The following is a 52,984-nucleotide window of genomic DNA, read 5'->3' on the forward strand; positions in this document are numbered from 1 at the left end:
GACAGCAGAAGACTCGCGGCACCCACCCGCCACCACATCAACTTTGGTGCACTCTCATTCGTACGAGGTGGTGCACGTTCATTTGTACGCCGACATCCGGCCCGTCGATGCCGAGGTCGGCGTGGATGCGCTGGTAGATGCCGAGTTCGAGCAGCGGGATCTGGATGTCACCCCAAGGTGTCGGGCCGATCAAAGGCGTGAGCGCTTTGATGCGTTCCTCGATGTCGTCGCAGGCCACGGACCACTGGCCGTTGAGGGCATGCTGGCGTGCCGTTTCGAGGTCACTCCACAGGCGGGCGAGTTCCTCGCGGGCTACTTCGGTGAGCTTCTCGGTGTCGATCACTTGGGCTCCTTGCCTGCGCGTTTGGCTTCGGCTTCCCGCCCGACGGTGGGTTCCCGTCGGCGTTGAACGCCCTCGGTGCGGGCGATGCGGCGGAAGACCTCGGGGGTCATGCCGGTGAGTTTGGCGAGCTGGCCTACCGGGGCACCTTCGCGAAGAGCGCGCGCGGCGATGGCCTTGATCTGTGGTTCCAGCGCGCGCCGCTCTTCCAGGGCCTTCCTGTACTTGGCGTACAGCTCGGCGGGGTCCTCTGGGATCTTGATCCCGCTCGACGGAGGTGATGTCCAGCGGTGTTGTGTGTTGTAACGAGGATGCTCGGTCTGGATCGCCTGGCGCTCCGCGTCTTCCGCCCTGGTCCGAGTAGCGAGCCACTTAGTCTCGCGACGTTCTACCTCGTGCCACCAGTCCTTCGTCAAAGAGTGCTGCCCCCAACGCACGTCCGGGTTGCGACTGATGCCGACGTACAGCAGGCGTCCGTCCCGATCAAAGAGCCGGTAGAGCGCGGTCCGTCCGGGGTGCTTTGGCACTGGCTTCTCCCTACTCGGAGGTCCCGCCTCCGGCTGCCTTCTTGGCGCTGACAACGGTGCGTTCGCGCAGCGGCGGGATGCCAGCTGCCTTGGAGATGCGCCCGACATGCTGGCGCTCGTAGGGGACGTGCCGAGTGACCTCCGAGGGCCCCAGGGTGCGGGCCTTGAGGACGTCGACGATGCCCTCGTTCAGGGCGGCGCGGGCGGCTTCGAGTTCCTCGTCGGCCTTCGTGAAGGCGGCGCTGAGTTCGTCGAGCCGGTCGCGTGCTGCCTGCTGCTTCTTCTCGGTCGCGGTCATGCCCATAAGGATGCCACGCGTTGTCGCATCTCCACTAGGCACCCTAGCGGTGCATCTCAAAGTTGTCACCTTGTAAGACCTCTTGACGATGCAACATGAGGATGCAACTATGGAGTCATCGCCAGGGAGACCAGCAGGGGAGACGGGAATGACCAAGGGCCAGCAGTTCGCAAAGATCATGCGGAGCAACCTCGGTATCGGCGCCCGCACCCGCCGCTTCCGTAAGGGCGTCGACCTGCACGCCCAGATCATCGAATGCGTCCGCAACGCGACCTACTACCCCGGCTGCTACACCGGCGAGCGCGCGGAGTCCTTCCAGGCCGCCTTCGCAGCCCAGGTCTCCTACACCAAGCACATCACCGGTGGCCGCGCCGACGTATCCGTGATCACCCACACCACCACCCTGACGCCCTGGCAGCTGTGCGCCCTGCTCGGCGACATGGTCGACGCCGGCATCACCAACGTCGGCGAGGGCGAGCGCTTCTTCGCCGACATGGCGCGCCAGCTCACCGCCCCGGCCGCCTGATCCACCCCAGGGCCCGGCCGGGGGAGGCCGGGCCCGCCGATCCACCGCACATCCGCACCCGAGGGAGCCCGCCATGAACGCATTCGAGATCGTCCGCACGATGTGGGAGCACCGCCAGGCCCTGATGGTCGCCCTCGCGGCTGCCGTCGCCGCACTCGCTGTGGCGAGCGCCGTGATCAAGCCCGGACGGTGAAGCCCCCACCCGACTCGTGCTCGCTGCCCAGGAGACTCCTATGTGCGACAAGGCCACCAGGAACGCGCGGCTGCGGATGATGCGGCTGGCCCGCCAGCGAGACACGCTCGCGTCGGTCGAGGGTGTCGAGCAGCGCACCTCCATGAACGACGCCCGTATCGCCCTGTGCATCGCCATGGGACGCGACCTCGACGACATCGACGCCACATCCGGGCACGACCTCAGCCGCGAGGCCTACGAGAACGTCCGAGCGTCTTGGCGCTGGAACATCCAGATGCACGGATGGAACGACTGGATGCAGCGGGGAGTCGACGAGGCGCTGGCCAACTGGCGTGAACACCGACCGGAGTTCGTCGAGGGTGACGACTGGCTCGCCGGGGTCGTGAAGGAGGACCCGTCGTGATCGCGTTCCCGCGCACGGACGTCCCGGTCTCGGACGGTCTCGCCACCCGCATCGGCCGCGCCTACCCCGACCACATCCAGGCCGCCATCGCCGAGGCTGCTGACGCGATCCGCCGGCTGCACCTGTGCCGGCCGCCCCGCTACGAGGAAGGCCGACAGAACGCGCTCGCCGACCTCGCCCGCGCCAACAAGCAGCTGGCCGCATGGAACCCGCGCACCGTGTACGGGGCGGGCGACCTGCCAAAGCAGATACGACGGAAGGAAGAACGATGAGCGTCTGGAGCGTGCAGGTTGCCGTCGAAGGCCAGCCCGGGAAGCCGCTCGCCGTCCGCGTCGACGCCCCGTCGCCCGAGGAAGCGTTGCAGCAGATGCGGGACGCCATGCGGGAGATCCGGCTCCTGTCCGAGGAGCCCGGCGGCAGCGAGTACACGATCAGCGTCTTCCACCCCGGCTACCGCGAGGGCGACCTGTCCGTGATCGCCGAGAAGGTCTCGCTCGTCACGATGAAGAGGGGGCCGCAATGAATCCCGAATCGGTCATCAGTCAGCTTCGGGCCGCATGGGAGCAGGAGGGCGCCGGAGCCCGGCGTTACTCCTCTCACCGGTCGCCGTACCGGCCGATCGCAAGCAGCGAGCAGGACCAGACCACCCCTGACGGAGTCACAAACCCGCTGTGGGACGTCGTCCGGTGGATGCCCGCCGAGCCTGACTGGCATGACGGCAGACTCGAACCCACATACACCTACCTGGCGTTCGATAAGGGCGAGGCCGCCAGGCTGGACGCGATAGGCGCCGGGCGCCAGGGGCTCGCCACCCGCTACGCCTGGTCGATCATCTCGCCGGGTGACGTGACGTGGATTGCCGACCAGCTTGCTGGCCGATCCGTCGTCGAGATCGGTGCCGGAACCGGCTACTGGGCGTGGCAACTTGAGCAGGCAGGCATCGACGTTGCCGCCTACGACCCGCACCCGGCCGCCGAGGACAACACGTACTGCAAGGCCGGCCCGTACACGACCGTGCTCCGCGACGACGCAACCGCCGTGAAGCACCACCAGGATCGGGCTCTGCTGATGGTGTGGCCGCCCTATGGCGGTGAGCATGCCCGGCATGCCCTATCGCTCTACGAGGGCGACCTGCTGATCTACGCCGGGGAGTCCTGGGGTGGCTGCACGGCCGACGATGAGTTCTACGAACTGCTGGACGCCGAATGGAACGAAGTCTCCGTGGCGCCGCAGCATGTGACCTGGTGGGGCATCCACTGCCGCCTCGCCGCCTACAAGCGCAAGGACCGCGCATGACCACCCCACCCACCCCGTCGCCGACCGAGCCCGGCCGGGCGGACTGGTGGGAAGACGACCCGCACGAGACGGCGCGCCGAGACCGCGCTTGGTTTGACCAAGATCCATACGAGGAGGGGGACGATGGCTGACGAGGTGGTGGACCCCTGCGCAGGGCGCCAGCCGCACGGGAAGTGGTGCTGTGCTAGGCACTATGTGCGCTGGACGCGGCGAGGGACCGTGCAGCCGCCCCAGCGTGCCACCCTCCAGGATCGCTTCTGGAGCAAGGTGCGCAAAGCTGCAGACTCCTGCTGGGTTTGGACCGCAAGCTCACGCAACGGGTACGGGACGATTGGAACGGCTGACGGTAAGCAATACGCGCATCGGCTGTCCTATGTGTGGCACCACGGCCCGATAGCCGAAGGACTGGTGGTCCGTCATCGCTGCGACAATCCGCTCTGCGTGCGGCCCGACCACCTCGAACTCGGAACCAAAGCTGACAACAGTCGGGACATGGTGGAGAGGGGGAGGTCGCCGCGTAACTCTTGCGCGGCCAATACCCACTGCCCCAACGGGCACCCGTTCGACGAGAGCAACACCTACTGGCATCAAGGATCCCGGCAGTGCAGGGCATGCAAGTCGGAGTACGACCGCCGTCGACGGGTGGCGACGGGCGCCGCCGCCCGATCGAACCGCCTAACGGGGAATGCGCGCGCGGCACTCAGTAAGACGGCCGCGGAACGCTACTTGGCAGGTGAAACGCTGAAGGAGATTGCCGCCTCGGTGGGCCGCTCGACGAACTTGATCCGGAATCTCCTCGCTGAAGCCGGCGTGGAGATTCGTCCCAAGTCCTACCGCCGGCGATCTGACACCTGACGCCTGCCTCAACCTCCGCCGCAACGCCTCCGGCGCGGCAACGCCATCTACGACCGAGACGAGGGCTGATCATGCATCGAGCCGGAGATCACGTCACCGTTCTCGACGGCCCGGAAGCAGGCCAGACCCTGCCGATCGTCTCCGTCCGCAAGTACGCCACCGACAACGGCTACTACCTGCGCGGAGGCAGTGGCCTCTACGCACCCCGCCAAGTCGAGCTGGCCACCGAGCGGGCTGGCGGCAACCCGTGCGGCAGCGCATGCGACGAACACGTCCACGGGCTCGTCGGGGACTGCGACCACTGCCTCGGCCGCTGCCGCTGCACCACGTGACCCCCGTCGTCGAGCCCCCAGTCCCGCCACCCGGGCTGGGGCTCGCGCGTTCCTGTGCCATTGGCCGCTGATTGTCAACCGCTCGTGCACAATTGGCGCAGACGTCGCCCTGCTTCCCGTGCCACCCGAGGAGCCCGCCGTGCACGATCACCCCACCCAGCAGCCCTGCCCCGGCCCCTGCAACAATGCGTGGCGTCGCGCCGAAGTCCTACTCGCGGAGACCGGCGCCGACCACCACCTCACCCCCTGCTGGGGGTGGCCCGTGCAGTGTTACGACTGCGTCGAACGCGCACGGCAGCAGGTCGCTGAGCTGCCCGGGCTACTGACCCAGATACAGCTCGAAGCGCTCCACGGAGCGCGCCCGCAAAGCACCGCAACCATCGGAAGCCGGCCAAACGACGCCCCCGCCTGGCCAGGCCAAGCCGCCAGACTCCTCATCGACGCGCTTCTCGGCGAGATGGAAGAACTCGTCACGGACGTACTCATTCAACGCCGACTCCGTGCGCCCGAGTTCGAGCTCGTCACGGCGGGGACTCGTGAAGGGCGACGCATCGGCGCAGCCTGCTCCACCCTGGCCGCGCATCTCGACTGGATGATGCAACGCCACCCCGCAGCTGGTGAACCACACGACGCCGGGAACGCCAACCCGGCGGGGCAGATCCGCCACTGGCACGCCACCGGCCAGCGCTTCACCAAGCAGCACCCGCAACGCGACGTCCGCAAAATGGCGCCATGCCCACGCTGCAAAGGCCCCTACCTCGCCGAGTCACGGGACCTGCGACTCGTCGACGACCGGCCATACATCGAATGCCGCGACCCGGACTGCCGCCGGATCCTGACGGGCGCCGAATACGACACCTACGTGAAGGCCCTTGCCGCCGTCGTCACACAGGCCGCTTGACTTCCACGCGCATCATGCATGATCCTGAGGCCACGCGCAGCATGCCCGTACATGCTCAAGGCCTCACGGACCAGTCCGTTGAGGCCTTTTCTCGTGCTCAGGCACCCTTCGAGGAGGTGGCCGTGTGGTTGACCTGACCGCAGACCTTCAGACCGCCCTCTGGACCGTCGCCGAAGCCGCAGAGGCCGCCCAAGTCCGCCCCAACGTCGTCCGCAACTGGAAGTACCGCGGCGTCCTTGAACAAGCAGACGCCGACCAGTACGGACGCCCCCTGTTCCGCGCCATAGACGTCATCAACGCCGAAAAGGCAACCCGAGAGAAGGCGCGCCGGATCTATCCGGCCTACGCCGCCTGATCCCCTGCGCTGGTGGTCGCGCAGGTTGGGTCTTGTAGCGCCCCCAGCGCTCGGCCCACTCGTCCGCCCAGTCCGTGGGGGACTGGGCGGACATAAAGCTCGGGGCGCCGCTCACGCTCCGACGTCCCGCCGTCACTTCACCCACCGCCGACGGCGGGACACCCCGACGCAGAGGTCCCGGATGCTCTGGCGCAGCGCCTGGTGGGCGTCCATGCGGCAGACCATCGCGAGGCGTTGAGACTCCCCGGGACCTCTGCCGCACCAACCTCAACCCTGGAGGCCCCCGTGCCCGACGAGTACGTGCTGCGGCTGGAGGCCTCCGGCGAGGTCACCCCCGCACCCGACCCCAACCCTGATGCCGACACGTCTGACCCCGAGGAGGGGGAACGATGACCGCAGGACTCGCCCCCAGCCTCGTCTCCGGCTGGCTCAACACACTGCGCACCGCAGGCGCCGCCTACGGGCCCGTCGCCGGGACGTACATACAGCTGCACACCGGCGACCCCGGCGCCGCCGGCACCACCGCCGTCAGCGTCGGATCGACGACCCGCAACAGCTGCACCTTCGCCGCCTCATCGTCCGGCTCAGCGCTCGCGCTCAGCGGCGCACCCTCCGCGTGGACCAATGGCGGCACCTCGGAGACGCTCACCCACATCTCCGTGTGGACCGCCTCATCCGCCGGAACGCTGCTGTTCACCGTCGCGCTGACGGCTTCGAAGGCGTGGGCGTCCGCGGATTCCTTCTCGCTGACGACTTTGGGCGTCTCGCTAACTCCGCAGTCCGCCTGACAGCAAGCGGCTGGAGCGGGAGGCCGCCGTGACGACGTTCACCGACGACTTCAACCGCGCCGACTCCACCAGCCTCGGCGCCAACTGGGTCGAGGTATCGGGCGACTGGTCGATCACCTCCAACCGGCTCTCGTCGGGAAGCGCAGGCGGCACGATCATCCTGCGGGCGGCCGGAGCGATGGCGACCAACGACCATTCCGCCCAGGTGACGATCTCCACCACGGCGGCCGTCAGCCACGGCGTCTGGTGCCGCGGCAACACGACCATCACCAGCGGCTACCTGTGGCGCAACGACGGCAGCAACTGGACCCTGTTCGCCGTCGTCGGCGGCTCCTTCATCAGCATCGGCAGCTACACCGCCGCAGCCGCTAACGGCGACGTGGCGAAGGTCCAGGCCGTCGGCTCGACGATCCGAGGGTTCGTCAACGGCATCCAGCGCGTCTCCGTCACCGACACGAACGTCGCCACCGGCACCAGCGTGGGCCTTCGCGCCGAATCCGTCGCCGCCCTGCGCTTCGACGACTTCACCGCGGCAGACGTCACCAGCGGCACCACAGGCGACGCGGCACTAGCGAGTACCGCCACACTGTCCTCGTCGGGACTACGGGCCGCCACCGCACCTGCCGCCCTCGCCGCCACCGCCACCCTGACCACGTCAGGCATCCGCGCTACCACAGGCAATACAGCAATCGCGGCCACAGCGGCCCTGACCGCAAGCGGAACGCGAGCCACGACAGGCGGCGCCGGCCTGGCATCCTCGGCCGGCTTTACGGCGGATGGAAGCCGCGGCACCGCGGGCACGGCGGGCCTTACCGCGACGGGTGCCCTGACCGCAGCCGGACAACTGACAGCGGCCGACGACGCAGCACTCACCGCCACAGCAGATCTCACCGCAGCAGGGCGGCGTGACGCCGTCGCTGCAGCGGTTCTGGCACCTACCACCGACCTGGCCGCCACCGGATTGGTGGGCCAAGCCGGGCATGCCGCGTGCGCCACAACCGTCGACCTCGCCGCGAGTGGAGTACGCCAAGCAGAGGCCGAGGTAAGCCTGACCGCCACGGCCCTCCTGACCTCGCAGGGGCGGGTCGACCAGAGCAGTGGCGGCACCCTGACAGTCACCGCCGCGCTAGCGGCCGGCGGGGTTACGGGCGCGCCACCCGTCCTCGGCGACGCTGCACTGGCGGGGACGGGCGCACTCGCCGCGTCGGGCCACCGCAGCGCGAGCGCAGGGACTGCCCTGGCCGCCACAGCGACGCTCGCAGCAACAGGAACCGTAGCGGCGCGTGCCAGCGCGGCGCTCTCCGCCACGGCCACTCTCAGCGCGGGCGGGGCAACGCTCTCCACCCACGACGACATCGACATCACCGTCGGTGCCCCGTACAGCCGTTGGTCGACAGGGCAGCCGTACACGCCTGCATGGACCGCACACCCGCCGTACCTGTGACCGGGGGTGGCACGCGTGCAGATCCCCGCGAGCAGCACCGAGTACCTGCACATCCCCGTGGAAGGCCCGGACGGAGTGGATCTCGCCGGCTCCCCGGTGAAGATCGCGGCTGTGGCGCACCGCGACAACCCGTCCGAAGCGGAGTGGCAGACCGCCGACTGGGTCGGCGACGAAGCCCGGATCCTCATCGGGCCCGGCAGTGAACTCGTCCTCGCCCGCGGCGACTACCGCGTCTGGGTGTCCGTCGACCCGCCGGGCGCGGAAAACATCACCCGTATGTCCGGGCATCTCGGCGTCACCTGACCAGCAAGGAGGGCAGTAGACATAGCGGACAATCTGACCAATACAGCCGAGAACCGTTGCCTCGACTGGATCATGGGAACGGCGACGACCGCCCCCACGCTCCCGCTGAAGGTCGCCCTCGTCACCGCCAACGGCTCCGACAGCGCGGCCGGCACCGAGGCCACGGGGGGCAGCTACGCCCGCAAGAACCTCACCGTCGGCGCCGCAGCCTCCGGAGCCACCTCCAACTCGGCCGACCTCGTATGGAGCGGCATGCCAGCCGGGACCTTCGTCGGCGTCGAAATATGGGACTCCGCAGGCACACCCGTGCGCCTCTGGTACGGGGCGCTCGCCGCGAGCCGCACCGTCCTGGCCGGGGACGAGATCAAGATAACCGCAGGCAGTTTGTCGTTCGCCCTGCAGTAATTCTTAACTTATCTCCATGGTGCTGGAGCCCGAGCAACGAGCTGCGATAGTCAGGGAGTTCGCGCGAGGCGATGACCCCGACGACGTGGCGAGCAGATACGGAATCACGCGGCAGCACGTCTACCGTTTGAGCTCCAAGGAGGGCGTCCACCGCCGCCGCCGCAAGGTTCCGCTGGAGGATCACGCAAGAGTCGCTCAGCGGTACGAGGGCGGTGAGACTCTCGCGGAGATCGGTGCCACCTACGGCTGCTGCGAGGTCACCATCAGGACGATCGTGCGCGGTGTAGGCAGTCCTACTCGGTCGCCGGGCCCCCGGCGTAAGAGCTTCAGCGAAGAGCAGAAGCAGCAGATACTGGCTTGGCGTGAGCAGTCAGTCCCGCAGGAAGAAATAGCGCGCCGCATGGGCGTCCACCAGACGAGAGTCAGCCGGTACCTGATCAGCGTGGGAAAGACGGCTCGACTGTACGGGTCGCGATACAAGAACGGCCGCATCCAGGTGGGCGGGTACATCTTCGTCCGCATGGAGTGGGATCACCCGTTCGCTTCGGCGATGCGAAACAGTGGCGGGTACGTTTCTGAGCATCGTCTTGTTATGGCCGAGGCGCTAGGGCGACCTCTCAAGAGGCACGAGACGGTCCACCACGTGAACGGCGACAGGCACGACAACGCACTAACGAACCTGCAGTTGCGCTTCGGCAACCACGGTAAGGGTGTCGTCCTCAAATGCGGTGATTGCGGATCAGCGAACGTGGAAGCCCAACCGCTGGGCTGAGTGTGACGGCGAGGTGAGCGATGCCTCTGCTGAGCACCCTCGTGGACACATTCAACGACAACGTCATCGGCCCGGACTGGGGCAACGCCTACGGAGGCGTCACCGAAACCGGAGGCCGCGCCCGCATCCCGTGCATAGCCGGCCAATATGCCGGCTACCAAACCGCCAAGACATGGACACTCGCCGGCAGCTCCGCCTACCTGCAAGTCCCCCTGGCCGCCGCGGCGAACGGGGGCACCGTAGAGGTCCAGACCGTCTTCAGCATCATCACGACGACAGCTGGCACGAACCTCGCGTTCAACATCAACACCGTGGCGGGCACGATGCGCTGCGAGTCGAACGTCGCCTACTTCGACGGCGCCGCCACATCGCTCACCTACAACGCCACCACGCATGCATGGCTGCGGATCCGTGAAACCGGCGGCAACGTCCTGTGGGACACCTCCACCGACGGCTCGTCGTGGACCAATCGCCGCACCCTCGCCACCCCCGCCTGGGTCACCGCAGCGACGGACACCTGCGCGCTCGACCTGTGGTCCTACCGCAACAACGGCACCACGAACTACGCCGAGTTCGACAACGTCAACACCTCGGCAAGCTCGGCCAGCACATACTTCGGGTCCGCGGCCCTCACAGCCGACGGAGCTCAGACCGCAGCAGCGACCCGCTCCATCATCATCGCCGCTGGCGTCAGCGCAGAAAGTGGCCTTGCCGTCGCCAGCGTCCAAAGCGCGCAAGCCTCCGCCGCGCTCTCCGGTAGCAGCGAACTCAGTGCACAGACCGACGCAGTCGACACCGACGACCTCACCATCCAGTACAGCGAACCCCGCGGAGGATGGACGGTGAGCCAGCCGTGGATCTAGCCGCCATCTCCACCGAGTTCGTGAAAGTCACCGTCGTCGCGCGTGCCGGAGGCACCCAGATCGCGCTGGCCGTCCCGCCACGCTTCGCTTTCCTCCTCACCGACACCAGCCCCGAAGACGGCGACTGGCTCACCGGCGAATGGACCGCCCCCCATGGCCGGATCCTCATCGGCCCCAACGGCGGCATCACCAGCCTCGAGCCCGGCGCCTACACGGTGTGGATCAAATTCGCGGGCGGCTCCGAAACGCCCGTCTACCGGGCCGGCACCATCACGGTCTACTGAACGGAGACCTTCTGTTGATCTCCGTTCTCCTGCCGTCCCGCGGCCGCCCCCAGCCCCTCACCGACACCGTGAGCGGCCTCCTCGACCTGGCAGACCACCCCGACGGCATCCAAATCCTCATCGCCGCCGACCCCGACGACACTCCCACCCTGCACGCCGCCCTCCCCGGCCAAGCCACGATCTGGGCGGCACCACAGCGATACGGCTACCCACGCCTCCACGAATACGTCAACCGACTCGCCGAACAGGCCGCCGGCGACTGGCTGATGCTGTGGAACGACGACGCCCGCATGCTCACCGCCGGCTGGGACCACCGCATCGAAGAGCACGAACCGGCCGTGCTGTGGCCGCACTCCAACGACATCGCCACCTGCAACACCTTCCCCATCTGGCCCCGCGCCTGGACCGACCACCTCGGCCACGTCAGCCTGTCGCCACACTGCGACTCCTGGATCCAGTACCTCGGCCAAACACTCGGCCGCCACCCACGCGTGAACATCGACATCCTCCACGACCGGGCAGACCTCACCGGCGGCCACGACGACGAGACCCGCGCCGAATCCCTCGCCGGATACCGCACCGCCGACTACGGCAGCCCCGCCATGGACACTGCACGCGCCGCAGACATCGCCAGCCTGCGGCAGTACCTGACCAGCTAACCGGCCGCCGTCAGGCGGACCCGCGCCCCGGAAGGCAACACCACATGAGCACAGTCGGCTGGATCGGCCTCGGCAAGCTGGGCGCCGTGTGCGCGCTGACCCTCGCCAAACACGGCGGGCACCGCGTCATCGGCTACGACCCCTCACCGCGGCCCGCACAGATCCTCCGAGGCGAGGTGCCGCCCCCGCAGGAGGAAGGCATCGAGGCGCTCCTCCCGGGAGCAGACCTCACGCTGGCCTCCTCACCCGCACAGGTCGTGGCCACTGCCGACGATGTCGTCTTCGTGGCCGTGCAGACCCCGCACAGCCCGGCCTACGGCGGCGAAACCCCCATGCCGCAGGAGCCGCAGGACTTCGAGTACCAATACCTCGTCCAGGCCGTCCGCGACCTCTGCAGGGCCGCGGCCGAACAGGCGAAGCCGATCACCATCGCTGTCATCTCCACCTGCCTGCCCGGGACCATGAACCGGCTGATCCGGCCACTCCTGAACGAGTTCACGACGCTCGTCTACAACCCGGCGTTCATCGCCATGGGGACGACGATCGCCGACTGCCTGAAGCCCGAGTTCGTCCTCATCGGAGCCGATGACCGCCGCAACGCCCAGCCAGTCCTCGACATCCACGCCACGGTCCACGACCGCCCGGCGCAGATCATGAGCATTGAATCGGCTGAGCTAACGAAGGTCGCCTACAACGTCGCCGTATCCACAAAGATCGTTGTAGCGAACGCCATCATGGAGATCTGCCACAAGACCGGCGCTGACTGCGACGCCGTCACCGACGCCCTCGCCGCGGCCACCGACCGCGTCGTCTCCGCGAAGTACATGCGCGGAGGGATGGGAGACGGCGGCCACTGCCACCCCCGAGACCTCATCGCCATGTCCTGGCTCGCCCAGCGCCTCGACCTGTCCACCGACGTCCTCGGCTACATGGTCCGAGCGCGCGAAGCCCAGTCCTCATGGCTCGCCGACCTGGTCCAGCAGTGGGGCGAACAGACCGGCTTCGACATCATGATCCTCGGCAAGGCGTACAAGCCCGGCTCCGACCTCACCGGCGGCAGCCCGGCGCTCCTGCTCGCCCACCAACTCCGCCAGCGTGGACTCAAGCTGGAGCACTGGGACCCGCACGTCGACACCGGCGGCGCCTTCGCCCCCGACCGGCCCGGCGTCTTCGTGATCGCCACCCGGCACGACGAATTCCCCGACTACCGCTTCCCGTCCGGCTCCGTAGTCATCGACCCGCACGGATACATGCCCGACCAGCCCGGCGTCACCACCACCCGCGTTGGCAGGAAGGGGTGACCACCGTGCACCCCCAAGACGTCATCGACGCCTGGAACCAGGACGGCGCCGCAGCCTCCATCCACCCCACCCGCGGCATCAGCGAGAACGCCTACTGGGCAAGCGGACAAGCGCAAGCAGAACTTCTCGCCCAAGACATCCCCGCCGGCGCCAAGGTCATGGACTTCGGGTGCGGTGATGGCCGCGTCGCCATCCCACTCCGCGACCTGGGGTACGACGTCGCCGGCGTCGACGCCTCGCCACGGATGCTCGCTGCACTCGCCGAGCGCGCCGCCAGCCTCCCCGTCTTTCAGTCCGACGGAAGCGACTTCGGCAAGCATCTCGGCCGCCGCAAGTTCGACGCCGTCTACTGCCTCGCCGTTCTCATACATCACAGCTACGAGGCCGGCGAGCAGCTCATCGCGCGCCTCCGTGCGGTCGTCCGCAAGGGCGGCCTCCTCATCCTCGACTGGCCCACCGCCGACCAGCCCGCCGAAGCCAGCGAATGGATCGGCGTCACCACCTGGTCGCCCGATCAGCAAGACAACATCACCACGCGGCTCGGCCTGGTCCGCAGGGACCTCGACCGACCCTGGGCGGTGTACCAAGCATGAGGGTCGCCGTCGTCATCCCGTGGCGGCCCGGCACCCCCGAGCGCAACGCCCACCACCAGTACGTGCAAGCCCACCTCCGGCAGCTGCTGCCCGACGCGATCCACCTGGACGCCGACAGCGGGCACCGTCAGTTTTCCCGGGCCGGATCCCGCAACGAAGGCATCCGGCAAGCCGAAGCGGCAGGAGCAGACATCGTCGTGCTCTGTGACGCCGACACCTTGCCCGAGGGCGAGCCGCTGCTCGCTGCCATCGCCGACACCGAAGACGGTGTCCTGCACCTGCCGTACAGCTGGTACCGCGGCCTGTCCCGCGACGGCACGCAGGCCCACCTCGCAGGCGCCCCAGCCGCCGACTGCCCGACCGACCTTGCCCACGAATGGGCCACCGGCGGCATCCTCGTCATCCGCCCCGACGCCTGGTGGCGGGCCGGCGGCATGGACGAACGCTTCGAAGGCTGGGGCTTCGAGGACGCCGCCTTCCGCATCGCGTCCGACGCGCTCCTCGGACCGACTGTGCGCCACGCCGGCGCGATCACCCACCTGTGGCATCCGCAGGAGTCCGGCCTGGGCAGCCCTCAGCACGTCGCCAACGGGCAGCTCTGTCAGCGCTACGTCGACGCGACCGGCAAACCCGACGACCTCCGCAAGGTCGTCGCTGAACACGCTCACGCCACCGCCTGACGACCTAGGAGCCCGCGCCATGCCTGCACCTGACCACGCGCTGATCGACCGGCTCGAACGCGAACTCGGCATCGGCCAGGAACCAGAGCGCCCGATCCGCCCCGACCGCACCGTCTGCCTGATCAAAGACTGCGACGGCGACACCACCGAACTCCGCACCTTGAGCGGCGTGCTGATGATGCGCATCCACGAACACTGACCCCACGGAAGGCCCGCGCCCATGGCTTCCCCCGTACCTGACCTGCCCCTGTGGGCATGGAACCTGATCATCGCCGTGCAAGGCCACGAAGAGCGGCACGCCAGCAGCGACCGCTGCCTGAAAGGCATCCTCGCCGCAGTACCGCCCGAAGTTCGCAGCCAAGCCGAAGCGATCGCCGCCTACGTGCAACAGGCGCGCGGCGACGACCTCGCCGACAAGGCCGCCGACACGTGGGCCGACCTTATGGTCGGGTTCTTTCCACATGCTGACGAAGCCAAGGCGGCGCCGTGACACGCCACCAAGTCACGATCACCATGCGGCCACCCACCCGGATCGAACGCCTCTGGTACCGGAGCCTCGGCATCCCCGCGCCAGCCGCATGCGGAGCGCCGAAGAAGTGGGAAGCCTGGATCCGGCTCCTGCCGCAATCCTGGACGCGCATCCACCAGCGGTACGCGAAACGCCACGGCTTCTACTGGCTGCCCTGCGTCCTCTGCAGCCGCCCCTACGGCGGCCACCAGCACGCAGGCAGCATCCCCGACCCCGAATACGGGCCCGGCTCCGGACGCAGCGTGGGAATCTGCCCGCACTGCACCCGACACGGCCGCCACATTGAACTCTCTGACGACGACCTGCCCGTCTACTGATCACCAGGAGCCCGCGCCATGGCAGCAGAGATCACAGCACCCGTAGAGATCACCACCTGCCTACCCGGAGCCGTCCCGATCGGAGGACGTATCGGCACCCTCGCCGTAGAACTCCGGGGTAACACGCTCCACGCAGACGACGTCTACCGTGCCCTTGGCAGTCTGCTCATCGAGGCAGGCAACTACCTCATCGACAACGCTGCTCTCCCCGACGCGAGCGAGGGCGACGCCTGATGGCCCGCCTGCAGATCCTCGAACTCCCCGAAGGCAGCGGCGACGACCGGCCGCCGTTCGTGCTCGTCGTCGACCAGTGCATGCCGCAGCGCATCGCCCTCGGCGCAGATGCCCCGTACCGCGACTACTGGCAGGGCCTCACCGACAAGATCGGGGCCCGAGGCGTCATCGTCACCCCCGAGACCGTCGACATCCCCGCCAACGAGCCCGAGCGGCGGGTCGTCGACGTGAGCGGCTTCGGAGAAAACCTGAAGAATAGGCTTCAGCGGGCGACGGAATCCCAGCAGGCAATAGGCGAGGAATCCGGCGATGGCTGACCAGAAGATCGGCCAGCTCCTCGACTCACTCGGCGTCACCATCGACCTCGACGAAGGCGACATGCCAGTTGATGCGCACGTTCTCCTCAAGGTCATCAAAGACGACGGCACCGTCAGCCTCGTCAAGGCCGTCAGTGAATCCCTCGACTGGATCAGCGTCGTCGGCATGCTCACCGCCGCCCTCCACATCGAGAACGGGCGATACGTCGACAGTCGCGACGACGACTGACCGGAGGCGGACGTGAGTGGTGGCTGGCAGAACTCCGACCGCAAGAGCCGGCTGCCCTCCAACTGGGCTCGCCTGCGCGCTGAGACGCTCGCCAGGGATCCGATCTGCGTTCTATGCGGCGTGCGGCCATCGACGCATTGCGACCACATCAAGGCCAAGACCGACGACCACAAGCAGCTCCAAGGCGTGTGCGAGCCGTGCCACATGCGGAAGTCGTCAGCCGAAGGGAACGCCGCCCAGCGCGCCAACCCGCGGCCCGGACGGACCCGCCCGAGCGAACCCCACCCAGGACTGAGGTGACCAGCATGCTGTCGACCTACGTGCGCGTCCCGCACGGCACCGACCCCAAGGAAGCCGCCACCAACGAGATCCTGGGGGCCGCCCAGAAGGAGCACGTCTTCCTCACCCGGCCACTCGACCTCAAGCTCACGTGCACCACCGGCGGCACCGCCCAGCTCGCCGCCGTCATGGGCCTCGAACCCGACCAAGGTCACGACGTCTACCGCGTCGACAGCGACACCGTGCCATGCCCGCATACCTGATCGTCCACGCGGAACGGCGCGGTGACGACACCCTCATCGAAGACGACCACCTCACCGTCCAGTTCGACCCGCACTGGGTCACGATCTTCGACGAGACCGGGCCCTGCTTCGCCGCACCCCGCGAGAAGATCCACGCCGTCATCCGGGTAGACGAAGACCAGGACCCCCAACCCCTGGAGCCCGCGCCGCAGAAGGAGTGAGAGCTGTGGCCAGCAAGGGCAAGAGCAACCGTCGCATCGTCCGACAAGGACGCCGGTACTGGAGCGACAAACCCACCAGCCGTGGCAAAGCCGCCGGCATCGGATACGCGCCCCGCTCCGGGTCGTTCACCCGCTGCGTATCCCGAGTGCAGCGGTTCATGGGACCGCGGGCGAAGGGGTACTGCGCGCTCCGCTTCCATGAGGCGACCGGGGTGTGGCCCGGATCGAAGGCGAACCGAGGGGCCAAGGGGCGCCGAGGCTAGGTCAACAAAGCCCGACCAAATGGCAGTTGCCCTGCGATAATGGGATGAAGAAACCCCGGCGACTGCGCTAACAGTCCCGGGGCCGTGGACAACCTGAGCGAACAGGTCGACATGACACAGACTACGCGCGCCTGCCTCGACTGCGGCGCAGACATCAGCCATCGGCACGGGAACACCCGACGATGCGAGCCGTGCTCAGCCGCCCATCAGAAGAAGCAGTCATCCCGCAACCCAGACGACTCCGCCAAGTGCTTCGACCGCAACGAGGTCGACGAGTGCACCCGAGGGAAACTGCGGCGCCTTCGCTGCTCCAAGCACTACAAGCGGGCAGTCAAGGCCGGAACCGATCTCGCCCCCTCGCCCCGCTCTTGCCTGGCCTGCGGCACGGGCTTCACGCCGAGTCGCCACGATGCCCTTCATTGCTCGCGGCGCTGCACCACGCAGACCAGCTACAACCGCAACCGTTGCCCGGACGAAACCAGACTCTGTGCCGAGTGCGAGACGCCCTTCCCTGTCACTCGATCAGACAGGCTTACCTGCTCGCTGAAGTGCGGCAAGCGGCGTATCGACCGGCGCAGGAACAAGGGAGTCCGCGACTTCCTGTGCGCGCACTGCTCGTCCACCTTTCAGGCCGTCCGTTCGGATGCTCTGTACTGCTCGCCGTGGTGCAGCAAGCGGGCGTACTACACGGCGAACCGAGAACTGCTGATCGCGCGGTCTATCCAGTGGGCGGTCCAACACCCGGAGGAAATGCGCGTCCGGCGTCGCGCCCGTCGGGCGCTGAAGCGGAACAACCCTGGCAGCGTCGGCGTACTCCTGGACGACTGGCGCCGACTCGTCACCCGGTACCGCGATAGGTGTGCCTACTGTGGACGACAGCTCGAGACCGTTCAGATGGACCATGTCATCCCATTGGCGCGAGGTGGACGTCACGCGATCGGCAACGTCCTACCAGCTTGTCCGACCTGCAACCACTCGAAGCAGGACAAGATCCTTGCAGAGTGGCGACACCGACGGAAGCTGCCACTCGCGGCCTGACGAGGGTGAGTGCAGGCGATGACCGACACGCTTCACGTTACGCCAGTGCGCGACCAAGTCGTGCACGACACCAGCACGGCCGAGCCGGACTGCGTGTGCGGACCTGAGGTCAGGCCAGCCGAGCAGGAGGATGGATCGGTGGGCTGGCTGCTGGTGCACCACTCCCTCGACGGCAGGGAGCAGGCGTAGGGGCGTCACCTGCCCGCCCCGCTGCCCCACCCCGAGGGGCACGATGGTGGGCACCACCTGGTCGGGCAGGGCAGGGGTGAGGCGTGCAGGTGCAGTGCTGCATGGTGATGCGATGGTGGTCGTGTGAGAGTGATCAGTTGTTGATCGTCGAATCGATCAACGATTGAAGTCGATGAAGATCGAGAACGAAGATCGATTCGTGATCATTGAGCTTGATCAACGAGGTCCTAACGATCTCCGTTCAAGGTCAACTCGACCGCCTAAACGATCTCCTGAGTGATCCAAACGATCTCCGATTTGACCTATTCGGGGATCATGCCTCTGACCTGGGGGTATGCCCCTGACCTGCGGTTATGCGGATCGGGACCGTATACGCGCTGTCCTTCTGTACGGGCCTGGGGATCTGGAGGTGGTCGCGATGGCGGGCCAAGGGCCAGCCCCGAAGGACCCCGCACGGCGGGCGCGGCGGAACAAGGACGCGCAGCCTCAGACGATCCTTCGGTTCGAGCGGGCGGAGGCTCCCGATCTGCCGGACTTCCGGATCGAGCAGGACGGCGATCTCGTTGAGTTCGTGTGGCCGGAGCGCACACGCGAGTGGTGGCAGATGTGGGTCGACTCTCCGCAGGCCGAGCACTTCGGGTCGACTGACTGGGACTTCCTGCTCGACACGGCCCTGATCCATGCTCGCTTCTGGCGAGGAGATCTGTCGGTGGCCGCTGAGCTTCGCCTTCGGGTCGCCAAGCACGGGGCCACGATGGAGGACCGAGCGCGTCTGCGCATGGCGTTCGCCGAGGCGGATGGCGCGGACGGCGGACAAGGCTCGTCGGGCACCGATGCCGCGAAATCGCGGTACGCGAAGCTGCGGGTCCTCAAGCCCGGCCAGGAGGGCGAGGCCTCCGGGGGGTGATCCGATGCCATGGCGCGGACCCACCTATCCCGGAGAGATTCCGACGCTCGGCTACCAGGTGCTCGGTTGGATCGCCGACAACTTGATCGTCCCGGACGGTCCGGCGGCCGGTGAGCCGTTGGAGTTCACGGACGAGCAGGCGATGTTCGTGCTTCAGCTGTACGCCATTGATCCGCGTTTCGCGGGTCCGGCGATCGGTGGGCGAGCGCTTCGTAACGGACGTCGTATCCGGCGAGCCGTCCTGTCTCGCCCCAAGGGCTGGGGAAAGTCCCCGCTGGTTGCCGCGTTGTGCTTGGCGGAGGCTCTCGCTGACGTTGTGCCGGACGGCTGGGACTCGGATGGCGAGCCGGTGGGCCGCCCGTGGACCTCGTTGGGGTTCAAGGCGAAGGTGCAGATCGTCGCCGTCTCGGAGGATCAGACGGCGAACACCTGGGATCCACTGCTGGAGATGGCGCGCGGCGGTCCTGTTCTGGACGCTTACGACATCGAGCCGATGGAGACTTTCGTCAACGTCCCTCGCGGCCGGGTCGAGTTCGTGACTAGCTCTGGTACGAGCCGTGAGGGCTTCCGGCCAGTGTTCTCGGCGATGGACCAGACGGAGTCGTGGATACCTTCGAATGGCGGCCGGAAGCTGGCCGCGACGATCCGACGGAATCTCGGCAAGGTGAACGGCTGCTCGGTGGAGACGCCGAACGCCTTTGTTCCCGGCGAGGGATCGGTGGCGGAGCGGTCGTTCGAGGCGTGGACGAAGCAGCAGGAAGGCAAGCTCAAGCTGGACGAGGGCCTCCTGTTCGACCACCGTGAGGCGCCGCCGGAGACCGACCCGGCCAACGAGCGTTCCCTGATGGACGGCCTGGCCGTGGCTTATGGCGATTCGGCTGACCGGAATGGCGGCTGGGTGAACTTGCGCCGCCTGCTGGCGGAGTACTGGGATCCGGACACCGACCCTCAGGATGCCCGCCGGTACTACCTGAATCAGGTCACTCACGCGACGGACGGATGGATCAGTCAGCCCGAGTGGGCCGGCGTGGCAGCCGCGGAGAAGGTGGTTGTGGACCAGGACGAGATCGTCCTTGGGTTCGATGGTTCGCGTCGACGCTCTCAGGGCGTGACGGATGCGACGGCCCTGGTGGGCTGCCGCGTCTCGGACGGCCATCTGTTCCTTTTGGGCTGCTGGGAGCAGCCGGAGGGGCCGTTCGGCGCCGACTGGCAAGTTCCCACAGTCGAAGTGCTCGCCGCGGTAGAGGACGCGTTCCGGGACTACCGGGTGGTCGGCATGTATGCGGACCCGGCGAAGTGGGAGTCGCACATCGCCGCCTGGGAGGCGAAGTTCGGGCGTCGGCTGAAGGTGAAGTCGTCGGCGCAGCATCCGATCGAGTGGTGGATGACGGGCGGCCGGGCGATCCAGATCGTGCGGGCGCTGGAGAAGTTCCGCTCGAGCGTCGTGGACGGCGAGCTGTCGCATGACGGGTCGAGTGTGCTGACGCGGCACATCCTCAACTCGCGGCGCCGCGAGTCGCGCAGCGGTATCCAGATCATGAAGGAACATCCCGACAGCCCACGCAAGATCGACGCCGCGATTTCGGCGGTCCTCGCCTGGCAGTGCCGTGTTGATGCGATGGCCAAGGGGCTCGGCAAGAAGAAGGTCGGCAAGTCGGGACGGGTGGTGGTGCTGCGATGACCCTGTCCATCCCCGAGCTCCCTTTGCTGACGCTTTCGGACGATGAGCTTTCGCTGGTCAGCATGTTGCGGGCGGATCTGTTGCGCGACCGGTACGCGCTGCAACTGCGGGATGCCTACTTCAATGGTGAGCAGCTGGTCCGTGATCTCGGCATCTCGATCCCGCCGCAGTTGAAGGGCCTGCACACGGTCATCGGCTGGCCTCGCGTCGGCGTTGAGAGCCTGGAGGAGCGTCTCGATTTGGAGGCGTTCCGTTGGGCGGACGGTGCGGACTCCTCGGAGCTGACTGAGATCGCCGAGGCGAATGATCTGTTCGACGAGTCTTCGCTCGCGCACCTGGATTCGCTGGTGTACGGCCGCGAGTATCTGGCGGTCGGGTCGGGGGACTGCGGCACCGATGACTGCCCACCGCTGATTTCGGCGGAGTCCCCCCTGGACATGACCTTGATGTGGGATGCCCGCCTGCGGATGGGCACGGCCGCGCTACGCGAGTGCGCCGCTGACAGCTTCATCGAGTCGGGCCCGGATGAGCGGATGCTGGTGCTGTATCTGCCGGATCAGACGGTGATGTGTCTGCCGTCGGAGTCGGGCGGGTGGGAGGTCATCGACCGGGACATCCATCAGTTGGGTGTTGTGCCGGTCGTTAGGATGGCGAACCGGCAGCGCACCGCTGACCGCGTCGGCAAGTCGGAGATTACCCCCGAGGTCATGTCGATCACGGATGCGGCGTGCCGCCGGTTGATGGGCATGGAGGTGGCGGCCGAGTTCTTCGGCGCCCCGCAGCGCTACATCCTCGGCGCTGCCGAGTCGGCGTTTCAGGACGCGGAGGGCAACGCCAAGAGCGCCTGGGAGACGTATATCGGCCGGGTGCTCGCTCTGGAGCGGGACGAGGACGGCAACGTCCCTGCGGTCGGTCAGTTCGCCGCGCATGATCCGACGGGCATGACGAAGATCATTGACTTGTATGCGCGGATCATGTCGTCGCAGTTCGGGTTGCCGCCGCATATGCTCGGCTACACCACCGACAACCCGGCCTCCGCAGACGCCATCCGCTCCACTGAGGCCAAGCTCGTCAAGCGCAGCGAGCGCAGGATCCGCCGATTCGGCGCGGCCTGGCAGCAGGCAATGCGTCTCGCGTTGTGGGTGCGGGACAGCGAGCCGCCGGACAAGACGCGGCGCATCGAGACGGTATGGCGCAACCCTGCGACACCGACGGTGGCTGCGCAGGCGGACGCCACCGTCAAGCTTGTCCAGGCCGGGATCCTGCCTGCCGACTCCGATGTGACGCTGGAGATGGCCGGACTGACTGAAGGGCAGAGGCAGAGAGTGGCCGCCGACCGCCGGCGGGCTCGGGGTGCCACGGTGCTGGACCGGCTGGCCGCCCTGGGTGCTGCCGAGGACGAGACTCCGTCTCCGGAGGCCGTCGATGACGACGCTGGTCTCGGATGACGGCGACGGCGCGGCCCGGCAGCGTCGGGTGCAGCGCGGTCTGTCGCGGCTGCTGGTGCGGGATATACGGTCGCTGCGGCGTCTGATCCGGCCGCAGCAGTTGGAGGCGTCGGTGCCGGACTGGATCGAGGCGGTGCGCGCCCTGGTGGCGCAGTACGGCAACGCCTCGGCAACGGCCGCCGCGGACTTCTACGACGCGGAGCGTGTGGCCGCCGCGGTGACGGGACGGTTCACGGTTCCGCTGCTGGGTCCTCCGCCGGACGCGCAGGTCGACAACAGTCTGCGGTGGGCGACGAAGGATCTGTGGCCCCGCGATGCGGATGATCCGGCGACCACCGACGCTCAGAAGTTGCCGCTCGACCAGCGTCTGGATGCCGCCGAAAAGAAGGCTGAGGGCGTCGTCGAGAAGCTGGTCCTCGATCAGGGGCGGGGAACTATTCGGACTGCCGTCCAGCAGGACCGGCTTGCTATCGGCTACGCCCGTGCTGCCGCCTTGGGGGCCTGTGCCTTCTGCAAGTTGATGGCGGCGCGGGGAGCTACGTACAAGGATCTTGACGCGGCCGGGCGCGCAGCCAACCAGTCGTTCGTGGGCGACGACAGCGTCATCAAGTTCCACGACTGGTGCCACTGTCAACCGGTTCCGATCTTCCGAGGGCAGCGCTTCGAGCTGTCCGATCACGCCCGCGAGTGGGAGCGGCTGTACAAGCAGCACGCCGAAGGCCACTCCGGCAGTCAGCTCTCCCGCTTCCGGCGGGCGCTGGCCGAGCACGACTCGAACCCCCTCCCGGGTTCGCTCTGATCCTGGTCGCCCTGGTGGCGGCCTTTCTCATTTCCACAGCCCCCGGAGGGCCGATCCGTCATGCCTGAAGAGACCGAGCAGAGCAGCGAGCAGCAGGAGTCCGGCACCGAGGAGACCGTCGAGGAGACGGCGACCGAGGAGAGCAGCGGCGCCGAAACCGTGGAGGACGCCCAGGAGGCGGAGACCGGCAGTGACGAGAAGCCGTTCGACCGGAAGCAGGCTGAGGCGAAGATCCGGAAGGCGAACTCGGAGGCCGCGAACCTCCGCAAGCGCTTGAAGGAGCAGGAGCCTCTGCTCGCCGAGCTGAAGAAGCGCAAGGACGCGGAGCTCTCTGAGTCCGAGCGCCTCAATGAGCAGCTCACTGCTGCGCAAGAGCAGATCGCGAAGACGCGGCAACGGCTGGTCCGGAGTCAGGTGCAGGCTCTCGCCGGCACCGCCACCGAGGGCCGGGCTGCATTTGCCGATCCGGCTGATGCGTTCGGCGAGCTCGATCTCGACTCGTACATCGACGGTGATGGCGACATCGACGAGGTGGCCATCGAGGTCGACCTTCAGGCGCTGTTGGAGCGCAAGCCGCACTGGGCGAAGAGCCAGCCCCAGGAGGGCCCGCGGCGTCCCGCGCCGGATCGCACTCAGGCGTCCGGTGCCAACAAGTCCAGGCCCCCCACTCCGGGCGACGAGTTCGCCGGGTGGCTGAAACCGCAGCTCAAGGTCAAGTAGCTGCTGAAAGAAGGACACCATGGCGGTCACCGCCCCCCTGCAGATCTCCGATGTCAACGATGCGCTCTTGCCGCGGACTCTGGCCGGGCCCATCTTCGAGAAGTCCGTTGAGTCGTCGGCGGTGATGGCGCTCGCGCGTCGCGCCCCGCTGGCGGTCGACGCGACAACGTCGGTGCCGATCCCGATGGACGTGCCGACCGCCGACTGGGTCGGGCAGGCGGCGAAGAAGCCCCTGTCGACCTCGTCGGTCGGTGTGAAGCAGATGACGGCGAAGAAGCTCGCCGTCCTTATTCCGGTCGCCGAAGAGGTCGTTATGACCAACTCCGGCGGGCTGTGGACGCAACTCCAGACGGATCTGCCGACGGCGTTCGCGCGGGCCTTCGACCACGCGGCGATCCACGGCAAGACCATGAAGGGCGCCACCGGCCCCTTCACCGACTACCTCGCTATGACTTCGCAGAGTGTCGCGCTCGGCACCACGGTGCAGGGCCAGGGCGGCATCTGGGCTGACCTCGTCAAGGGCATGAAGGAGGTCATCGACGAGGACTGGGACTACACCGGCACCGTCGCCGACTACCGGCTGAAGCCGGAACTCCTCCTGGCGACGGACACCACGGGCCGTCCGATCCTGGTGGACACGCAGACCCCGGGAACGGACATGGCGGCGGCGGGCACGCTGATCGGCCAGCCGCTCGCCTACTCCCGCTCGGTGTCGGGCAAGCAGCGCCGCCAGTCCGCCTCGACGGACACGGGCCTGCGGGCGATCGGCGGCGACTGGTCCCAGGCCGCCTTCGGTGTGGGCATGGACATCACCGTGCGGATCTCCAAGGAGGCCACCTATATCGACGAGGAAGGCGGCGTGCACTCCGCGTTCCAGGAGAACCTGGTTCTCCTGCTCGCGGAGGCCTACTACGGCTACGTGCAGGGCGACTCGGACGCGTTCGTCAAGTACACCGGCACGCCGAGCGGCTCGTGAGCAGGGCCGTCCCGGCTTCCGCGCCGGGCGGGACGGCCAAGCCGCTGCAGATCGTCGCGAGGGTGCACGCATTTCCACCGGAGCACAATGCGGGGGCCGAGCACATGCTCGTGTCGATGCTGCGGCCCCTGGTGGACCGCGGGCATGACGTGACTGTGTGGCTGTCCCGCTACGGCAAGGCTCACACCGAGTACGAGTACCGGGGCATCAAGGTGATCCCGCTGGAGTCGCGGCTCGACTTCCCGTCGGCGGTGCGGCGGGCGGACGTGTTGTTGGCGCATCTGGAGACGGTCCCGTCTACGGCGTCCCTGGCCCGCGGCTATGGCAAACGCCTGGTGGTGCTCTGTCACAACACGCACCGGCCCACTTTCCGGGATGCCGCGGCAGGCGGGACCGCGCTTGCGGTCTACAACAGCCAGTGGATGCAGGCGGAGGCGGAACTGTTCTTCGCGGAGTACCCGAAGTCCATCCGCCCCGAGGCCAGCCTGATCGTGCGGCCGCCGGTGTTCGCCGACGAGTATGCGACGAAGCCGGGCAAGGCAATCACGCTGGTCAACTGCAATTCGGAGAAGGGCGGCAAGGTGCTCGCCGCCCTCGCGGAACGGATGCCGGATCAGCAGTTCCTGGCGGTGCGCGGTGCCTACGGGCAGCAGATCCTCCCAGAGCTGCCGAACGTCGAGATCATCGAGCACATCGACGGGCAACAGATGCAAAAAAAGGTCTATGCCCGCACCCGGATCCTGCTCATGCCGTCCTCCTACGAGTCGTGGGGACGGGTCGGCTGCGAGGCTCTCGCCTCGGGCATTCCCGTCGTGGCTCACCCGACGCCGGGCCTCACCGAGTCGCTGGGCGAGGCCGGGATCTTCGTGGACCGCGCCGACATCGACGGCTACGAGGCGGTCCTGCGAAAGCTCGCGACGCCTGCCGAGTACCGGCTTGCGTCGAAGCGCGCCAAGGCCCGGTCTGCCGAGCTGGACCCGACTGACGACCTTCGCGGCTGGTGCCGTGCGGTGGAGTCCCTGGCCGTCTAGGAGGCGCATCGTGGCGTTCGAGACCCCGACCGCTGTGGATCTGGCCCTCTACCTGGGCCTGGACGAGATCGGCGGGGACCGGGCGGCACTGCTGATCCGGCAGGCCATCAACCTCTGCCAGACCGTGGTGAAGCCCCTCCCGGAGGGCGCCGAAGCCGTCGTACTGTCGGTGGCGGGCCGCGCCTACGTGAACCCGCAGCAAGTCTCTTACGAGACGATCGGCCCTATGTCGGTGCAGCGTCCGACGGGTTCGGGCGGCCTGTATCTGACGAAGGCCGACAAGTCCGCGCTCAAATCGCTCGCCGGCAGGGGTGGCGCTTTCACGGTCGATCCGACACCGGAGGCGGCGGATCCGTCGCCGACGTGGCCGATGGATGATGCCGGGTTCGCCGACGAGTTCGAGCCGGGCTGGGGGTACACCTGATGCCTGGCCCCTACCCGTATGGGGAGACCGTTGTGCGCCTGAGGATGGGGCCGTCGCCGGGGCGTGACCCGCGGGGCCAGCCCATTCCCGGCCCGCTCCTGGAGTACCCGGTGCAGGGCTGCGTCGTGGCCCCCCGCCAGTCAGCACCGCAGGTCGGTGGGGACGAGCAGCAGGCCCGCGACACCGTCATTGTCGGGTTCACCGTGTACGCCCCGTCAGGTAGCGACTGGCGGACGACGGACCGAGTACGGATTCGCGGCGATACCTGTGAAATCACTGGCGAGCCGGGCGACTGGGGCCGGAGTCCGTTCACCGGAACCCGCGGGCCCGTGCAGTTCGCTGCGGACCGGGTTACGGGCTGAGGAGGGGTGATGGCTGCTGCTCGGTTCAAGATGTCCCGGAGGGGCGTAGGGCAGGTACTGCGTTCTGAGATGGTCCGTGTTGAGATGGTGCGCCGCGCCGAACTCATCAAGTCGGTGGCGGAGTCGATTGCTCCCGTCGGCGGGCCCGGAGATCCGCATCCCGGCCACTACAAGTCGAGCTTCCATGTGACCAGCACGTTGCGGGGTGGCCGGCGCCGGGATCGTGCTATCGCCACCGTCAGCAACACGTCCTACTACGCGCGCTGGGTGGAGTACGGATCGGAACGCACCCCGGCTCATCACGTGCTTTTGCGGGCCGCGCAGGCAGGTGGTCGCTGATGGCCTCTGTGGGGTCTGTCGACGTTGAACTGCTGGTCATCGGCTGGTTGCAGGCTCGTCTGGCCGCTGATGCGCTGGTGCGTGACGAGCTGGACAACTATCTGCTCGATGAACTGCCCACGGTGCAGGTGGAGGTGGTGGGTGGTGGTGATGACGGGTTCCGTCTCGACCGTGCCCTCGTCGACATCAACACCTACGCCTCCACCCGGCAGGAAGCCGTGGCGCTTGCCGCTCGTGTACATGGCCTGCTGCTGACGGGGCTGCGCGGCACGGCCACGGAGACGGCGGTCGTTGGGTCGGTCTCGACGGTCACCCGCCCTGCGGCCAGGCCGTATGAGAACACCTCCCTGCGCCGTGTCGGCGCCACCTACCAGATGTACAGCCACCCGGTCTCCTGACCGTTTGCGGGCCCGCGCCGGACCCTTGATCCCGCCCGTGCGCGGGCTTCACGCATGTCTGGAGACAACGATGGTCAACATCACCCGCGCCGCGGATCTCACCGTCATCGGCGCCAACGGGGGAGGCTGGACGGCCGATACCGGCACCACGGCGCCCGCCTCGCCGCTGGTCCAGCCGGTCGCCCCGTGGGAGCCGCTCGGCGCCATCTCGGACGACGGTCTCACCTATGGCTTCGACGAGGACAGCCAGGAGTTCACGCCGTGGGGTCTCACGAGCCCGTTCCGCACGCAGATCACGAAGTCCGTCAGGACATTCAAGGTGACGCTCTGGGAGACAGCACGCGTCGCTGTCCAGAGCATCATGTATCGGCTTCCCGCCGGGGAGCTTGAGCCCGTGGGCGGCATCACGAGCTTCGCGGAGACCGCGAGCCCGGTGCCGGACCGTCGCGCCTGGTGGTTCCTGGTCATGGACGGAGACACGGCCAAGGGGTTCTACGTGCCCCAGGGCGAAGTGAGCGATCGGTCCGATGTGACGTTCAAGCAGGATGAAATGAGCGCCTACGAGATCACGGTCACCGCCTACCCGGACGCCGAAGGCAACACGGTCTACCACAGCGACAAGGTCCCGGCGACGCCTGAGTACACCGGCTCCTGACCCCTTCGACTGGTGGACGGGCCGCTATGCCAGCCGGCGCGGGCCTGGCCCGTCCACCTCTGTACCCCCTTGCCCGCGCCGTAGATGAAGGAGGCCCGCGCCATGGCAGCCAACGCCAGGACCGCCGCCCGCAAGAAGACCACCGCCCGACCGCCCCGCCAGGCCGCGCCGGCCGCTCGGGAAACCGAGCCGGAAGAGGATTTCGAAGACGATGACGCGGCGGCAGCGCAGGAAGCCGAGGCGGAAGGCCACTTCGTGACGGCCCTCCTCGCTGACGAGGAAATCCGCGTGGTGCCGCCCGGCGCCTGGCGGCAGTCCTGGCAGAGCTATCTCCGCCAGGGGCTGTTCGAGGCCTTCGCCGAGGCCATCGTCCATCCCGAAGACCTCGAGCTCTATTTCGAAGTCGACCCGACAAACGACGAGTTCGAAGCCTTCGTCGAGGACGCCATGGCCAGGTCGGGCGAGAGCCAGGGAAAATCGCGTGGACCCAACAGGTCTACGAGGCGCACGCGGAAGCGGTAGAAGCCGACCTCTGGCGCTACTACCGGCGTGACGTGCTCGACGTGCACCGCGGACAGATGACGTGGCGGCAACTGCGGGTCCTGATCCAGCACCTGCCGCCCGAGTCGTCCACGATGACCGCGCTGCGTAACGAGCTCACCGACGAGGAACTTGCCGAGCAGGCCGAGAACGGTGAGCCGGAACGGGGCCGCTGGTCGCAGCTGGAGCAGCTCACCGCTTCGGTACTCGACGCGGTGAAACGGCTGGAGTACGTGACGGTCTGCTCGAACGTCGAGCACAAACGGGACCGGCCGGAACCGCCCGAACCCACCGCGAGGCCTGGCGCGAAGCCGCGCAAACCCAAACCGAAGATTACCGATGCGGCCCGCGAGCGTCTCTTCCAACTGATCAACGGGGGCGCTGCGTAGCGCTGTGAGGGGGAGGCCTCCTCGTGGCGATCCAGGTCGGCAGTGTCGAAGTCGATGTCATCCCGAACACTCAAGGGATCTACAGCCGGCTCCGTTCCGGGCTTGTCCCGGCGGCGACGCGTGCCGGTGAGGATGCGGGCAACGCGGCTGGTCGCTCGTTCGGCCCGGCGATGCAGGCGCAGGTCGGCGATGTCGGGCTGCGGATCGGTGAGCAGATCGGGCAGCAGATCGCTGCCCGCATCACCTCTGCCCTGCGGGACGCGATCCGCGACGGCGTCACCCAGGGAGGCCGCAACGCGCGCCCTGCGGCAGTGCGCGGCGGTGACGAGACCGCCGGGGCCTTCTCCCGCGCGCTGAAGACTCGCCTCGAAGCGGCGTTCCGGTCGCTGCCGAAGCTCCAGATCGACGCCAACACCTCGGAGGCGGACGCCGAGCTCCAGGAGTTGCGCGCCCGCATGGAGCGCCTGTCGAACAAGCGCATCGGCATCGATATCGACGCAGCTGCAGCGAAGGCCGAGATCAAGCAGATCGAGGCGGACCTGACGCGTCTCGGCGCCAAGCACCCGAACGTGCAGGTGAGGGCGGACACCGCCTCCGCCCTGTCGCAGTTGGCCGCTGTGCGAGCTGCGATCGCCGCGGTCGACGAGCGGAAGACGATCCGCTTCAACGTCAGTAACACGCAGGCACTGAGCGGGATCTTTCAGTTGACGGTGGCCCTCGGGTCGGTAGCGGCGATCCCTGCCATCCCGATCCTGGCCGCGGGCATGGGTGCCATCGCCGCGGCGGCGGTCACTGCTGGCGTCGGTGTCGGTGCGCTCGCGGCTGTTGCCATCCCGGCGTTCGTCGGCATGGCCGGCGCCCTGCAGGCGCAGAAGGCCGCTCAGGACGCTGCAGCCACTGCATCGATCAAGGGCGGCCAGGCTGCCGGGCAGGGCGCCTCGAAGGCCTTGCAGATGGCGGGTGCGCAGCAGGCCCTGGCATCCGCACACCGCAATGCGGCGCGCGCCATCAGGCAGGCGGAGCAAGGTGTCACCGACGCGGTGCGGACGGCGGCGGAGAACAACGTCAGCGCCGCCAGGCAGGTTAAGCAGGCCCGCCAGGATCTCGCGGACGCCTGCCAGCAGGCCGCTGACCGCATGCAGTCGGCGAACGAGCGCGTAACTCAGGCCGAGCAGTCCCTCGTCGACGCTCAGCACACGGCCCGGCAGGCGCAGCTCGATCTGACCCAGGCCCGCCGGGACGCGGCAGTTGAGCTGGAGGACCTGTCGAACCGCCTGACGAATGCCCAGCTGTCCGAGCGGGATGCCGCGCTGTCGGTGCAGGAGGCGCGTACTCGCCTGCTGGCCACGCAGGCCGCCGGGTCGAAGGCGAGTCTGCTGGAGCAGCAGCGCGCTCAGCTTGCCTATGACCAGGCGGTTCAGCGGCTCCGGGAGCAGCAGGCGGAGACGAAGAACCTGAAGACGGAGAAGGCGCGCGCTGATAAGGCGGGCGTTGAGGGTTCTGACACGGTCCGCTCCGCGCAGGAGCGGCTGGCCGCGGCGCAGCGCGATGTCGTCGCTCAGCAGTCGGGGTTGGCGAAGGCGCAGCAGGAGGCTGCGCTCACGCAGGTTCAGAACCAGCAGGCGATAGCGCAGGCGCAGGAGAAGGTCGCCGAGAGCCAGCGGAACGTCACGCGGGTTCAGGAAGACGGCGCCCGTTCGGTTGCACGTGCCCAGGAGGCGTTGGTCTCCGCGCAAGAATCGGCGGCTGACTCGATCGCCTCTGCCCAACGTCAGGTTGCCTCCGCGTCGCAGTCTGCAGCCGGGGGCGTGGATCAGGCTGCCGTCGCTCAGGCTAAGTACAAGGCGGCGTTGGACAAGCTGACGCCGTCGGCGCGGAAGACTTTCGACGCGTTCCTGTTGCTGCGAACTGCGTTCAAGGCGTGGTCGGAGGCGCTGCAGCCCACTGTGATGCCGATCTTCACGCGGGCGTTGAACGGGCTGAAGAACAGCCTGCCCGGCCTGACGCCGTTCGTGAAGGCGGCTGCGGAAGCGATCGGTGAGCTGCAGGACCGGGCGTCTCGCGGGTTCAAGTCGGAGGGCTGGAAAGAGTTCAAGACCGACCTCGCTGGCGCCGTGAAACCGGCGATTATCGGTATGGGTGTCGCTTTCGCGAACCTGTTCAAGGGCATGGGCGGCATCGTGCAGGCCTTCCTGCCGCACATGGACTCCATCTCGGCGACGATGCAGCGGATCACCGGCCGTTTCGCCGCCTGGGGGACCGGCCTCAAGGGCTCGCCCGCCTTCGAACGGTTCCTGGCCTACTCGGCGACTCAGGGGCCCATCGTGGCCGCTGCGATCGGTGACATCAGTTCGGCGTTCTACCAGGTCGCCCGAGCCCTGGAGCCACTGTCCGGGCCCATCCTGCAGATCCTCGGCGCGCTGGCCCGCGGGCTGGCGTCGATCGCGACGACGCTGCCGTGGCTGATCCAGGGCATGTACCTCGCCTACATCGCGACCCGCCTGTGGACGCTCGCCATGTTCGCGCTGAACCTGGTGATGGACGCCAACCCGATCACGCTCGTGATCGTTGGGATCGTCGCGCTCGTCGCAGCCGTGGTCTACGCCTACAAGCACTTCGGCTGGTTCCGCCAGATCGTCCAGGCGGCATGGTCCGGGATCCAGACCGCGGCATCCACTGCCTGGAACGGCTTCCTGAAGCCGGTGTTCGACGGGATCGTCGCTGCCGCGCAGGCGGTGGGCCGCTGGGCGACATGGTTGTGGCGGACGATCCTCGCGCCCGCCTTCCAGGGCATCGGCTTGGCGGCCCGCATCCTCGCGGCGGTCATCGTGGTGGTGTTGGTCGCCCCCGTGGTGATTGCCTTCCGAGTGCTGGCCGCGGTGGGCACGTGGTTGTGGCGGACGGCTCTGGGGCCGGCGTTCCGCGGCATCGGGGCTCTCGCGAAGTGGCTGTACGAGAAGGCAGTCAAGCCTGCGTTTGACGGGATTGGCGCTGCGGGCCGCTGGTTGTACCGGGTGGCGCTGAAGCCCGCCATGGACGGCATTGCCGCTTCGTTCCGGTTCGTGGGCGGCGTGGGGAAGTGGCTTTGGAGGACCGCGCTGGGGCCGGCGTTCCGTGGCATCGGCAGCGTGGCGTCATGGCTGTACCGGTCCGCGATCAAGCCGACGTTCGGGTGGATCGCTGACCGCGCGTCGTGGCTCTACAGCAAGGGGCTTAAGCCTGCGTTCGACAAGATAAAAGCCGCCGTTCGCCTTGTCGGTGTCGCCTTCGGTAAGGCGAAGGACGCGATCGGTACGGCCTTCGGGCAGATCAAGAAGATCACGGCTGCCCCCGTGAACTTCGTGATCAAGTGGGTGTACACGCGTGGTATCAAGGCCGTCTGGGACAAGGTCGCCAAGTTCGTGCACCTCCCCGAGCTCCCCGACGCGCCGAAGCTTCTGGCTCGTGGTGGCACTGTCGGCGACGGCTTCGGTTCTGCCCGCCCGATGAAGGTCAACAAGCCGACGGCGATCGTCGGCGAGGGGAACAGCCGCTTCCCCGAGTTCGTGATCCCGACGGATCCGAAGTACCGCAACCGGGCGCGAGCTCTGCATGCCGCAGCGGGCACCAAGCTCATGGCGAAGGGTGGGTTCCTCGGGCCGATCGGCGACGCATGGGACTGGACGAAGGACACCACCAGCGACATCGTCGGCAAGGGCATCGACTGGGCGAAGACCGGCGCCGACCTGATCGCCCACCCCTCCAAGGTGTGGTCGAAGCTCGTCAAGCCCATCCTCGGCAAAGTCGCCAGGGGCGTCGGTGCGGCACCCATGGGTAAAGCCGTCGCAAAGATCCCGGTCAAGATGGTGACCGGCCTCAAGGACAAAATCGTCAACGCGGTGTCGTCGATGTTCGCCGGTGGCGGCGGAGGCGAATGGCTCAAGCCCGTCAACGCCAAATACGGCACTCGCTTCGGCGTGCGCGGCAGCATGTGGTCCTCCGGCCGCCACACCGGCCTCGACTTCCCCGCCGCAACCGGCACCCCGATCCGGGCAGTCAGCGACGGCACCGTCTCCCAGGTCGCCTCCGGCGGCCCTTACGGCAAGCATGTCCAGATCGATCACGGCGGAGGACTGTCCAGCTTCTACGCCCACATGTCAGCGATCCTCACCAAGCTCCACAAGCACGTGAACCGCGGCATGACGATCGGCGAGGTCGGTGCGACCGGTAACACCACAGGCCCGCACCTCCACCTGGAGGCGCGACGCGGTGGTAGGCCTGTCGATCCGATGCCGTTCCTCACCGGCGGGGGAGGCAAGGGATTCCCTGGCGCTGCAGTCGGTGCCGCCCAGCAGTACGCCAAGTCGATCCTGCACCGCTACGGGTGGGGGCCCTCGCAGTTCGGGCCGCTGAAGAAGCTGTGGACCGGTGAGTCCAACTGGCGCTGGGACGCTCTTAACCGCAGCTCAGGCGCCTACGGCATCCCGCAATCGCTCCCAGCATCAAAGATGCGGTCCGCTGGCGCCGACTACCTCACCAACTACAAGACGCAGATCCGGTGGGGACTCGGGTACATCAAGGGCCGTCCGGACTACGGCAGCCCGGCACGGGCCTACTCGAAATGGCTGTCCAGGAGCCCGCACTGGTACGACCAGGGCGGCTACCTTCAGCCCGGCCTCAACCTCGCCTACAACGGCACCGGCCGCCCCGAGCCGGTGTTCACCTCGACGCAGGCCAACGCCCTGTCGCGGATCGCCCTGTCAGCGAGTGGCGGCGGCGGGGGAGGGGAGTTCACCGGGACACTCAGCCTCGACAGCGGCGAGTTCCTCGGCCACGTCCGAGGTGAGGTGCAGCAGACCTTCTCTGCCCTCACCACCACTGTGCGCGCGGGCAGGAGGTGACCTGTGGCGATCCCCGGGAACCTCCTGTCGGCGACCACATCAGAAGTCGACCCCAACACCTCGGGCTGGACTCCGAAGCTCAACTGCACGCTTGCTAAGGGCACCGGAGGCCGGGTCGGTGACGGCTGCCTGGTAGTCAAGTCGGTGGCGGCCGGGGAGATGCAAGCCCGCACCGTCTCCTCCTACCCCGTCACCGCCGGCACCGTCTACCAGACGTTCGCCGACGCCGCGGGCACGGTCGTGGAACGGATCGGAATCCGCTGGCTCACAGCCACCGGCACCGAAATCTCAGTGACCTGGTCGCTGTATACGGCGTCCGCCTGGTCGTCATGGCACAGGGTGGGCGTGGCCGGGATGGCCCCGGCCGGGACGGCGCAGGCGCAGGTGCTGCTGTCGTCGACTCCGGCGGCAGGGCTGGTCAACCAGTACTGGGAGAACGTCTACCTCGGACTCCCGATCCGCACCGTGGGCAATCTCTTCGCGTTCAACACCGAAAGCGCAGAGATCGACGCCTCGGGGTGGGTCCCGGAGGTCAACGCGGCGGTAACACGGCAGGTGCCTGCCGTGTCCTGGTCTGTCGACAATTACCTGGTCGGCGGCCACACGATCGCCATCACGGCGACCGGGGCGGGCAACGCGGCCGCGGTATCCACCGACAGGCCGGCGGTGACGCCGGGCACCGACTATCAGGCCTACGCCTACCTCAACCCGCCCACGTTGGCGGCGGACACGTGGGTGGAGCTGCGGTACTACGACGTCAACGGCAACCAGGTCGCTGCAACCCGCTCGTCGCTGGCTCAGCCTTCGCCGGGCAGCGGCTGGTACCGGCAGCGTGCCTCGGCTATCGCCCCTGCCAACGCCGCGACGTGCAGCATCGCCACCGGAATCAACGGCGCCTCGGGCGGCCAGGTTTTGCGGGTGGAGGACGCCGTCGTCACGGTCGCCCCCGTCCTTCAGGCGGGCACGATCCTCCCCTATGCCGACGGGTCGTTCGAGCAGGGCGTCGCCGGGTGGACGCGTCCGACGGGAGTAGCCGTCATCGGCCGCTCCACTCCGTGGGGGACCGCGTTCTGGGAGGGCGCCTACTCCCTCGCCGTCTCGTCGACGACAGCAACAGCCAGCACGCTGCGGTCGGCGAAGTTCGCGGCCCCCGGAGGCGTGGGCACCAGCTACCGAGCACAGATCATCACCAAGCTCGGCGCGGGCTCATGGACCATCAACCTCAAGGTCCGCTGGTACGACGCCGCCAACGCCGACCTCGGCACAACCGGCGGCAGCACGTATTCGTTCCCGGGTGCCAACTGGTACCAGATGACCACCGACGCGGCCGTGCCCGCGACGGCCACCCAAGCGGCCATCGAACTCACCCTCACCGCAGGCGCCACCAACAGCGCCCTGTACATCGACACGCCCGCCCTGTGGCAGGCCCAGCCCCTGACCGCCGTCACCGTGATCGAAGAATCGGCATCGATCACTCTGATGCTGCGGGAGCTCACGGTCGGGGACTACCTCACCGTCTACCGGGTGGGCGCCGACGGAAGCCGCGCTCTCGTCCGCGGCCCGGCCGGCCTCCTCGACAAGACACTCATCACCTCCGACCTGGTCATCATCGAGGACTACGAGGCGCCCCTCGGCGTCTCGGTGTCGTACCGCATAGAGCTGTGGCCCGACGGCGCCACCACCCCGGCGACCCGCAACTCAGACGCTGTGACCATCCCCGTCGGAGACATGAACGAGGCCTGGCTGAAGGACCCTGGGCACCCGCAGCGCAACGTGAAGGTGCTGGTGGAGAAAGCGCCGGACTGGACACGGCCCATCGAGCAGTCCGTCTACCGCGTCAAGGGCCGCCGTAACGCCGTCGTTCTCAGCGGTGTACGCGGCGGCCTCGAAGGCGATCTGTCGTTCTGGACACGCAGCGACGACGAGCGGGCAGCACTGCACTGGCTGCTCGACTCGGGGAACGTGCTGCTGTGGCAGGCCGCACCAGGCATGGGCGTCACCGACATGTACGTCACTGTCGCCCAAGCCACCGAAGCGCGCGTGGTCGCCCTGGCCAGCGAATCGTGGCGGGTCTGGACGCTGCCCCTGATGGAGGCCGACCTGCCCAACACCACCGCAGTCGGTGACAGTGCAGGCCGCACATGGCAGGACATTCTGACCGGATTCGATACGTGGGGCGACGTCCTGACCGCGTATGCCACATGGGAGGACGTCCTCCTCGACCGCAGAGCGGGGTGATCGTGTACCCCGTCAGCGACCGCTTCCTGCCCCGCCTCGCCGAATCCCACAACCCGGCAACCCAGGTGCAGCTTTTCCGCACCGACGGCAGCGTCGTGACGATCGAGCACACCGGCGGGTCGGTGCCGGTAGACCGCGGGCAGGCCATCCGCCGCACCTGCACCGTCACCACAGCTGACGTCTCACTCATACCGCGCGCACCGGACGACGAACTCGCCACCTACGGCGCCCGCCTACGGATTGCCCGCGGCGTCGAGTACGGGGACGGCAGCCGTGAGCTGGTCCCCCTCGGCGTGTTCCGTCTCGACTCCGTCGACGGCGATCCCACCGACGGACCAGTCACGCTGCAAGGCAAGAGCCTCGAGGCGTGCGTAGCGGATGACAAGCTCACCGAGCCGTATAAGGCGACCGGCACAGTCGTCGGCGCGGCGACCGCACTGATCCAACGATCCCTGCCCGACGCCGACGTCATCAGCCTGATCGATGACGCACCCATCGGCGCCCGCACATTCGACATCGAGGCTGACCCTTGGGCCGGCGTGCAGGAGATCGTCGCCGCTGCAGGCGCCGAGTGCTACACCAACGCTGACGGGGTGTTCGTTATCGCCGCCCTGCCCGACCCCGAGGCGACGCCCGCGGTCTGGGAGGTCGCGGCCGGGGAACGGGGCGTGTACGTCTCGGGCAGCAGGGCCATGAGCAGCGATGGGGTCCGCAACGGCTGGCTGGCGCGCGGCGAGAACACCGAGGAAAACGTCCCTCCCGTCTCCTACCTCGCCGTCGACGCGGACCCGAACTCCCCGACGTATTGGAACGGCCCCTACGGGCGGCGGCCGGACTTCTACAGCTCGAGCACCCTCATCACCGTCAACGCCTGCGCCCAGGCCGCCAACCTGAAGCTCGCCGCCGGCAAGGCCCCGAACGCTTCCGGCGACTTCTCCTCGCTGCCGAATCCTGCCCTGGAGTGCGGCGACGTCATCCGCGTCATCCACCCCGACGGCAGCCGTGAGCTCCACCAAGTACAGAGCTTCACTGTGCCGCTGGACGCAGGCGGCGACTTCCCCATCGCGACGATCTCCGCGAAGGAGGACGGATGAAGTCCCCGCACAGCTCGGTGCGGCAGCTTGCCGACGCCCTCCAGCAGCAAGCTGTCACCGCAGGATCGACCACTCCGTCGGTGCGGGGGGCCGACTGGCGGCTCGCCACCGTCCAGACCATTAACGGGAACGGCACCATCGTCACAGCCGACGGCATCACTGTGCGCCGCCTGGAGACGTACACCCTGCCGCTGGTCGGCGACGTCATCGCCGTCACCCAGTCGAGCAGCGGCAACTGGCTAGCCCTGGGGCGACTGAGCAGCGGCGACCCGGGGTGGACGACAGCGGCACTCGGTACCGGCTATACGCAGGGCAACACCACCAGCCAGGGCAACAACAACGGGCCTATCCGCTACAGGCGCATCAACTGGCAGGGCGGCTGGTGGATGGAGTGGGACGGCGGCGCCACCCGCGCCAGCGGCGCCCAGACCGCCAACGTGCTTTCGGCCGCCCTCAGTTCCACGTTTCGGCCCGCTGCGCGTGCCTCGTTCGTCGCTCCCCGCAACGCCACCTCGATCACGGGGGTCTCGCTGAGCACCTCTGTCGTCCACAGCGTGAAGGTCGACTTCGACACGGACGGCACCGTCTCCCTCATCTCCGCTGCTGCGGGCGACGTCGACACGCAGTGGTTTTCCCTCAAGGGCTTTCGCTACCCGCTCACCTGAAAGGGCCGCTATGGCTGCTCCAGCCACGTACCGCGTCGTCGTGAACGGCGGCGAATCGATGATCGACATCACGCTGCAGGAGGGCGACTACTCGCCGGTCACAGACGACACCATGCCCTCCCTCATCTGGGAGCTGGCGCGGGCCGCCTCCGGCCTTGAGGGTGCCACCACCGTCACGGTGAGCCGCACGGCGTCGGTGTCCACGGAAGTCCCGGAGGTCTGATGCCTACCACCGATGACTACGGGCAGGGCATCAGCATCGCCGCGCTCACCGACCCGCCTGATGCCGCGAAGCTCGCGAAGGATCTAGGGAACGCCATCGCGCCCCGCACGAACATGCGGTTCGCGTCCTCGTCCGAGCGATCCGCGATCCTCACCGCCCCGGTCGAGGGCATGGTGGCATGGCTGAGGGATGTCGACCTGCTGACCGTGTACGACGGCAGCACCTGGGTGGTGATCGGGTCCGGCAACAAGGCGTGGACGACCGTGTCGCTGGCTTCGGGTTTCACCCAGAACGGCAACAGCAACGGGAACTTGCAGTACCGCATCGTGAACCTCTTCGGCGAGGACACACTGATGCTGCGCGGCGCCGTCAACATCACCTACAGCGGAAGCCCCAAGGTCATCCCGAACGGCGGCTTCGTCACCAACACACCCCTGGTCACCGCCGCCCGCCCCTCCTCGCTGCGCTCCCTCACCGGAGCCTGCTCGACCACCGACTCCGATGTCCTCTCCGTGAAACTCGACATCGGAACCGATGGCCGCATACAGATCGTCGGCACCACCACGTCGACCGCCAACCCGAAGATCCAGCCGCCGTGGGTTTCCTTCAACGGCACCTTCTGCAGCCTTTGAGGAGGCGCCCATGGCCACGGTCTGCAAGCTCTTCCGTGACAAGCCGCAGCCCATCCCGCCGGAAACGTGGACGCTCGTCACCTACGAACGCACGATCAGCAACGACCGGAGCATGGCCCGGCAACTCAGCATGATCATGCCGCCGTTCGACGGGGACTTCCTGTGGGCCCGCAACCTCCGCTGGGCCGCCATCACCACCCCTGACGGCGACAGCAGGCCGCGGCAGTTCATGAGCCGCTTCGTCCGCGACCCTCACGGCATCCGTGACGACACCGGAGCCGCCGACCACCTCGCCACCCCCGGCCGCAGTTGGGAGACGACCAGCTGGTTCTTCGCCGGCCAGGCCAACCAGCCCGTCGGCGTCGAGGTCTGGCACGACCACGATCAGCCGTGGGCCCTCGAACACGCCCAATTCGTCGCCGTCACCTGGGACTACTAGAAAGGGGGCGGATCGTGGCCAAGAGCGGCCCGCAGCGCTACCCCGGAGCCAGCGCCACCTACTGGTACGGCTCGAAGTATCCGGGCTCCGCGATGGAGTCCAATGTCATCGTCTGGCACACCACAGAGGGCACCAGCCTCCCTTCCTACGGCGGGGGAGCGGAGGCGCCTAACTTCACCGCCAAGCCGGACTTCTCGGCGAAGCGACTCGTCTGGTACCAGCACTTCGAATTCGACGTGTCCTCGCGCGCCCTCGTGAACAAGGCCGGCGGCGTGGAGACGAACACGCTCAACGCCTGCCAGGTCGAGATCGTCGGGACCTGCGACCCGGCCACCCACACCAAGTGGAGCCGCGCCGGCTACACCCACCTGTACACGCCGGAGCTGCCCGACTGGGCGATCCGCGACCTTGCAGCCTTCGCGAAGTGGGCGCACGACCAACACGGCGTTCCTCTCTCCAGCGGCCTCGCGTTCAAGGCCTACCCCTCCAGCTACGGCAACAGCTCCGTCCGTATGACCGGCAGCCAGTGGAACGCGTTCAAGGGGCACTGCGGCCACCAGCACGTCCCCGAAAACGACCACGGCGACCCCGGGGCGCTCCCCATCACAGCGATCCTCGCCACCGCCAAAGGCGACACCACAACACCCGCCCAGGAGGACGACGTGCCGCACACGATCGGCCGCTACGAGACGGCCGACCGGCCCCTCGTGCCCGGCAAGTGGACCACCATCCCGATCGAGGGTGTCGACCTCCTCTCCGGGGCGACCGCCTACCAGGCGATGGCGCAGCTCACTGCCGAACTCCCCGACGGTGCCACGCTGCAGGGTCGCTTCTACCACTACCGCACCGACGGCTCCCGCTGGACAGCCGGACTCAGCGAACGCCAGGGCACCGCCGGCAGCACGTTCGCGGACTTCCACAACTCCGGGTCCATCGGCGCCGCCGAGAAGCTTCGGTTCGAAGCCTGCTACTGGCCCGTCGAAGCCGACGACCAGAGAGCCATCACCATCACCACGTCGCGCCTGCGCGGCCTGTACTGGAAGTAGGACGCCATGAAGATTTTGGGCAGAGAGCCTGCTCTCATCATCGCCACAGTGTCCGCTGGCCTGTCACTGCTCGTCAGCTTCGGCTTCGACGGGCTGTCCGCCGAGCAGTCAGCAGCCATCGTGGCTGTCATCAGCGCGGTGTTCGCCGCAACCACCGCCGTCATCACCCGCCCGATCGCACCGTCCGCGTTCACCGGTCTCGTTGCCGCCGCGGTCGCGCTCCTCGCCGCCTACGGCCTGAACGTCGGCCAGGAGACCGTCGGCGCCCTGAACGCCATCGTCCTCGCGGTCCTTGGGCTCCTCACCCGCGGCCAGGTCGCGCCGGCGACCACCGCGCCCGTCCGCCCGGCGGCGTAGGTGCCGTGCCGCGCGGCCCGATGGCTGCGTAAGCGGCTCGGCAGACGCGGACCCTTCCTCGCGTTCATGGGAGTCGGCAAGGTCTGCTTCGGCTTCTCCTTCATCTTCACCCCGCCCTGGTCAAAGGACGGCCTCGGCATGCTGCTGCGCTTCGCGCCGTTGCACTGTTGGGCATGGCTGTGGATCTTCTGCGGCACCGTCACGTTCATCAGCGCGTGGCTCAAGTTCGGACGCGACGGCCTCGGATTCGTTGCCGCTTCCACCCCGCCTGCCTTCTGGGCGTTCACTTACGGCTGGTCCGGACTGCTCGGCGAGTATCCTCGCGGGCTGTTCCTGTTCGGCTGGTACATCACATCGCACTGTGGGGTGATCTGGTGCGCATCACGAGTCCCGCCTGATGCCGGAACACCCCAGAACCTCGGCCAGGCGGCTGAGGGGAGACCCGGGTGAACGGGATCTGGGGGCTGGTCGGGGCGGGCATCACCTTGATCGGTGTGGCGGTGACGGGATGGTTCACCTACCGAGGGACACGCACCGCGGCAGCCATTCAGGCCGCGCCAGTGGCCAAAGCACAGGAGTTCGCGGTCCTCCAGGCAACCGTCGAGCGGGTGGACAAAGAGAACGGCGAGCTGCGCAACCGGCAGTTCCGCACGGACGCGCTGCTACGTGCGTTCTCACGGAGCGCAGACCGGTGGCGCCGGCAGATGGAGCGCGCAGGCATGGAACCCGAACCCGCCGACCCGCTCGTTGACGAGTACAACCGAACGGGAGTGTGACCATGCCTGACCCGCGCCCCATGGAGCGCCGGACCGATGACAGCGCGGGCGACATGCCCAGCCTCGTCGAACTCGGCCTCGCCGAACCCCAACCCCAGCCGTCCTACGAGGGGCTGTTCCTGGAACCGCCGCCGTCGGAACCGCCCGCCGAGTAGACGATGCCCCGTTCCTCTGCCTCGGCAGGGGAACGGGGCGATTCGTCTATCCTGGCCGTAGGTTCCTGGTGGTGATAGCGAGCAACACCCCCGCAGCCGCAGGGGTGCGTGGTCGCCAGGAAGCCGGATACCGAGAGGTCCGGGGAGGCTCCCCTGTATCCCGAATGTTCGGGTTGGGGGAGCCTTCGGCTATTCCTCAGGGCTGGAGTTCCTTCTTCACCTCGGCGACGTCCGGCCCGGTGTCGGTGGACGGCATCTTCCACTCGTGCGCGGTCCCGTCGCCGTCGGTGTACATCAGTGTGCCGCCCTTCGCCTGCGTGGCCGTCAGGTCGAAGACTTCGCTCTCCCAGTGGTATGTGCCGGGCTGAACCTTGCCCGCGTTCTCGTACTTGCCGGTACTGACGGCTGTCGAGTTGCCGCTGTTCCATCCGATCGACTCCCCGTCGGGAGCGATCCACTGCCAGCCGCCACCTGAGATCGGCGCCACCTCCTCGGCCGCGACACCCGTCATCGCCTTGACCTTCATCGTGACCACGACGAAGACACCGTTCTCCGGCTTCTCGGAGGTGGCCGCCTTCGCGTACACGGTCGTGCCCGGCGTGATCTGAAGGACGCCGACGCCTTCATCGCCGATGGTCTGCGCCGGCTCGCCGAGCTTTAGAGTCTTCTCGGCCGCGATGCCGTCGCCGTCGTTGCCCGGGTTCTCCGTCGCTGCCGCCTTGCCGGAGGGTGGCTTCTCGTCGGTTTCACCGTCATCCCGGCCACCGCACGCGGTCAGAGCCGCCAGAAGCATGGCGGCCACTGCCGCCGTAGTACGAATCCGCATACGTCCCCCCGAGGTTGAGCTGATCGGGACACCGTAGGGCAGAAGCGGCAGGCGGGGGAGTTGTTCGGGTCGGCGCCCGGTAACTGATCCGAACAACGGGTCCTCCCGCGCCGCTAGTTGACCATGTGCGACTCTCGATAACATGCAGTATCACGGGCCCTGCTCCTCTCGGAGTGAGGCCCGTCGTCATGCGGAGGGCCGTCTCCAACTTCCGCGCAACGGCGGCCATTACCGTGGGTAGCCCAGTATAATTTCCCTTATACGGGCCTGCTCTCGGGAGTGGCCCAGAGAGGGGAGACCCATGACAACCCTGCATCGACGTGTCGACTGGGACGACAATGTAAGAGAAGCCACCGCCATTGAGACGGACCGGGCCGAGGGCACCGCGACCCGCATCCGCCACCAGGTCACCGAGATCCGAACTGCCGCCGAACAACTCACCGCCACCGGCGACATCTTCGATGCCGCAGTCGCCACCTTCCTCACCGCGCAGGCGACCATGCTCGAACGTGCAGGAAGCACCGCCCAACGCGCCGACTCGATGCGTCGCGAGGAAGACACCCTCGATGACCCCGGCACGTTCCCCAGCCCGGCCCGCAGCGCCCTCCTCATCGCTCGCGCCCACCTGGGCAAGGGCTGACCATGAGCGACCCCATCCCGTTTCGTCGGCGACCCACCCAGAAGAAGACCGGCCACACCTGTATCTGCGGCGCCACCTGGCGCCCCGGGTTCTCCTCCGACCCCGCCTGGCTGCTGACCGCCCACCCCGACTGGCGCCTGCTGGCGGGCGTGCTCGAATGTGACTGCTGCGGCCGGAGGAAGCTGGACGTCTTCCGGGAGCAGGCAGAGCAGAAGTGCGCGGCCACCCCTCCACCCATCCCGCGGCGCGAGCGGCCGGACGCCAGGATCATTCCGTTCCGCAGGGTCGGCCCCGTATGAGCGACGACGAGGCGGAGGTCGTCGACGCCGAACTGGTCGACGACCACCTCCCCGTCGCGACCGAGCCCGCGCCAGCCGCCCGGCCGATGGTCGACCGACACACGATCCTGCGCCCCAACGCTCCGATCCCCACGACGGCCGACCTGCCGACGTACAGCGAAGCCGACTTCCGGATCTCCGAGGAGACCGCCAAGCTCCTCGACGAGTCCCCGCCCGAGAACACGTCCCGCACCTACAGATCCGCACAGAACCGCTTCGAGACGTGGTGCCGCGCGAACGGGCGCGTCCACCTGCCGTGCACCACCGCCACGTTCGTCGAATACGTCGGACACCTCATCCGGGAGGACAAGTCCCCGTCCACCATCCAGGTGGCCATGTCCGCGATCCGCTCCTGGCACAACGATGGCCAGCAGCCCGGCACCAAGGAGGCCAGCGAGGCCGTCCGCAAGCACGCGCGCGGCTGGGCGCAACGCCGCACCGCGAAGAAGGCCCCCGCCATCCGCACCGACATGCTCGCCGCCATGGTCGCCACCTGCACCAGCGAGACCGACGCCGACTATTCCAAAGCGGCCCGCGACGCCGCGCTCCTCACCCTCGGCTGGGGCATGCTCTCCCGCCGCTCCGAGCTGGCCCACCTGCTGATCGAGCAACTGACCATCGGGCCCACCGGCATCCACGTCCTCGTCGCCTTCTCCAAGACAGACCAAGCCGCCAAGGGCGAGACCACCTTCGTGCCCGCCAACCCGGACGACCCAACGACCTGTCCCGTCGTCCGCGTCCGCGCCTGGCTCGAAGAACTCCGACGCCAAGGCGTCACGACCGGACCGCTGTTCCGGCACATCAACCGAGGCGGCACCATCCGGCACCGAGCCACCGGAGAACGCGGAGACTTCCTCACCCCCGACGCCATTGGTGCCATCGTCAAGGCGCGCGCCAAGCTCGCCGACCTACCCGACCCATCGAAGATCACCGCCCACGGACTCCGACGCGGACCAGCCCAAGAGATTGCCGAAGCGGGCGAAGACCCCACCGGGCAGGGGCGCTGGAAGCCGGGGTCCACGACGGTACGGAAGCACTACGTCGAACCAGCTCAGAGCGAAGCCGACAACACCATCACCGCCATGCGAAAGAAGCGAGCCGAGACAGCGCAGAAGGAGCAGGGGAAGGCGCCTGAGACAGATCGCTGATCGTGCCCTACCTTGTTGGTGGGCGCGGGGCCTGGAGCAACGAGTCTGGAGGACTCAATGGCCATAGGCCGCGTCAATGCCGCCAAGTTCATCTCGCGCTACCTCGGCGAGCCGCACGATGCCGAACTCGGCGGCGAGGAGACACACCAACTCTTCAACGCCGTCCATGCGGACATCTGTTGCCCTCCGTCGGGTCACAGCATCAGCTGGGACGACTGGTACGCCTACGCGGACCAGTTCCCTCCGACGTGGAAGGCGGACTGGTTCCTCGAACCGGGCGGCGACCCGAAACCGCTTCCGCCATACCTGACGAGGGAGAAGCGTGAACGCGCCGAGCGGGCGGCGCGACTCGCCGTTTGGATCCGCCGCGAGGCTCATCGGCGGAACATCCACTGAGCGTCAGCCCCTCATGCCAGACTGATCCCGCGCCCGCTGCGCCCCCGTCGCGGCGGGCGTTCTGGCATCCTGGTGGTAGCAGCTGAACCGTCACGCTTGGCGGTGTAGGCAGCTTCCGTCCGGCGTGCGGCCGCCCTGGCCGCCGAGTGCACCTCGCCAGACCTCGCGGACTCAACTCGCCCTCCTTGGCGGGGTAGGCCCGCAATCAAGGCCCCCGCCCTGGCGGGGGCCTCTTCCTTGTCGGCTCCTCGTGGCATCCTGGTGCCGGTCACGCTCGTCTGCCGTGGGAAACCTCGGCACCCGGGAACGGTATAGCCGGGCGGGCCAGCGTCTGCCGGGATCAGCCGGGCGCGGGCAACCGAGTCCCTCCCGCCATCGACGGCCCAAACAGGGGCCTACCAGCGAGGCGGGGTAGAGGCCCCCGGAGGCGTTCGCCTTACGCCCGCCCTCATCTACCGGGGGCGGGCGTTCGTGCGTCTCAGTGCGACCAGACATCTGGTCCGCCGCCGCGCCACTCGATGAGCGGGGAGCGGACCACGTCTATCTCGTCGTAGCTCTGCAGGCCCGCGGTCTGCATGAACGCTGCGATGTCCTGCACCGAGTAGGCGCGGCCGGAGATCTGTCCGTCGACGCGCACGCGCCGGCCGCCTTCCTCGTCGGGTGGATATACGACGACTGGGTGATCGGTAGCCATGGGGCCAGCGTGCCGGGGGAACGGCGTTCGTGCGCGGGGAGTTCCCCCATCCGGCCTGTGGTCAGGAGGGGTCCTCGATGGTGACGTAAGGGCTGAGGCTTATGACGGCGAGGCCCACCGGGATCATCACGGCATGCCACTGGCTCCAGATCTCGCGAACCATCTCGAAGACATTCATGAGGCCCCCTGGTGTCGTGGTCGATCTGACTGGCTGGGCGGGGGAGGGATCAGCTCGCCCCGCCCAGCGGTTGTGCCAGAAGCTCACCGGTCCCCGCTAAGGGACGGAGGGCTTCCGCGCCGTGCTCGCGCTCCCCGCTAAGGGCTACCCGAGTCGTGCTTGAGAGATTTGCTGCACCGGGAGACTCACCGCGCTATGCGGGTATGGCCTACTCTCCACCCGGCCTGCGTGCCCTGGTCTGCCTTTGCGGCTACGTCCGTTGAGACCGGTCCCGGGGCTTGTGGTGCTGTTCTCTTGCCCTGCCTTGTTTCTGTAATACAGATACTCCTCTCGGCCCTTGCGCCCGTCAAGGGGGTGCGCCATGATTTTCTGTATGACGGAAAATGGCGAGGCCAGGAAACGTGGAAGGCCGGCGACCGGGAGCGGCGACGTAGCCCCTGTGCGCGTGGCGGCGCATGTGAAGAAAGCGTTCGACGCTGCCGCGGCGGCGGGAGGCTCCAACCGATCGAAGAAGACCGAAGAGCTGTGGGCCTGGTACGCCGGACTCCCTGACGCGGAACTGCCCCAACGCCCAACGGACAAGGAGGGCGCAGAGGGCACCTCACCATGACCCGGTTGTCGGCAGCCGGCACTACGCTGTGTCCATCTATCCGCGCTGTGGCTGCAGCGTTGCCGCCCCGCCCGTACAGCGCCGGGCGGGGCGCTCTGCATCCGGAGGCCCTATGAGCGATGACCTGGTGAAGTGGCTCGGTGAGCAGCTCGACGAGGACGAGGGGACCGCGAAGGCCGTGCAGTGGGACGGCTCGGGGAACCGGTTGTCGTGGGAGTTGGCGGCGTCGGCCACGGTCGACGTCGGTGAGGATGAGTTCTACGCGGGCGATCGGACGATCGCGAATCACATCGTTACCCACGACCCGGCGTCGGTGCTGCGCGAGATCGACGCCAAGCGGCGGGTCCTCGCGCGGCATCACGCCGCCCCCATCCCGCCAGGAAACGAGTGGGCGGAGGAGTACCCGTACTGCGCAGCCCACGCGTACACGCAGGCGGACGGCACCGTCGTCTATCCGGTCCAGCTGCAAAACTGCCCGGAGCTGCGCGACCTGGCCGCCCCCTACGCGGACCGGCCCGGCTACCGCGAGGAGTGGCGGCCGTGATCTCCCGCCTGCTGCGCGACATCATCGACGGGTTCTGGAATGGCGTCGACTACCTGTGGTTCTGCCGGTGGATCCCGTAGTCAGACGCTAGGCCGCTTCCGGCTTCGAATGCCGCACGGCCCGCTTCAGCTGCGTCTCGACAGCCAGCCGCTCATGCCCGCCCTCGGTGGCGAACTCCCTGATCCGCTGCTGCACCGCATGCGCGGTGTCCACGGTCAGCGTCCCGGCCTGGATCTCAGCCCAGGCGAAACGTTCCAGCATGATCAGATCGGCGGGGAGTTCGATAGCCACGAGCAGATCCTACATCGCAGATCATGCACCCCCTGCATTGACACTCGTATGCAGGGGGTGCATGATGGTGCTCTCAGGTAGGGGAGGACAGCATGGCCATCACGCCGAAGCCCATCACCGAACACACTCAGCGCCTCGAAGACCGCTCGCCCATCGGCACCCGCTACACCGACGGCAGGGGCGGCGTCTACACCCTCGTCGCCTACGACATCGACCCCGACCGACGTGCTATCGCCGAGCCAGTGCTGCTCGGCGACTACCAATTCGAAATCTCCCACACCCTGTACGACGTCCTCGATCACGGATCCGTGAGGCTCGAATACGCCAACGAGATCGTCGAGGGCGAGCAGACCCTCGACGTCGCACCGGCTGACCCCGAGATGTCCGAACGTGCGCGGGCCGCCGCAATGAAGCGCTACCAGGAACCCGCTCGCGACACCGGTGACCTGTGGAGTGTCCTCGTCTTCGAGGATCTTGACACCGACGACAAGGTCACCGCTTTCCATAAGTGGGCCAAGGCGGAGCTCGAACTGCGCAAGGCTGAGGCGGAACTCGCCCGTGCCGCCCAAGAGCGCGCCTGGACGCTGGAGCGCCTGATTGGCCTCACGGGGTCGCAACAGAAGGCCGGTCGCACCGTCGGGCTCAACCAATCATCAATCTCCCGTGCGCTGCGGACCCTCCCGGCGGATCGCCCCTGACTTCCTCGAAACCCCGCCAATGCGCGGGGTTTCGTCACGCCGCCTCGACGATCCCGCCCCGCAGTGACTCCGCCTGCTCGGCGCGCGTCCACTCCGCGACCAGCACCTCATACCGGGCCCGCGTCTCAGGCGACAGGCGCACCCGCGGATCAAGCCACAGCTGGCGGATCTCCTCATTCACGACCGCAGCAGGCCGCACGCGGCCACGGTCCGGGGGAGTGGGGATCATGCACAGAAGTCTAGGCGTCGGGTCTGACATCGCCCAGGATGCGGCGACGAACGGCATATGACGATCACCGGTCGGCGACAAATGTTCCCAGTCCGATCTCCGCGCGTACCAGACCCTCCGCCTTCAGGTGCGCCAGCACCTTCTGCGCCGTCGAAGCGGCCACCCCGAACTCAGTCGACAGCTCCACGACAGACGGCACTCGGGAGCCAGCCGGGTAGGTGCCGCCCTCGATGCGTTCCACGATGACCGCAGCAACTTGCCGCCAGATCGGCCGCGTCCGGTCAAGATCAATGCTCACTTGGTTGACGCTAGGTAACTGCGGTACACCGCGCGACCGCAGTACAGTGCGGTAGACCGCAGTAGACCAGCGGAAACAAGGACCCCCGCATCCGAGGGCACGGACCGGGGGCAGGCCGACGACGAAGACCGGAGCGTCGACATGCCACAGCCTACGGAGCCACACCACACAAGCGAAGACACCGAACGCGGCACACTCATCGACCGTGCCAGCGCCGCCTGCCGAGACCGACCCCCACTGGCAGAACTCGCCGACCTTGACGCCCGTCTGCGCGCCAGCATCGCCGAACTGATGCCCACCGTGCAGCAGCGGTTCGAGCAGCAGGAGAAGTACTCCGCCGACTGGTACGCCGGGAACCGGATACTCCTCGACTCCCGCGACGCCCTCGACGAGCCCGCGCAGGACGGCCCCCTCGCCGCGGCCCTGGGGGTCGCTGAGCTCGGCCGCCGGCTCCGGGACTTGGAGGGCTACGCCCGGGATGCGTCATGATCTGCGCTCGCTGCGACCAGCCGATCCGGCCGGGGCAGCCGTACACGACCCACGACATCCACAGCGCCTCCGCCGGTGGGACCACGGTGCGCGTGCACCTCGACTGCCCGGGTACGCGGCCGCGAAGGTGATGTTCCGCGCACACTCCGCACCTGGCTCTGGCCAGCGCTTACACGGCGGGTGATCAGTTCACACGGGGTGCGAACGAAACGCGGCGGTACGTGCATGCAGCAGGGTTACGCGGCGCAGATATATGCATTTCAATAACCAATTACAACCAGCTCCGGCGCCGCACCCAGACCTCGTGCGGCAGTCGCTCAACCGCTCAAGCGGATCCGCCACCTGTCCATCGGCAGCAGCAGATCCGCCGTCTCCACGGGGGTGCCATGCACGTCGAGTCGAGTCCGCACCACCCGGAACACAGGTGTGTCCACCAGCAGCCCCAGCGCATGAGCCTGCTCCAGCTCAAGCGGCACCGTATCCAGTTCCGCCGTGACCGCGACGTGGCGGCGGCGGGCGCCGCGCCACCAGGTGCGGGCCAGCATCGCCGACCGGCCTCCAGGGTCCATGCACTCCATCACCTCGTACTGCAGCACCGAGCGCGCCGTGACGCCGAGACGGCCGGCAAGCTCCTCCGTGGCCAGCTGAGGACTGCTGTCTGTGATCTCGCAGGAGTAGGGCCATGCGGCGTCGATGTCGGTGAGGGTGCGCACAGCAGGAGGATGCGCGACAACGACGCGTTTCCGCTCCTCACCCTCGAGGATTCCCGTCCTTCGGAGGAGGGCGTAGGCGAGGCGCATCGTCTGTTCGTGAACGTTATATGTGGCGGCGAGCTCGGCCCGGGAGGGGAGTGGCTGCCCTGGGCGCCACTCGCCGGCGGTGATGCGGCGGCGGATGTCGTCAGCGATGCGGCGATGAAGCGCGACTGGCATCCGGCGGTCCTCTGGCGTCGATCATGGTGATCATGACGTGAGATCCGAAGCTATGAAGCCGGGCCATGGCTGGATATATCCAAGCCGCTGAGTCTCCCGCGCTGACGGCGCGCAAAGGTTTCGGCGTGACGGGGTCAGGTCTCCGCAACGCTGAAGCGACCTTCTGATCCACCTGCGCACCCCTTCAGCAGGCGTACAGCGGGTCGCGCACGACGGGCGAGAGTCAGGCTCGCCGCTGAGTCACAGGGAAGGGAGCGGGGGTCCGGAGTAAATCTGTCACTGACCGCAGGCGTCCGCTCGTCGCCGCGGCGCTATACCCCACCCGTCCGCCAGGGTGCCAGAAGACGGACGGGTGGAAACGGCCGACGTTCGCCGTCGGCCACAATGCCGCCCTCCGGCTTGCCAGTCCACCTCCCAAGTGGGCGGGCCGGAGGGCGGCGCCATGCTGCCCGGGAGATCCACTGGGAGATTTCTGGGAGAACTCCCGCGCAAAACGCTGCGCCACACTACGAGAACATACGAGCTTCTGCGGGAAGTTGGAAGGAATTCGCGGAATGAGCCCGGCCCGCTGACTTGCGGTTCTAGTCGGTCCTATCCCGCCGACTCACCCGCGTGAGGGCTCAGCGAACCCGCCCCCACCAGGGCGAACAGCACGATGCCCAGCAGGATCCGGTAGTACACGAACGGCATGAAGCTCTTGGTCGTGATGAACTTCATGAACCAGGCGATGACCACGTAGCCGACGATGAAGGCGATGATCGTGGCGAAGATCGTCGGGCCCCACGAGACGTGCCCCTCGCTCGCGTCCTTCAGCTCGTACGCACCGGACGCGAGGACCGCGGGGACGGCGAGCAGGAACGAGTAACGGGCCGCGGACTCGCGGGTGTAGCCCATGAGGAGGCCGCCGCTGATGGTGGCGCCCGAGCGCGAGACGCCGGGGATCAGGGCCATCGCCTGGCAGACGCCGTAGATCAGGCCGTCCTTGACGCCGAGCTCCCGCAGGTCCTTGCGGCGTCGTACGGCGCGGTGCTTGCCGCCCGTCTCGTCGCGCGCCGCGAGCCGGTCGGCGACGCCGAGGACGACACCCATGACGATCAGGGTCGTGGCGATCAGACGGAGGTCACGGAAGGGGCCCTCGATCTGGTCCTTGAGCGTGATGCCGAGGACACCGATGGGGATCGAGCCCACGATGACGAGCCAGCCCATCTGCGCGTCGTGGTCGGAGCGCGGCACCCTGCCGACGAGCGAGCCGAACCACGCCGACAGGATGCGCGCGATGTCCTTGCGGAAGTAGATCAGCACGGCGGTCTCGGTGCCGATCTGCGTGATCGCCGTGAACGCGGCCCCGGGGTCGTGCCAGCCCGCGAACGCCGCGGTCAGCCGCAGATGCGCGCTGGAGGAGATCGGGAGGAACTCGGTCAGTCCCTGGACGAGTCCGAGGATGAAGGATTCAAGCCAAGACATGAAACTGCGCCGTCCAAGTACTGATCATCGGACCGCGGATGCGGTCGAAGCGGTCATAGCGGGGCGTGGCTGAGGCTGGCTGTGGCGTGGGAATGCCGGCGGTGGCGTCGCCGGGATCGGCGGCGGAACGCCGGAGTACGAGGGGCGATCATGTCGATCATGTCCCTCGTCGGGGGCAGCGTAGCGGGCCCGGGTTACGGGACGGTGCGAGGGCCGCCGGCCGGGCACGGCACCCGCGGTCAGGCCGCACGGCCACGGTCGCGCTCCTGCTCTCCGTCCCCGTCCCGCCCTCGCGCTCGGCCTCTGGCCCTGTCCCTGTCCCGGAAATGGTGGCGCTTGAACCACGCCACCGCCGCCCCGCCCACCCCCGTCACCACGATGAACCCCATCGCGATCAGGAAGACCGGCGACGTCGGCGTCGAGGCGCGGGCGCCCGCGATGACGTACGCGGCCGTGTTCGGTATCGAGCCCAGACCCGTGGCGACCAGGAACGGCAGCCAGCCCATGCGCGACACCGCCGCACAGTAGTTGGCCGCCGCGAACGGCACCCCGGGGAAGAGCCGCACCGCCAGCATCGAGCGGAAACCGTGCCGGCTGAGCTGGCCGTCCGCGGCCTTCAGCCAGCGGCCGCGCAACAGGGGCCGCAACGCGTCCTGCCCCAGCATCCGGCCGAGCCCGAACGCGATCCCCGCGCCGAGGACCGTACCGGCGATCGCCGCGACGAGCCCCGCCTGCGAACCGAAGAGCGCCCCCGCCCCCAGATTGAGCAGCGGACGCGGCACGAACGCCGCGGTGCACACGCCGTACGCCGCCGCGAACAGCAGCACCGCCGTGACGCCGCCCAACTGCGCGGGCCAGCCGTCGGAGAGGATCCGCTGCGGCTCGAAGACCAGGACACACGTGCCCGCCGCGGCCAGCAGCACCACGAGCAGCGAGAGCCGCGACCACGGCGAGAGCAGTGCTCTGGCGCAGCGCATGGCGAGGCCCTGCGGACGGGTGGCGGCGGTTTCGAACATTCGGGCAGCGTAACCGGGTCAGGTGTCTGATCGCCGTATGGTGCGTCTCATGAGCGTCACAGTCCCGCGACGGGTGCCGCGCAGTGCGCTGGCCGACACGGTCCTCGAACGGCTCGTCACCGGCTACGCGGAGGCGGCCGATCCGGAACGGGCCGCGCAGATGAGGGCGTATATGAAGGACGTCGCGCCCTTCCTCGGTCTGACCTCTCCGGTGCGCCGCGCACTGTCCCGTACCGTCCTGGCGGGCACCCCGCTGCCCGACGAGAACGACTGCACGGCGATCGCACTGCGGTGCTGGGAATTGCCCGAACGCGAGTACGCCTACTTCGCCGTCGACTATCTGCGCCGCCACGTGAAGCGCTGCACGTCCGGCTTCCTGCCTGTGGCCCGGCACCTCGTCACCACGCAACCCTGGTGGGACACGGTCGACGCGCTCGCCGCGCACGTGGTCGGCGGACTGGTCGCCGCCGATCCGGCGCTGCGGCGCGACATGGACACGTGGATCGAGGACGAGAACCTGTGGGTGGCCCGCACGGCCCTCCTCCACCAGCTCCGCCACAAGTCGGCGACCGACACGGAACGGCTCTTCGCCTACTGCGTACGGCAGTCCGGGCACCCCGACTTCTTCATCCGCAAGGCGATCGGCTGGTGCCTGCGCGAGTACGCCAAGACCGATCCGGCGGCGGTGCGCGCCTTCGTCGAGAGGGAGCGCGGCCGGCTCTCGCCGCTGTCGGTGCGCGAGGCACTCAAGAACCTCTGAGCCCATGCGGCGGGCGGTGGGCGGCGGGCGGCATGGGGCCGGGGCAACTCGGCCGCACAGCCGTACCGTTCGCCCCCGCGTCGCATGCCGGGTTCGCGCCCATAAATCATTCGACGTGACGCTTTCCTTCGGTGAGGATCGGACCCATGTTCCGGTACGCCTTCCTCGCAGCAACGCCCGCAGTCGCGGGCGCTGCGAAGGCTGCCGTCCCCGCACCCGTCGCCTTCGACGGCGCCCGAAGCTGACCCTCCCCGGACACCCCGGCGGGCCCCCGAGGGGGAGG

Annotated in this window: 74 protein-coding genes and 1 pseudogene; 63 read left to right on the forward strand and 12 right to left on the reverse strand. The window is 67.9% G+C overall.

Annotated elements, in window-relative coordinates; all coding sequences use genetic code 11:
- Positions 1–37 precede the first annotated feature (37 nt).
- Genes ACFYO9_RS33870 through ACFYO9_RS33880 form a run of 3 tightly spaced genes read right to left on the reverse strand, consistent with a single transcriptional unit; the run spans position 38 to position 1,165 of the window.
- A complete protein-coding gene (locus ACFYO9_RS33870; protein WP_388666825.1) occupies positions 38–343 on the reverse strand; it encodes a hypothetical protein in 306 nt (101 codons plus the stop codon).
- Complete coding sequence (locus ACFYO9_RS33875; protein ID WP_388666828.1) at positions 340–867, reverse strand: GIY-YIG nuclease family protein; 528 nt, start codon at positions 865–867, stop codon at positions 340–342. The genes ACFYO9_RS33870 and ACFYO9_RS33875 overlap by 4 nt, the downstream gene beginning before the upstream one ends.
- A 10-nt stretch (positions 868–877) precedes the next feature.
- Positions 878–1,165, reverse strand: a complete 288-nt coding sequence (locus tag ACFYO9_RS33880; RefSeq protein WP_388666831.1) for a hypothetical protein — start codon at positions 1,163–1,165, stop codon at positions 878–880.
- Positions 1,166–1,313: 148 nt separating this feature from the next.
- Between ACFYO9_RS33880 and ACFYO9_RS33885 the strand changes: the two genes are divergently transcribed.
- The 55 genes from ACFYO9_RS33885 (at position 1,314) to ACFYO9_RS34155 (ending at position 41,150) form a co-directional block, all read left to right on the forward strand.
- Positions 1,314–1,691 (forward strand): hypothetical protein, encoded by a 378-nt coding sequence (locus tag ACFYO9_RS33885; protein ID WP_388666834.1) that lies wholly within the window; start codon positions 1,314–1,316, stop codon positions 1,689–1,691.
- Positions 1,692–1,924: 233 nt separating this feature from the next.
- Positions 1,925–2,287 (forward strand): hypothetical protein, encoded by a 363-nt coding sequence (locus ACFYO9_RS33890; RefSeq protein WP_388666837.1) that lies wholly within the window; start codon positions 1,925–1,927, stop codon positions 2,285–2,287.
- Positions 2,284–2,559 carry a hypothetical protein gene (locus tag ACFYO9_RS33895; RefSeq protein WP_388666839.1) on the forward strand — a complete coding sequence of 92 codons (276 nt, stop codon included), beginning with the start codon at positions 2,284–2,286 and terminating at the stop codon, positions 2,557–2,559. Before ACFYO9_RS33890 ends, ACFYO9_RS33895 begins: the two co-directional genes overlap by 4 nt.
- Positions 2,556–2,810: a hypothetical protein gene (locus tag ACFYO9_RS33900; protein WP_388666842.1), complete on the forward strand. Its 255-nt coding sequence runs from the start codon at positions 2,556–2,558 to the stop codon at positions 2,808–2,810. Before ACFYO9_RS33895 ends, ACFYO9_RS33900 begins: the two co-directional genes overlap by 4 nt.
- Complete coding sequence (locus ACFYO9_RS33905; RefSeq protein WP_388666845.1) at positions 2,807–3,583, forward strand: hypothetical protein; 777 nt, start codon at positions 2,807–2,809, stop codon at positions 3,581–3,583. The genes ACFYO9_RS33900 and ACFYO9_RS33905 overlap by 4 nt, the downstream gene beginning before the upstream one ends.
- Positions 3,584–3,706: 123 nt before the next feature.
- The gene (locus tag ACFYO9_RS33910) at positions 3,707–4,438 is read left to right on the forward strand and encodes an HNH endonuclease signature motif containing protein (protein WP_388666848.1); all 732 of its coding nucleotides are present in this window, start codon (positions 3,707–3,709) and stop codon (positions 4,436–4,438) included.
- A gap of 71 nt (positions 4,439–4,509) precedes the next feature.
- Complete coding sequence (locus tag ACFYO9_RS33915) at positions 4,510–4,770, forward strand: hypothetical protein (RefSeq protein ID WP_388666850.1); 261 nt, start codon at positions 4,510–4,512, stop codon at positions 4,768–4,770.
- Positions 4,771–4,909: 139 nt separating this feature from the next.
- A complete protein-coding gene (locus tag ACFYO9_RS33920; RefSeq protein ID WP_388666853.1) occupies positions 4,910–5,671 on the forward strand; it encodes a hypothetical protein in 762 nt (253 codons plus the stop codon).
- Positions 5,672–5,795: 124 nt separating this feature from the next.
- Complete coding sequence (locus tag ACFYO9_RS33925; protein WP_388666856.1) at positions 5,796–6,026, forward strand: hypothetical protein; 231 nt, start codon at positions 5,796–5,798, stop codon at positions 6,024–6,026.
- A gap of 389 nt (positions 6,027–6,415) precedes the next feature.
- A complete protein-coding gene (locus tag ACFYO9_RS33930; RefSeq protein ID WP_388666859.1) occupies positions 6,416–6,814 on the forward strand; it encodes a hypothetical protein in 399 nt (132 codons plus the stop codon).
- A 28-nt stretch (positions 6,815–6,842) separates the two neighbouring features.
- The gene (locus ACFYO9_RS33935; protein ID WP_388666861.1) at positions 6,843–8,258 is read left to right on the forward strand and encodes a hypothetical protein; all 1,416 of its coding nucleotides are present in this window, start codon (positions 6,843–6,845) and stop codon (positions 8,256–8,258) included.
- Between the two features lie 15 nt (positions 8,259–8,273).
- The gene (locus ACFYO9_RS33940) at positions 8,274–8,561 is read left to right on the forward strand and encodes a hypothetical protein (RefSeq protein ID WP_388666864.1); all 288 of its coding nucleotides are present in this window, start codon (positions 8,274–8,276) and stop codon (positions 8,559–8,561) included.
- A 72-nt stretch (positions 8,562–8,633) separates the two neighbouring features.
- Positions 8,634–8,966, forward strand: a complete 333-nt coding sequence (locus ACFYO9_RS33945; RefSeq protein WP_388666867.1) for a hypothetical protein — start codon at positions 8,634–8,636, stop codon at positions 8,964–8,966.
- A 16-nt stretch (positions 8,967–8,982) separates the two neighbouring features.
- A complete protein-coding gene (locus ACFYO9_RS33950; RefSeq protein WP_388666870.1) occupies positions 8,983–9,738 on the forward strand; it encodes an HNH endonuclease in 756 nt (251 codons plus the stop codon).
- Between the two features lie 20 nt (positions 9,739–9,758).
- On the forward strand, positions 9,759–10,601 hold the full coding sequence (locus ACFYO9_RS33955) for a hypothetical protein (protein WP_388666872.1): 843 nt from the start codon (positions 9,759–9,761) through the stop codon (positions 10,599–10,601).
- Entirely contained in the window at positions 10,592–10,885 is a 294-nt protein-coding gene (locus ACFYO9_RS33960) for a hypothetical protein (RefSeq protein ID WP_388666875.1), read from the forward strand. Before ACFYO9_RS33955 ends, ACFYO9_RS33960 begins: the two co-directional genes overlap by 10 nt.
- Before the next feature lie 14 nt (positions 10,886–10,899).
- The gene (locus ACFYO9_RS33965; protein WP_388666877.1) at positions 10,900–11,544 is read left to right on the forward strand and encodes a glycosyltransferase family 2 protein; all 645 of its coding nucleotides are present in this window, start codon (positions 10,900–10,902) and stop codon (positions 11,542–11,544) included.
- Positions 11,545–11,588: 44 nt separating this feature from the next.
- Positions 11,589–12,845 carry an NAD(P)-binding domain-containing protein gene (locus ACFYO9_RS33970; RefSeq protein ID WP_388666880.1) on the forward strand — a complete coding sequence of 419 codons (1,257 nt, stop codon included), beginning with the start codon at positions 11,589–11,591 and terminating at the stop codon, positions 12,843–12,845.
- On the forward strand, positions 12,842–13,438 hold the full coding sequence (locus tag ACFYO9_RS33975; protein ID WP_388666883.1) for a class I SAM-dependent methyltransferase: 597 nt from the start codon (positions 12,842–12,844) through the stop codon (positions 13,436–13,438). The genes ACFYO9_RS33970 and ACFYO9_RS33975 overlap by 4 nt, the downstream gene beginning before the upstream one ends.
- Entirely contained in the window at positions 13,435–14,118 is a 684-nt protein-coding gene (locus tag ACFYO9_RS33980; protein ID WP_388666886.1) for a galactosyltransferase-related protein, read from the forward strand. Before ACFYO9_RS33975 ends, ACFYO9_RS33980 begins: the two co-directional genes overlap by 4 nt.
- Positions 14,119–14,137: 19 nt before the next feature.
- Complete coding sequence (locus ACFYO9_RS33985; protein WP_388666889.1) at positions 14,138–14,317, forward strand: hypothetical protein; 180 nt, start codon at positions 14,138–14,140, stop codon at positions 14,315–14,317.
- 21 nt (positions 14,318–14,338) lie between these two features.
- Positions 14,339–14,608 carry a hypothetical protein gene (locus ACFYO9_RS33990; protein WP_388666893.1) on the forward strand — a complete coding sequence of 90 codons (270 nt, stop codon included), beginning with the start codon at positions 14,339–14,341 and terminating at the stop codon, positions 14,606–14,608.
- Positions 14,605–14,964, forward strand: a complete 360-nt coding sequence (locus ACFYO9_RS33995) for a hypothetical protein (protein ID WP_388666895.1) — start codon at positions 14,605–14,607, stop codon at positions 14,962–14,964. Before ACFYO9_RS33990 ends, ACFYO9_RS33995 begins: the two co-directional genes overlap by 4 nt.
- Before the next feature lie 18 nt (positions 14,965–14,982).
- The gene (locus ACFYO9_RS34000; protein ID WP_388666898.1) at positions 14,983–15,198 is read left to right on the forward strand and encodes a hypothetical protein; all 216 of its coding nucleotides are present in this window, start codon (positions 14,983–14,985) and stop codon (positions 15,196–15,198) included.
- On the forward strand, positions 15,198–15,515 hold the full coding sequence (locus ACFYO9_RS34005) for a hypothetical protein (protein WP_388666900.1): 318 nt from the start codon (positions 15,198–15,200) through the stop codon (positions 15,513–15,515). The genes ACFYO9_RS34000 and ACFYO9_RS34005 overlap by 1 nt, the downstream gene beginning before the upstream one ends.
- Positions 15,508–15,744 (forward strand): hypothetical protein, encoded by a 237-nt coding sequence (locus ACFYO9_RS34010; protein WP_388666903.1) that lies wholly within the window; start codon positions 15,508–15,510, stop codon positions 15,742–15,744. Before ACFYO9_RS34005 ends, ACFYO9_RS34010 begins: the two co-directional genes overlap by 8 nt.
- A gap of 305 nt (positions 15,745–16,049) precedes the next feature.
- On the forward strand, positions 16,050–16,286 hold the full coding sequence (locus tag ACFYO9_RS34015; RefSeq protein WP_388666906.1) for a hypothetical protein: 237 nt from the start codon (positions 16,050–16,052) through the stop codon (positions 16,284–16,286).
- Entirely contained in the window at positions 16,271–16,486 is a 216-nt protein-coding gene (locus ACFYO9_RS34020) for a hypothetical protein (RefSeq protein ID WP_388666909.1), read from the forward strand. Before ACFYO9_RS34015 ends, ACFYO9_RS34020 begins: the two co-directional genes overlap by 16 nt.
- A gap of 347 nt (positions 16,487–16,833) precedes the next feature.
- Positions 16,834–17,787: an HNH endonuclease gene (locus ACFYO9_RS34025; protein ID WP_388666912.1), complete on the forward strand. Its 954-nt coding sequence runs from the start codon at positions 16,834–16,836 to the stop codon at positions 17,785–17,787.
- 45 nt (positions 17,788–17,832) lie between these two features.
- Positions 17,833–17,976, forward strand: coding sequence for a hypothetical protein (locus ACFYO9_RS34030; RefSeq protein ID WP_388666915.1), 144 nt, complete (start codon positions 17,833–17,835; stop codon positions 17,974–17,976).
- Between the two features lie 418 nt (positions 17,977–18,394).
- Complete coding sequence (locus tag ACFYO9_RS34035; RefSeq protein ID WP_388667028.1) at positions 18,395–18,883, forward strand: hypothetical protein; 489 nt, start codon at positions 18,395–18,397, stop codon at positions 18,881–18,883.
- A gap of 4 nt (positions 18,884–18,887) precedes the next feature.
- Entirely contained in the window at positions 18,888–20,564 is a 1,677-nt protein-coding gene (locus ACFYO9_RS34040; RefSeq protein WP_388666918.1) for a terminase, read from the forward strand.
- Positions 20,561–22,012: a phage portal protein gene (locus ACFYO9_RS34045; RefSeq protein ID WP_388666920.1), complete on the forward strand. Its 1,452-nt coding sequence runs from the start codon at positions 20,561–20,563 to the stop codon at positions 22,010–22,012. The genes ACFYO9_RS34040 and ACFYO9_RS34045 overlap by 4 nt, the downstream gene beginning before the upstream one ends.
- Positions 21,990–22,811 (forward strand): hypothetical protein, encoded by an 822-nt coding sequence (locus tag ACFYO9_RS34050; protein WP_388666923.1) that lies wholly within the window; start codon positions 21,990–21,992, stop codon positions 22,809–22,811. Before ACFYO9_RS34045 ends, ACFYO9_RS34050 begins: the two co-directional genes overlap by 23 nt.
- A 60-nt stretch (positions 22,812–22,871) precedes the next feature.
- Positions 22,872–23,531 carry a hypothetical protein gene (locus ACFYO9_RS34055; protein WP_388666925.1) on the forward strand — a complete coding sequence of 220 codons (660 nt, stop codon included), beginning with the start codon at positions 22,872–22,874 and terminating at the stop codon, positions 23,529–23,531.
- Between the two features lie 19 nt (positions 23,532–23,550).
- Entirely contained in the window at positions 23,551–24,507 is a 957-nt protein-coding gene (locus ACFYO9_RS34060) for a phage major capsid protein (protein WP_388666928.1), read from the forward strand.
- A complete protein-coding gene (locus ACFYO9_RS34065) occupies positions 24,504–25,538 on the forward strand; it encodes a glycosyltransferase family 4 protein (RefSeq protein WP_388666931.1) in 1,035 nt (344 codons plus the stop codon). Before ACFYO9_RS34060 ends, ACFYO9_RS34065 begins: the two co-directional genes overlap by 4 nt.
- 10 nt (positions 25,539–25,548) lie before the next feature.
- Positions 25,549–25,962 (forward strand): hypothetical protein, encoded by a 414-nt coding sequence (locus tag ACFYO9_RS34070; RefSeq protein ID WP_388666934.1) that lies wholly within the window; start codon positions 25,549–25,551, stop codon positions 25,960–25,962.
- A 431-nt stretch (positions 25,963–26,393) separates the two neighbouring features.
- Positions 26,394–26,663, forward strand: coding sequence for an HK97 gp10 family phage protein (locus ACFYO9_RS34075; RefSeq protein ID WP_388666937.1), 270 nt, complete (start codon positions 26,394–26,396; stop codon positions 26,661–26,663).
- The gene (locus tag ACFYO9_RS34080) at positions 26,663–27,061 is read left to right on the forward strand and encodes a hypothetical protein (RefSeq protein WP_388666939.1); all 399 of its coding nucleotides are present in this window, start codon (positions 26,663–26,665) and stop codon (positions 27,059–27,061) included. The genes ACFYO9_RS34075 and ACFYO9_RS34080 overlap by 1 nt, the downstream gene beginning before the upstream one ends.
- Before the next feature lie 70 nt (positions 27,062–27,131).
- Entirely contained in the window at positions 27,132–27,716 is a 585-nt protein-coding gene (locus ACFYO9_RS34085) for a phage tail protein (RefSeq protein ID WP_388666942.1), read from the forward strand.
- 102 nt (positions 27,717–27,818) lie between these two features.
- Positions 27,819–28,238, forward strand: coding sequence for a hypothetical protein (locus tag ACFYO9_RS34090; protein WP_388666945.1), 420 nt, complete (start codon positions 27,819–27,821; stop codon positions 28,236–28,238).
- A 32-nt stretch (positions 28,239–28,270) separates the two neighbouring features.
- The gene (locus ACFYO9_RS34095; RefSeq protein WP_388666948.1) at positions 28,271–28,645 is read left to right on the forward strand and encodes a hypothetical protein; all 375 of its coding nucleotides are present in this window, start codon (positions 28,271–28,273) and stop codon (positions 28,643–28,645) included.
- 23 nt (positions 28,646–28,668) lie between these two features.
- Positions 28,669–33,525, forward strand: a complete 4,857-nt coding sequence (locus tag ACFYO9_RS34100; RefSeq protein WP_388666950.1) for a peptidoglycan DD-metalloendopeptidase family protein — start codon at positions 28,669–28,671, stop codon at positions 33,523–33,525.
- A gap of 3 nt (positions 33,526–33,528) precedes the next feature.
- Positions 33,529–35,763: a hypothetical protein gene (locus ACFYO9_RS34105; protein WP_388666953.1), complete on the forward strand. Its 2,235-nt coding sequence runs from the start codon at positions 33,529–33,531 to the stop codon at positions 35,761–35,763.
- Positions 35,764–35,765: 2 nt separating this feature from the next.
- Positions 35,766–36,857: a DUF5047 domain-containing protein gene (locus tag ACFYO9_RS34110; protein ID WP_388666956.1), complete on the forward strand. Its 1,092-nt coding sequence runs from the start codon at positions 35,766–35,768 to the stop codon at positions 36,855–36,857.
- Positions 36,854–37,522 carry a hypothetical protein gene (locus tag ACFYO9_RS34115; RefSeq protein ID WP_388666959.1) on the forward strand — a complete coding sequence of 223 codons (669 nt, stop codon included), beginning with the start codon at positions 36,854–36,856 and terminating at the stop codon, positions 37,520–37,522. Before ACFYO9_RS34110 ends, ACFYO9_RS34115 begins: the two co-directional genes overlap by 4 nt.
- A 10-nt stretch (positions 37,523–37,532) precedes the next feature.
- Positions 37,533–37,745, forward strand: coding sequence for a hypothetical protein (locus ACFYO9_RS34120; protein WP_388666962.1), 213 nt, complete (start codon positions 37,533–37,535; stop codon positions 37,743–37,745).
- On the forward strand, positions 37,745–38,377 hold the full coding sequence (locus ACFYO9_RS34125) for a hypothetical protein (RefSeq protein WP_388666965.1): 633 nt from the start codon (positions 37,745–37,747) through the stop codon (positions 38,375–38,377). The genes ACFYO9_RS34120 and ACFYO9_RS34125 overlap by 1 nt, the downstream gene beginning before the upstream one ends.
- A 10-nt stretch (positions 38,378–38,387) precedes the next feature.
- Positions 38,388–38,816 (forward strand): hypothetical protein, encoded by a 429-nt coding sequence (locus ACFYO9_RS34130; protein WP_388666968.1) that lies wholly within the window; start codon positions 38,388–38,390, stop codon positions 38,814–38,816.
- A 14-nt stretch (positions 38,817–38,830) separates the two neighbouring features.
- Positions 38,831–39,862, forward strand: coding sequence for a hypothetical protein (locus ACFYO9_RS34135; protein WP_388666971.1), 1,032 nt, complete (start codon positions 38,831–38,833; stop codon positions 39,860–39,862).
- 48 nt (positions 39,863–39,910) lie between these two features.
- Entirely contained in the window at positions 39,911–40,219 is a 309-nt protein-coding gene (locus tag ACFYO9_RS34140) for a hypothetical protein (RefSeq protein ID WP_388666973.1), read from the forward strand.
- Positions 40,220–40,285: 66 nt separating this feature from the next.
- The gene (locus tag ACFYO9_RS34145) at positions 40,286–40,669 is read left to right on the forward strand and encodes a hypothetical protein (RefSeq protein ID WP_388666976.1); all 384 of its coding nucleotides are present in this window, start codon (positions 40,286–40,288) and stop codon (positions 40,667–40,669) included.
- Positions 40,666–40,995 (forward strand): hypothetical protein, encoded by a 330-nt coding sequence (locus ACFYO9_RS34150; protein WP_388666979.1) that lies wholly within the window; start codon positions 40,666–40,668, stop codon positions 40,993–40,995. Before ACFYO9_RS34145 ends, ACFYO9_RS34150 begins: the two co-directional genes overlap by 4 nt.
- 2 nt (positions 40,996–40,997) lie before the next feature.
- On the forward strand, positions 40,998–41,150 hold the full coding sequence (locus tag ACFYO9_RS34155; protein ID WP_388666982.1) for a hypothetical protein: 153 nt from the start codon (positions 40,998–41,000) through the stop codon (positions 41,148–41,150).
- Between the two features lie 196 nt (positions 41,151–41,346).
- Here ACFYO9_RS34155 and ACFYO9_RS34160 read toward each other — a convergent pair whose 3' ends face one another.
- Positions 41,347–41,952, reverse strand: coding sequence for a hypothetical protein (locus ACFYO9_RS34160; protein ID WP_388666985.1), 606 nt, complete (start codon positions 41,950–41,952; stop codon positions 41,347–41,349).
- Between the two features lie 325 nt (positions 41,953–42,277).
- Here ACFYO9_RS34160 and ACFYO9_RS34165 point away from each other — a divergent pair, with 325 nt between their 5' ends.
- The 4 genes from ACFYO9_RS34165 to ACFYO9_RS34180 are packed head-to-tail and all read left to right on the forward strand — an operon-like array spanning position 42,278 to position 44,498.
- Positions 42,278–42,616 carry a hypothetical protein gene (locus tag ACFYO9_RS34165; protein WP_388666987.1) on the forward strand — a complete coding sequence of 113 codons (339 nt, stop codon included), beginning with the start codon at positions 42,278–42,280 and terminating at the stop codon, positions 42,614–42,616.
- 2 nt (positions 42,617–42,618) lie between these two features.
- Positions 42,619–42,915 (forward strand): hypothetical protein, encoded by a 297-nt coding sequence (locus ACFYO9_RS34170; protein ID WP_388666990.1) that lies wholly within the window; start codon positions 42,619–42,621, stop codon positions 42,913–42,915.
- Positions 42,912–44,102, forward strand: coding sequence for a site-specific integrase (locus ACFYO9_RS34175; RefSeq protein ID WP_388666992.1), 1,191 nt, complete (start codon positions 42,912–42,914; stop codon positions 44,100–44,102). The genes ACFYO9_RS34170 and ACFYO9_RS34175 overlap by 4 nt, the downstream gene beginning before the upstream one ends.
- A 57-nt stretch (positions 44,103–44,159) precedes the next feature.
- Complete coding sequence (locus ACFYO9_RS34180; RefSeq protein WP_388666994.1) at positions 44,160–44,498, forward strand: hypothetical protein; 339 nt, start codon at positions 44,160–44,162, stop codon at positions 44,496–44,498.
- Between the two features lie 478 nt (positions 44,499–44,976).
- On the opposite strand, the gene ACFYO9_RS34185 is transcribed toward ACFYO9_RS34180, so the two are convergent.
- The gene (locus tag ACFYO9_RS34185; protein WP_388666996.1) at positions 44,977–45,192 is read right to left on the reverse strand and encodes a hypothetical protein; all 216 of its coding nucleotides are present in this window, start codon (positions 45,190–45,192) and stop codon (positions 44,977–44,979) included.
- A 900-nt stretch (positions 45,193–46,092) separates the two neighbouring features.
- Between ACFYO9_RS34185 and ACFYO9_RS34190 the strand changes: the two genes are divergently transcribed.
- Positions 46,093–46,524 carry a DUF6221 family protein gene (locus ACFYO9_RS34190; RefSeq protein WP_388666999.1) on the forward strand — a complete coding sequence of 144 codons (432 nt, stop codon included), beginning with the start codon at positions 46,093–46,095 and terminating at the stop codon, positions 46,522–46,524.
- Between the two features lie 87 nt (positions 46,525–46,611).
- Here ACFYO9_RS34190 and ACFYO9_RS34195 read toward each other — a convergent pair whose 3' ends face one another.
- Positions 46,612–46,815 carry a hypothetical protein gene (locus tag ACFYO9_RS34195; RefSeq protein WP_388667002.1) on the reverse strand — a complete coding sequence of 68 codons (204 nt, stop codon included), beginning with the start codon at positions 46,813–46,815 and terminating at the stop codon, positions 46,612–46,614.
- A gap of 92 nt (positions 46,816–46,907) precedes the next feature.
- Between ACFYO9_RS34195 and ACFYO9_RS34200 the strand changes: the two genes are divergently transcribed.
- Positions 46,908–47,513: a hypothetical protein gene (locus tag ACFYO9_RS34200; protein ID WP_388667005.1), complete on the forward strand. Its 606-nt coding sequence runs from the start codon at positions 46,908–46,910 to the stop codon at positions 47,511–47,513.
- A 34-nt stretch (positions 47,514–47,547) separates the two neighbouring features.
- On the opposite strand, the gene ACFYO9_RS34205 is transcribed toward ACFYO9_RS34200, so the two are convergent.
- Together ACFYO9_RS34205 and ACFYO9_RS34210 are read right to left on the reverse strand one after the other, a co-directional pair.
- Positions 47,548–47,742, reverse strand: coding sequence for a hypothetical protein (locus ACFYO9_RS34205; RefSeq protein WP_388667008.1), 195 nt, complete (start codon positions 47,740–47,742; stop codon positions 47,548–47,550).
- A 64-nt stretch (positions 47,743–47,806) separates the two neighbouring features.
- Complete coding sequence (locus tag ACFYO9_RS34210) at positions 47,807–48,040, reverse strand: GntR family transcriptional regulator (protein WP_388667011.1); 234 nt, start codon at positions 48,038–48,040, stop codon at positions 47,807–47,809.
- A 141-nt stretch (positions 48,041–48,181) separates the two neighbouring features.
- Between ACFYO9_RS34210 and ACFYO9_RS34215 the strand changes: the two genes are divergently transcribed.
- A complete protein-coding gene (locus ACFYO9_RS34215) occupies positions 48,182–48,529 on the forward strand; it encodes a DUF6415 family natural product biosynthesis protein (protein ID WP_388667014.1) in 348 nt (115 codons plus the stop codon).
- A 317-nt stretch (positions 48,530–48,846) separates the two neighbouring features.
- Here the strand turns inward: ACFYO9_RS34215 and ACFYO9_RS34220 are convergent, their stop codons facing one another.
- The 4 genes and pseudogenes from ACFYO9_RS34220 to ACFYO9_RS34235 form a co-directional block, all read right to left on the reverse strand.
- Entirely contained in the window at positions 48,847–49,242 is a 396-nt protein-coding gene (locus ACFYO9_RS34220) for a hypothetical protein (protein WP_388667034.1), read from the reverse strand.
- 75 nt (positions 49,243–49,317) lie between these two features.
- Positions 49,318–49,461 (reverse strand): annotated as a pseudogene (locus ACFYO9_RS34225) (GntR family transcriptional regulator); the annotation flags it as partial.
- 591 nt (positions 49,462–50,052) lie between these two features.
- A complete protein-coding gene (locus tag ACFYO9_RS34230) occupies positions 50,053–50,925 on the reverse strand; it encodes an undecaprenyl-diphosphate phosphatase (protein WP_355814996.1) in 873 nt (290 codons plus the stop codon).
- A 239-nt stretch (positions 50,926–51,164) separates the two neighbouring features.
- Positions 51,165–51,941 carry a TVP38/TMEM64 family protein gene (locus tag ACFYO9_RS34235; RefSeq protein ID WP_355814999.1) on the reverse strand — a complete coding sequence of 259 codons (777 nt, stop codon included), beginning with the start codon at positions 51,939–51,941 and terminating at the stop codon, positions 51,165–51,167.
- 49 nt (positions 51,942–51,990) lie between these two features.
- Here ACFYO9_RS34235 and ACFYO9_RS34240 point away from each other — a divergent pair, with 49 nt between their 5' ends.
- The gene (locus tag ACFYO9_RS34240; protein WP_355815001.1) at positions 51,991–52,701 is read left to right on the forward strand and encodes a DNA alkylation repair protein; all 711 of its coding nucleotides are present in this window, start codon (positions 51,991–51,993) and stop codon (positions 52,699–52,701) included.
- Positions 52,702–52,984: the final 283 nt, after the last annotated feature.

The sequence above is a fragment of the Streptomyces sp. NPDC005863 genome (genome assembly GCF_042871345.1).
GTDB lineage: Bacteria > Actinomycetota > Actinomycetes > Streptomycetales > Streptomycetaceae > Streptomyces.

Coding starts and splice junctions, on each gene's coding strand:
- ACFYO9_RS34055 (WP_388666925.1), top strand. CDS start 22,872: ATGCCTGAAGAGACCGAGCAGAGCAGCGAGCAGCAGGAGTCCGGCACC.
- ACFYO9_RS33955 (WP_388666872.1), top strand. CDS start 9,759: ATGCCTCTGCTGAGCACCCTCGTGGACACATTCAACGACAACGTCATC.
- ACFYO9_RS34240 (WP_355815001.1), top strand. CDS start 51,991: ATGAGCGTCACAGTCCCGCGACGGGTGCCGCGCAGTGCGCTGGCCGAC.
- ACFYO9_RS34115 (WP_388666959.1), top strand. CDS start 36,854: ATGAAGTCCCCGCACAGCTCGGTGCGGCAGCTTGCCGACGCCCTCCAG.
- ACFYO9_RS33890 (WP_388666837.1), top strand. CDS start 1,925: ATGTGCGACAAGGCCACCAGGAACGCGCGGCTGCGGATGATGCGGCTG.
- ACFYO9_RS33880 (WP_388666831.1), bottom strand. CDS start 1,165: ATGACCGCGACCGAGAAGAAGCAGCAGGCAGCACGCGACCGGCTCGAC.
- ACFYO9_RS33910 (WP_388666848.1), top strand. CDS start 3,707: ATGGCTGACGAGGTGGTGGACCCCTGCGCAGGGCGCCAGCCGCACGGG.
- ACFYO9_RS33980 (WP_388666886.1), top strand. CDS start 13,435: ATGAGGGTCGCCGTCGTCATCCCGTGGCGGCCCGGCACCCCCGAGCGC.
- ACFYO9_RS34120 (WP_388666962.1), top strand. CDS start 37,533: ATGGCTGCTCCAGCCACGTACCGCGTCGTCGTGAACGGCGGCGAATCG.
- ACFYO9_RS34010 (WP_388666903.1), top strand. CDS start 15,508: ATGGCTGACCAGAAGATCGGCCAGCTCCTCGACTCACTCGGCGTCACC.
- ACFYO9_RS34180 (WP_388666994.1), top strand. CDS start 44,160: ATGGCCATAGGCCGCGTCAATGCCGCCAAGTTCATCTCGCGCTACCTC.
- ACFYO9_RS33930 (WP_388666859.1), top strand. CDS start 6,416: ATGACCGCAGGACTCGCCCCCAGCCTCGTCTCCGGCTGGCTCAACACA.
- ACFYO9_RS34215 (WP_388667014.1), top strand. CDS start 48,182: ATGCCACAGCCTACGGAGCCACACCACACAAGCGAAGACACCGAACGC.
- ACFYO9_RS34090 (WP_388666945.1), top strand. CDS start 27,819: ATGGCAGCCAACGCCAGGACCGCCGCCCGCAAGAAGACCACCGCCCGA.
- ACFYO9_RS34155 (WP_388666982.1), top strand. CDS start 40,998: ATGCCTGACCCGCGCCCCATGGAGCGCCGGACCGATGACAGCGCGGGC.
- ACFYO9_RS34040 (WP_388666918.1), top strand. CDS start 18,888: ATGCCATGGCGCGGACCCACCTATCCCGGAGAGATTCCGACGCTCGGC.
- ACFYO9_RS33950 (WP_388666870.1), top strand. CDS start 8,983: ATGGTGCTGGAGCCCGAGCAACGAGCTGCGATAGTCAGGGAGTTCGCG.
- ACFYO9_RS34050 (WP_388666923.1), top strand. CDS start 21,990: ATGACGACGCTGGTCTCGGATGACGGCGACGGCGCGGCCCGGCAGCGT.
- ACFYO9_RS34165 (WP_388666987.1), top strand. CDS start 42,278: ATGACAACCCTGCATCGACGTGTCGACTGGGACGACAATGTAAGAGAA.
- ACFYO9_RS33970 (WP_388666880.1), top strand. CDS start 11,589: ATGAGCACAGTCGGCTGGATCGGCCTCGGCAAGCTGGGCGCCGTGTGC.
- ACFYO9_RS34045 (WP_388666920.1), top strand. CDS start 20,561: ATGACCCTGTCCATCCCCGAGCTCCCTTTGCTGACGCTTTCGGACGAT.
- ACFYO9_RS34085 (WP_388666942.1), top strand. CDS start 27,132: ATGGTCAACATCACCCGCGCCGCGGATCTCACCGTCATCGGCGCCAAC.
- ACFYO9_RS33985 (WP_388666889.1), top strand. CDS start 14,138: ATGCCTGCACCTGACCACGCGCTGATCGACCGGCTCGAACGCGAACTC.
- ACFYO9_RS34075 (WP_388666937.1), top strand. CDS start 26,394: ATGGTCCGTGTTGAGATGGTGCGCCGCGCCGAACTCATCAAGTCGGTG.
- ACFYO9_RS34080 (WP_388666939.1), top strand. CDS start 26,663: ATGGCCTCTGTGGGGTCTGTCGACGTTGAACTGCTGGTCATCGGCTGG.
- ACFYO9_RS33945 (WP_388666867.1), top strand. CDS start 8,634: ATGGGAACGGCGACGACCGCCCCCACGCTCCCGCTGAAGGTCGCCCTC.
- ACFYO9_RS34130 (WP_388666968.1), top strand. CDS start 38,388: ATGGCCACGGTCTGCAAGCTCTTCCGTGACAAGCCGCAGCCCATCCCG.
- ACFYO9_RS34020 (WP_388666909.1), top strand. CDS start 16,271: ATGCCCGCATACCTGATCGTCCACGCGGAACGGCGCGGTGACGACACC.
- ACFYO9_RS34145 (WP_388666976.1), top strand. CDS start 40,286: ATGGGAGTCGGCAAGGTCTGCTTCGGCTTCTCCTTCATCTTCACCCCG.
- ACFYO9_RS34190 (WP_388666999.1), top strand. CDS start 46,093: ATGAGCGATGACCTGGTGAAGTGGCTCGGTGAGCAGCTCGACGAGGAC.
- ACFYO9_RS33885 (WP_388666834.1), top strand. CDS start 1,314: ATGACCAAGGGCCAGCAGTTCGCAAAGATCATGCGGAGCAACCTCGGT.
- ACFYO9_RS34000 (WP_388666898.1), top strand. CDS start 14,983: ATGGCAGCAGAGATCACAGCACCCGTAGAGATCACCACCTGCCTACCC.
- ACFYO9_RS34125 (WP_388666965.1), top strand. CDS start 37,745: ATGCCTACCACCGATGACTACGGGCAGGGCATCAGCATCGCCGCGCTC.
- ACFYO9_RS34205 (WP_388667008.1), bottom strand. CDS start 47,742: ATGATCCCCACTCCCCCGGACCGTGGCCGCGTGCGGCCTGCTGCGGTC.
- ACFYO9_RS34185 (WP_388666996.1), bottom strand. CDS start 45,192: ATGGCTACCGATCACCCAGTCGTCGTATATCCACCCGACGAGGAAGGC.
- ACFYO9_RS34170 (WP_388666990.1), top strand. CDS start 42,619: ATGAGCGACCCCATCCCGTTTCGTCGGCGACCCACCCAGAAGAAGACC.
- ACFYO9_RS34175 (WP_388666992.1), top strand. CDS start 42,912: ATGAGCGACGACGAGGCGGAGGTCGTCGACGCCGAACTGGTCGACGAC.
- ACFYO9_RS34230 (WP_355814996.1), bottom strand. CDS start 50,925: ATGTCTTGGCTTGAATCCTTCATCCTCGGACTCGTCCAGGGACTGACC.
- ACFYO9_RS34005 (WP_388666900.1), top strand. CDS start 15,198: ATGGCCCGCCTGCAGATCCTCGAACTCCCCGAAGGCAGCGGCGACGAC.
- ACFYO9_RS33905 (WP_388666845.1), top strand. CDS start 2,807: ATGAATCCCGAATCGGTCATCAGTCAGCTTCGGGCCGCATGGGAGCAG.
- ACFYO9_RS34060 (WP_388666928.1), top strand. CDS start 23,551: ATGGCGGTCACCGCCCCCCTGCAGATCTCCGATGTCAACGATGCGCTC.
- ACFYO9_RS33900 (WP_388666842.1), top strand. CDS start 2,556: ATGAGCGTCTGGAGCGTGCAGGTTGCCGTCGAAGGCCAGCCCGGGAAG.
- ACFYO9_RS34015 (WP_388666906.1), top strand. CDS start 16,050: ATGCTGTCGACCTACGTGCGCGTCCCGCACGGCACCGACCCCAAGGAA.
- ACFYO9_RS33915 (WP_388666850.1), top strand. CDS start 4,510: ATGCATCGAGCCGGAGATCACGTCACCGTTCTCGACGGCCCGGAAGCA.
- ACFYO9_RS34200 (WP_388667005.1), top strand. CDS start 46,908: ATGGCCATCACGCCGAAGCCCATCACCGAACACACTCAGCGCCTCGAA.
- ACFYO9_RS33990 (WP_388666893.1), top strand. CDS start 14,339: ATGGCTTCCCCCGTACCTGACCTGCCCCTGTGGGCATGGAACCTGATC.
- ACFYO9_RS34235 (WP_355814999.1), bottom strand. CDS start 51,941: ATGTTCGAAACCGCCGCCACCCGTCCGCAGGGCCTCGCCATGCGCTGC.
- ACFYO9_RS34035 (WP_388667028.1), top strand. CDS start 18,395: ATGGCGGGCCAAGGGCCAGCCCCGAAGGACCCCGCACGGCGGGCGCGG.